Below are 44082 nucleotides of genomic sequence, written 5' to 3'. Positions count from 1 at the left end.
TCACTTCAGTAAGACTACCAGCGAATTCTGACAAGCTGATGACATGGGCAAAAGCAGGATTGCGAATACCCACTTGATTTGGTACGAATAACTTAACACGTACTCCAAATACTTCTTGGGCCAATTCAACGACACCTGGAAGAAGAGCATTTCCACCAATCAAGACAATACCTCCTGGCAAGTCTAACAGGTGACGTCTTTCCAAGTCTTGCTTAATTTGCTCAAAAATGTGCTTAAGTCTTGCTGAAATAATCTCAGCCAAGTATTCTTCAGTTACTTCAACTGGTTCAACTTCACCGATCACTTCAACTTGGAATGTTTCCTTGCTAGCTAGTGGTGGATAAGCTTCCCCATAGTTCAGTTTTAGACCTTCTGCAATTTTCTTAGAAGTCTTGAGAACTTTTGAAATGTCTTTTGTGACATAATCGCCACCTTCTTGGTTAACATTTGTATATTGAAGTTCTTGGTTGCGAATAGTGGCAACAGTCGTTTGCCCACCACCCATGTCGATAACAGTCGCACCAAACTCACGTTCACCTTCATTCAAGACAGAGTGAACCATTGCAAGAGGTGAAATAATCACGTTATCGACTTGAACGCCTACACGCTCAACAGTTTTACGAAGATTGTGGAGGATCGTACGTGGGCCAGTGTACAAGAGACCGCGCATTTCCAAACGCACACCCATCATCCCGCGAGGATCACGAATTCCTTGGAATCCATCTACGACAAATTCCTCTGGAATAAAGGTGATAACTTCACGGTCTGGAGTCATACTTTTAGTCAAGGCTGACTTGACCACATTTTCGACATCTTGATCCGTAATTTCTTTTGTATCTGATGTCACTGGAATCATGCCTTGAGTTGGCTCCACTTGTAGCAAATTAGCTGGCAAACCAACATTTACAGACTTGATTGAAATTCCTGCTTTTTCTTCTGCTTGAGAAATTGCAGACTTAATAGCAGTCGCTGCTGCTTCGATGTCAACGATAATCCCATCTTTGACACCTTTACTTTTGGCATTGCTCACGCCAATTACATTTACTTCACCATTTACAAGCTCTGCAACCAACACTTTAATAGAGCTAGTTCCGATATCTAAGCCTGTAAAAAAACCATTTCTAGTCATTACACTGTGTCCTCTCTATCTTCCCAGTTTCACACTTCTATTTTTAATAGCTACACCAAGGCATAACTACTCACAGAATATTATAACACAAAAAAAACATTCGTGCTCGAATTTTCTAACATTTAAACAAGCTTTTTCTTGAATTTTTATAATTATCCGACGATTGCATATACGAGCAAACAAAAAAAGAAAGAGAATCTCTCTTCTCTCTCTTTCTGTATACATTTTGGCCTAAAGTAAGGCTATTTTTTATGGTCCTGTTTGTAAAATTCTTTCAAGGCATCTCGCCAAGTTGGGATGACAAATCCAGTAGCTTTGGCTTTGGCAAGGCTCATCGTTGAGTTTAGTGGACGTTTAGCTTTGGCAGGAAATTGACTTGAGTCTACTGGCTTGACTTCGACATCTGTATCCTTCAAAATTTCAACTGCAAAGTCATACCAAGTTGTGTCTTCCGTCGCATCATTTGACAAATGATAATAACCAAATTCCTTGCGATTTTCAGCTAGGAAAGTCATGAACTCGGCCAAGGTACGCGTCCAGGTTAGTCGACCATATTGATCATTTACAACTGTCAATGTCTTATGAGTTTTAGCAAGATTTTGCATCGTGAAGACGAAGTTTTTACCGTAATTTCCAAAAAACCAGGCAGTACGTATAATATAGAAGTTTGAAACGTGTTTTTCTACAAGCTCCTCTCCCATACGCTTAGTACGACCATATTCTGTTTGGGGATCTGGTTTGTCATCCACTTCCCACTCTTGTCCAACTGGTTTCTTACCGTCAAATACATAATCGGTAGAGATGTAGACTAGAGTTGCACCATGCTTTTCGGATGCTTTTGCGACATTTTCTGTCCCTGTCACATTGATGGCAAAGTCCAATTCTTTCCCTTCATCCTCTGCTGCATCAACAGCGGTGTAGGCCGCACAGTGATATACTAAAGTCGGTTTCACCTCTTCAAAAACTTTCTCCACCATTGCTGCATCGGTAATGTCCATCTCAGCCACATCTAAGTTGAAAGTGGATAGTAAATCATCGGTTTATCATAAACCGGCATCAGTTGTTTTGATGCAGCTCGAGTCAACGGATATAAACGTGTCCCCGAACCACCTGCGAGAATAATACCTTTCATAATAGGGTACCTTTATTTGTTGTTTTACAATAATTAAATTGTTAAAAATGCAAGTTTCAGTAACCAAACTCATCCGTTACTACACTAAGTGCACGCTCAATGACCACATGCATATCGTAGTATTTATAGTCTGCTAGACGCCCACAGAAGATAACCTTATCATTTTTGGCTGCTTCTTCTTGATACTTGGCAAACATAGCATTATTTTTGTCGTCGTTAATCGGATAGTATGGCTCATCCCCACGTTTCCAATCTGCTGGGTATTCGCGAGTAATGACTGTCTTCGGTTGTGTACCATACTCGAAGTGCTTATGCTCAATGATACGAGTATAAGGAATCTCACGCTCTGTGTAGTTGACCACTGCATTTCCTTGATGGTTTTCCTCATCCAAGACTTCGTGTTCAAAACGAAGACTGCGATATTCTAACTCACCATGTTTGTAATCAAAGTACTGGTCAATCATTCCTGTAAAGACAACTTTTTCAGCTGATGCTTCGAGTTCTTCACGATTTGCAAAGAAGTCAATTCCTAGTTCCACTTCAACATCACTAAGCATGTTTTCAATGATGACGTTGTACCCACCGATTGGAATTCCTTGGTAACGGTCATTAAAGTAGTTATTATCAAAAGTCAAGCGAACTGGAAGGCGTTTGATGATAAATGGTGGAAGGTCTGTTGCTGAACGGCCCCATTGTTTTTCAGTGTATCCCTTGATCAACTTTTCGTAGATATCTGGACCAATCAACTTGATAGCTTGTTCTTCAAGGTTTTTAGGCTCAACATCTTTCATGTCAGCCGTTTGCTCGGCAATCTTATCCTTAACTTCTTGCGGAGTCTTGGTTCCCCACATAGCGTAGAATGTATTCATATTAAAGGGAAGATTGTATAGACTGCCCTTGTAGTTGGCTACTGGTGAGTTAATATAGTTGTTAAACTCAGCAAACTGGTTGACATAGTCCCAAACTTTTTTATTTGAAGTATGGAAAATGTGAGCACCGTACTTGTGAACGTTGATACCTTCAACATTTTCACAGTAGATATTTCCACCAATGTGATCACGCTTGTCAATCACTTTTACTTTTTTGCCACGTTTTGTGGCTTCGTGTGCAAAGATTGCCCCTGACAAACCTGCACCAACGATAAGATAATCGTACATTTTTTCTCCTTTTTATAATTTAATGATTCGATTAAGATAAGGAACTTTCATTAACATTCTAATAACAATGAAACTTACACACAATGTAAATATAGAAAATAGTAAGTATGCCCCTACAAAACTAAAACCAAATAGTTTTTCCCACATCTTCATAATATAAGTGTGTACTATGAAAACCCCCATAGTTTGATTAGAAAGAGAAACAATCCATTTACTCTTATCTCCATTCAAATCAAGTGTGAATACTGTCAAAAAGATGCCTAAAGTTACAATCTTTACGAATAGAATATCATAAAAATATTCAGCAAAAAGATTATGATAAATTGTTTTCGCTAGAAAAAACATTATTATTGGTGTAATCAATAACAAAAGTAGGCTAATTATTTTCATCCAATTCTTAAACCTTGATTTGAGACTACACACATTAAATTGCGCTACAAAACCACCTAAAATATAATAGAAAAACCAGGTCCATAATCTGAAAGTTTGTACAACATATGTTTGTATCGGCATTTGAAGTAGAATATTTGATAACTCAAAAATCACCCCAATAGCGACCAATAAAGAAATAAGGTATAAATAGTTTCTTTTTGAATTTAGAAATTTTTTCAAAATCGGCAAACATAGATAGATAAGTATTAGTGCACCGAAAAACCAAAACTGAAAGAAATAACCTTTTTGTAGCAAAGAACCTACAATTTTTTTGATTGGATTAGTTGTAAAATCTCGTTTAAAAAGCCATACGATAAGTGTCCATGATGACACTGTTATTAGAATCCATTTTACTTTCTGGAGTATGTAGGGATAAGTTATCTCTCTCTTTCCTAACAATAAATAACCATTGACCATAAAAAATAGGGGAATAGAGTAGGTACCTAAATAATATAAATATGCCAAAAAATTCCATGAGCCTGTCTCTTTAAATCCGCCCATTGTTGTATGAAGTAAAACAACTCCAACACAGGCAAGCACTTTTATTAAATCTAGATTGATATTTCTAATTTTTCTCATTCTAGTTTTTCCTAATAAGTTGTTTTAATTCTTTCACATCTAACACTTTCATAGATAGAATTGCAAAAAGATAGATGATTCCACCAAGAACTGCAAATATTATAACATTTAAGGTTGGTGAAAAATGAATAACTGTTTTTGAACCTAACAAAAGGCCATACATGATAGCCGATGCGAGTACAATTTTTGCCATTGATCCAATAATAGGAACTTCTTTTAGATATCTGCGAGTATAGTACAATTGAATTACCCAAACTAGCGCCTCTGTCAAAACAGAGACAATGGCTGCTCCTATATAACCTAACTTGGGTAGGAATAATAGATTCAATCCAACGCTAATAATGGCTGGAGCTGTTGTTGAAATCATAAATTCTTTATTTTGGTTATGGGGGATCAACATCTGAATTCCCATTATATTAGTCCAACCAATAAAGAACATCCTGAGAACCATAATCGCAATTGCATAGCGTGCATCTTGAAAATCTTGTCCTAGAAAGAACTGAACGAAATCATCATTCACAATCAGAATCCCAGCCATAATCGGAAAAATAAGTAAATTATAAATCAAAAAAGACATCTCATGCATCTTGTTTACTGCCTTACGTTCACCTGTCGCAAGCAGATGAGATACTCGTGGCAGCATAACACTTCCCAATGAAGTTACAAAGGTTAGAAGAATATTTACCAATTTTAGGGCCTGATCGTAGATGCCAACGTCTTTTGTAGAAGCAAGCGCTCCAAGCATGGTACGATCTAAGGTAACATACAAAGAAATCGCAACTTGTGGTAGGAACAATAAAATAATTGGCTTCAAATGCTGTCTGGCGTATTCTATATCAACATGAAACTTGCCGATAAAGTCTCGAGCCGGCAACCACATACTGAGTTGTCCCAAGAGTTCAAATATGGTTAACAAAAAGACATAGAGATAAAGATCGTTTGCAGATTTAACAAAGAGAAAGATAGAGATGACACCAACGAGTTTGACCGTGATATTTCGAACAGTAATCTTTCGAAAATCCTCCAACCCTTGAAAGAGCCAGGAAATATCTAGGCCTTTCGAAACCAAACTCAATCCTAAAATATAGGCGACTGGATTTTGCATAAAAGGAAGAGTTAGACAAAGAACAAGGTACAAGAACAGAGAAAGAAGCGTTGCACCCAGTTGCAATGAGTAAATCCCCCAAAAGTTTTTTTCAATCTCCTTGCGATTTCCAGAGATTACCTTAGTACCATAGTTAGCAACGCCAAGACTAGCCAGCAAAATAAAGTAAGTAACTATCGAACTAAAGTATCCGTATGTCCCTAAATCATTAGAACTAAAAACCCGTGTTACATAAGGTGTTGTAATAATAGGGAGTATAATTACCAATAATTGATATGAAAGATTGTAAGCATAGTTTTTTATTACTTTCATTTTACTTTATAACTTTCTTTTAACAAGATAGTCGAAATAACTATCTTTCACTGTTTCATCTTCTTTATAACTACTTTTGAAAAGTTGATTTTTTTTCGTTTCATTTTTCCATTCTTCTTTGTTATAACTATCTTTACTATGTATTCTCAACCAAAAGATGTCTTCTTGACTAGAATATCTAGGGATACTTTTTATTATTTCCCTTATCTCTTCAAATTCATCATATAGATAATCTAAACCAAAGTCAATTATAAAATAATCAGGTAATACTTTATTATTTTCAATTTGATCTAATAAAAAAGCTCGCATTGCTCGGGAAACAATGTTCCCTTTCTCTCCACTCAAACAAAATGAAACCCAGCGTTTATTTGTTATATTGTCATCCATTGATTGGCTGGAATTATCCCTATGATTTATCGAAGAAAATTCTCTTTCTAATATTTCAATAGGGAAATCTGGATGGACATACATCGTTGAATCTAACCAAATTCCTCCATATTGTTCCATTAGCATAAATCGGATTAAATCTGAAAAATTTGCAACACCTATACTACCCTTCTCCAACTTTGCATATACGAATTCAGGAACTACTAGATACTTATCTATATTATTTTTATCAATAACTACTGTCGTATAACCATTAGTTTCAGCAAATTTTCTAATATAATAGAGTGTACTTTGGACTAACTCAGGTGCATTCTCTTCTCCTTGCCACCACATAGTCCAGATAAATTTAGGAAATTCAGTTTTTTGTATTAAAGTATTACTATTCTCCAGAAAAACTTCTTTAATTTGGGAAAAATTCGTAGTTTTTTTAATGTGTTTCTTTATTACATAATTTCTTAATTCTCTAGATTTTGTATTTCTTAATAGTTCTACATATGCATTAACTAATTTGATAGTAAATGGTTTATCGCCACTAAGATGTTGAATCGTAAGTGATAATCGATTAATAATTTTATGTATCATATATACTCCTACAACAACTATACTTTTTTAGACTTCTTAGAGTAGCTAGACAATAAGTCAAACAAGAAGTAATTTGAATATCTTAAAACTTTAGCTTTTTTCCCTTGTTTATGATAATAGAACTCAGAATTTATTGATTTTAATTTCTGATCAAAATCAATAAGTTCCTTTTTACCTTGTTTAGTATCTTCCATTGATAGACAAACATTTGTCATAATAGTAACACATCTAGCAATTGTCTCTTTAACTAGATTTTCCAGAATACTAGACAAAGTATGTTTATTATAAAAGTCAAGCAAAGCGAATGTGACATGATTTACCATTTTTCTATTTTTTATATAGTTCTGAATACTCGTACTCTGTCCCTCGTAACCTCTACGATACTGATAAACAGAGTCAGGCGTATAAGTTATTGTTTTGATAAATGGAGTTGGAAAAACAATGTACTCCATGTCAACGTAGAACATATTCTCATCAATTTTTATGTTATTATCTCTTAAAATAGAGGTTTTTATTGTTATAGAATGCATTCTAGGTAAAATTTGAATCTGTTCTAAAAAATTCACATAATCATAATCCTGGTATGGTTTTAATGAACAATCTTTAAAATAGTTATTTTCTACCTTTGTACCATCATCTTCAAAAACATCTGTATATGGAGAAATAATTTCATCGGCATCTGTTTTATGAAGAAATTGTACAAGTTTTTCAAAATTTCCACTATCTACCCAATCATCAGCATCAACAACTTTAAAGTACTTCCCTTTAGCTTCCCTAATCCCAGCATTAATTGTAGAACCATGACCGCCATTTTCTTTATCGATTATATTAACTATGCCAGGATACTCTTTTTCAAGTTCCTGAGCAACTTGAAGCGTTTCATCTTTAGACCCATCATTTACAATTAAAACCTCAATATCATCTCCACTACTAATAGAAGCTAGAGTCGGAATAGTTTCCTTCAAAAATGAAGCTGCATTGTAGGATGGAATTACAACGCTAAGTATTTTTTGTTTTTTCAATTTAGTTCCCCTTTACTTTTCAAATTGAGACTTTTTAGGAAATTTATTATCAAATATTTTACGAACAAAGTTAACTTCATTAATAAAATTTTCGGTATGTTCATCATCGTTTATACACAGAAACTTATTCTTTTGTTTGTGAATAATAGATTCAATCTTTCCTGAATAAGCCAGAGGCACATATTCACCCACACTGAGATTCTGTGGCATAAATGAATTTGTTTCAATATTCCAATAGCTCATCAACCAATGGTTAACATCTTTAGTTGAACGAAATTTGTTTTTACAAACTTGGTCTAGAAGTTCCCCTTCCTTATTCCAAATCTCTGCAAAAGTGCTTTTCAAATGAGGCATAGCAACATGGGCATCATGATAACCAATAATCCCTGAATAAAAAATGCTAAATAGATTATACAGATTGAACTTTCCATAACCTACATTAAAAAATTTACCCTTATGTTGTGATAATGTTTTTTTATCATGAAAGTATTTATTCATTATTAATAAATGATTGAAATTGATATAATCAAATTCTTTTGTTGGAACTAATGGTCTATAGATACTCAACAATCGAGGTAAGTTATTTATAAACAAATCTTCTTCTTTTAAAAATGTGTTAATAAAAACATCATCACTAAACAGAACGAACTGCTCACTCAATTCCTTAATCCTAAAAAGATTTAGTTCAATTACATTTGAACTAAAAGTTGGTAAATATTCTTTTGGAATATAATCTTCATGTTTTACTATCTTCAATTTAGGGTGATTTATATTTAACCACTCTGGTAAATGTCCATATGTAATGAAATAAATATTATTAACCCATGGGGCATATTTTTCTACCGCTCGAAACCAATATTGAAACAAATCCATATCTCTGTATCTTGTTTCATCATTTAAAGTCGGCCTACCATCTAGAACTTCGTATTTCTTCTTTTCCTCACGCCACACTGGATCATTTCCATTAACCCATGTAACTACAAAATCAATATTATTAACCATGTTATCTTCCCTAAACTAATTCTAGTAATTGTTTTTCAAGGTTTTGAGCAGCTATCTTAATGTCGTAGCCAGATTTCTCAAAATTATCTCGTATATCTTCATAATTTAAACGAGTTGTTGTACGAATCATTTCATCAAGGAATTTTGCCCATCTTTCTTCATCGGCTTTCAATGAATAATAAAAAATATTTTCATTAATTTTTGCCTCCTGAGGCATAGCTTCTTCTGACAATAGTATAGGAAGACCGTTCGCTTGAGCCTCTAAAGGAGCTAATGGCAGGCCTTCAAATTTTGAAGGGAAAAAGAATAAGTCAAAAGCACTTAACCATTCTGATATATTCGACTGAACACCTACAAAGTACACCTTATCTTGAACAGATAGCTCCTCAGCCAATAACTTTAATTTATCCAAGTCTTCTCCTTGACCAACTAGAACTAAGCAGACATCATTTCTAAATTCCTGTAATTTAGCCAAGACTCTTATCATAAATTCTTGATTCTTCTGAAAATGCAAACGCCCTACATGACCTAGCACAAATTTATTATCTAATTTATAAGCAGTCCGAATTTTATCTCGTGCCTCAGAAGAAAAAATAGAAGCATCCATGTTAATAGCATTTGGAATAATCTTAACTTTTCCAATGGTTTCTTCGTTGTAAAACCATCTTGCAGCTTCATGCGAACAAGCCCAAAAATCGGTTGCCCACTTTTCAATTCTGTCTCTATTATGGTTATGTAATTTCTCACGAAGTTTGGTATCCATATTTTGACTATTATGGCTGTGTACAATTCGGACTGGAATACCAAAATATCTTGCAAATTTCAAATAGTCAACATTTGCCAAACTATTAATATTAACCCAAATCGCTTGATAATCCGATGCATACTTTTTAAAGAATCTATACATTTCCCAATAATAACGTATCGGATTTTTACTTCTTGCTGTTACATGAAAAACTCTTGCTCCTTTAGAAACAAGTTCACTCTCATAAGCTATTTTAGCATTTGAATTACATAAAAAATCTAAGGCTAACTTTTCGCGATTAAATTCACGAAAATAATTCATTATGAACGATTCAACACCGCCAGGGTTTTCATTCATCCCAAATACTAGAATTCTTTTCATTAACTTTTTCTTCCTTCTTTGAATTTGTTTTGCCCCACTCGAATGATGTAAACCAATGCCGCTAAATGATACAAACGTTTTTTCAAAAAAAATAGAGGTACTAGTGATAGATTTCGAACACTAGAGACAGATAAATTTTGTATAGGATCAGAAAACATGGGCCTCTTATAGAGCCTAGTCATTTCCCTAATTTTTTCTCTGAAACTCTTTACACTATCAAAATGGAAGACTTCTCTAACCATTATTAAATTAAAATGTGCCAACTTATATAGTGAAAAAGCTTCTCGAATAGAATTATCACTATCCTCTAATACTTTTGAACTCTCAGCCAACGAAACAATATAACCTTCTAATTTATCTGAAGAAAACGTCCTCATTGTTGAAGGAGAATCAATTGAGTAATGATATAAAGTTTGAGAAGATATTGTTAAACTTTGAATCCCCAAAAGAAATCTAAGATAAAAATCACTATCTTCTGAAACTCTTAAATTTGTGTTAAATTCCAACCCACTCTCGACAATTATACGTTTATTAAATGCTTTTCCCCATACTGTCATGTATTTGGTTGGTTCAGAAAGAGATTTAACTATAAATGGGTTAAGATCATCTATCAATTCTACATCTTCTGAAAATAGTTCTATTTTTTTATACCCTTTTTCATAGTTATAAACGCATAAATCTGTATTATTGGTTATTAAATTTTCAATAATAATATCTAAATCCGGCTCCAATAAATAATCATCTGCATCTAAAAAAATAAGCCACTTTCCTTTAGATTTTTCGATTCCTAAGTTTCTGGCAAAACTGGTTCCTTTATCAGATTTTAAGACTCGTATATTTGAGTTTTCGGTCGCTAATTTTTGAGAAATTTCAAATGATTGATCTGTTGAACCATTTTCAACAATAATAATTTCAATCAAATCTCGATATAATCTGCTATTTATAACACTTTTTACTGCTCTAATAATCGTATCTTCTCCATTATGTAATGGAATAATAATAGAAATCAATATTTTTTTCATAATCAATTACCATAAGTACTCAAAGATTGTGTGGTACGGTAGTGTTTCATACATATTTCTCTGCAAAACCATGAATACAAAAAAGCTAAAGTACCCCAAAATAAAAAGTGTTGTAATGATAACCTTAGATTTATAATCTCTAATAGAGGAAATCAACCTAGGAATTAGAATAACATGCACAAGTACAAACATGTAAATAGTTCTTGAAGGAGTTGGGAAAATAGGCATGAGTATTGCAACTAGCAAGAGTACAAAATTAATATTCAAGTATAATTTTAAATCATCCCACTCTTTTTTGGGAACAAAGTAGTATAATAAAAATATAAACAAACACATTACAATTGTAACCAGTTGATGTTTTTTATCATATGCTCCTGTATAAAAACGAGAACCAATATATTCTGAATAAAAATTTAAATGCAACATTATCCGAGATACAAATTCAGAGCCGGAAAAAGAAAATAATGATGCAATAATTGGTAATGAAAAGCCAACAAACTTATTAATGCTACATTTTCCTAAAACTAAAAATAGTATATAGATTGCTGCACTAGAATGAAATAAACAAGCAATCCCTAAATAAATTATATAATGTAAACTTTTTTTTTGATTAATATACTTCAGAGCATAAAAAACAATCGCTGTAGCTATTGATTGGCGTATTCCTGATAAAGAAAAAGTAAAAAAAACAGTAGTTAGAAGCAAGAACACACTCAACATTACATTAGACGACTGTTGAACAATATATTTATATAGAAACCACATCAGAATAATGTGAAATATTGTAAAAATATAGAAATAATGTTGCTGATTAGCTAAGTAATAACCTAGGTAAACTACTAATTTATCTAAAAATTCGAATTTGACTGTCTGACTACCAGCTAACACATCAGGTATCTGATACAAACTATATGTGGTATAATCTATCCCTACATAAGCTCTAAGTGCTCCTATCAAGATGAGAGGAATAAAACCCAAAAAATAAACTGCCTCTTTCCATTTTTTTGATAGTTTAAAATACTTTATAAAATTAATTATCAACATTGAGAGAAGCATCGTACCAATGTAAATCAATTAGTTCCTCCTTAAAAACTCTGTCCATACTTCTTACCAAAAAATTTAGCCATTAAAAATGATTTCCCTTTTTCTATTATGTTAACTTTTTCTAAATACATAAAAGGAGCTTCTACTGGTAAGTAAGAATTTTTCTGTAGCCATACGTTGAACAATAGTTCACTTACACGACCAAAAAGACGTGCCTCAAATGCAGTTAACTCTGAAAGATCAATCTGATCAAACATACAATCTAAAATCGGAAACAGCCATTCAAAATAATTATTTGCTAATTCCTTTTTCATTATAAACATATTGAACATATAGCCACTACGTTGTTTCATAACCTTATCAAATGAATCAAGGTATTCAGGTTGTTGCTTCTCAATGACTTTTCTAGCCAAATCTAGATGGCTGGCATCTAATGTGTGTGCATAATGAGAATATAGAGTTTCAATATAATATTTTCTTTTTTTAGGAACTATTATATCTCCTTTTCTCAAAAGCAATTCAATTTCTTCCTGATTTAAAATTACTTCATCAATTTTTAGATTTTCTTTATAAAATTGAGTTTTCTTCGTGAAATATCGGCGGTAATGAACTAATCCAAGATAATCGCAATCTAGATTTTTCCATGCCCAATATAAACCTGTTAATTCACAATAATAAGGGTTTAACTGGGAAATGTTTTCCCCAGTATTATCCCCTTGATATCCCAAATCATCTTTTCCTTCACACCCCACATGGACTGGTAGATATAATTCTTTATTTTGCGGCATCTCAAAACTCTTATGAGTTGCAACAATAATTTTAATATTTGTCATACCCCTCCTACTTCGCTCCATCTCTCATCAATACAACTTTTACAGTTTTTAGCAATATTTCAAAATCTTTCCAGATGGTCCAATCATCGATATAAGCTACATCCAGTTTCACGACTTCATCGAAGTTTGTAATTTCACTTCGACCACTAATTTGCCACAAACCTGTAATACCAGGTTTAAAACTTAGACGACGTTTTTGTTCAGGTGTGTATTTTTCGTACTCATCTACAGTTGGTGGGCGCGTACCTACTAGACTCATGTCTCCAATTAAAACATTCCAAAATTGTGGCAATTCATCTAAACTAGTTTTTCGGATAAACTGTCCAATCTTAGTCACTCGAGGATCGTTATCGATCTTAAACATACCACCTTGCATCGTATTTTGATCCATCAACTGTTCCTTGATCGCTTCAGCATCGATTCTCATCGAACGGAATTTATAAAAGGTAAAGTAACGGCCATTTTTTCCGACACGAGTTTGTGAAAAGATTGCAGGCCCACCATCTTTCCGAATCATGGGAACTAGAAATAGACTCGCAATTCCACAAAGAATCAGTCCAACAATAGCACCACAAATGTCGAGGATACGTTTGGCAATGACATGACTCTGCTTGTAAAAATTTGTAGAAAATGTTACTACATTCAAACCCGCCATCTCATGAATTTGTTTATCACGACCTAAGTTTTTATCAAAAGCATTGAGATTGACTGTTACAGCGATTCCCATCGTTTCAAACTGAGAAATAAGAGCTCCGATGTCATAGTCCTCACTTGGAAGATTGACAAAAACTTCATCCACTACTTCATGCGTCGTATAGGTGAGTAGTTGCTCTCTTGGTACAACAAGTACCTTGTCATGAGTAAATTCTGGCTTATCTAAGACACATACAGCAACTAGTTCCCCTTGAACATCGTTAGCAGTTAACAATCTATCCAATACCTTTTCAGTACGTGATGTTGCTGTGATCAACAAAATCTTGCGGCTACCCTTCAAATTGTGGCTAAAGGGTTTCCAATAACGCTTCACAAAGAAACTGAGTAGATAATTCAAAACACCATACAAGGAAAGCAGATAGAGCATTCCTCGTCTAGAAATTACAAATTTTTCTTTTAGAAAGAAACTTGAAAAACTTATCAACAAGGCATAAAAGAGGATGTATTTGACCGTTTCAACTAGTTCAATATACTGACCTCGTTTGAAAAAATCCTTACCGTAGCCACTGATATAGAAGGCTGCAAAGTGAAGGAAAAAAAGGACAAATACTGTATCTAAAACAATATCAGTTTCTGAAATTGCAATCAGTATATAAGCTAATAAACTAACAAGTATACTCTGTAAGAACGCCAGAGTTACATTGTAGAAACCCCTTCCTTCCATACTAGTCTCCCTAACTTTATTTTATTTTTTTCCATAGGAACCATAAGAACCATAAGAACCATATCTTTCACGTTGAATATCAAATTTATTCAAAACGACTCCTAAAAATGGTTTCCCTGTGTGTTCTAACTGACTTTTAGCTTTTTGCACTTCTCTTCGTTTTGCAACACCAGCTTCAGTAACTAAAATGGATGCATCACATTTTTGTACTATAATGGCTGCATCAATTACGACTCCTATCGGCGCTGTATCGACGATAATATAGTCAAAATACTTGTGCAAGGTTTCAATCATACTTCCAAACTTATCACTCTGAAGAAGAGCTGTTGGATTTGGAGAAATTGCTCCAGATTGGATCATAAACAAATTCTCAACATTTGTCTCACAAAGGCCGTTCGACAAGTCCTGAGTGCCAGCCAGATAATCTGTCAAACCAGTAATTTTTTCTCTTGACTTGAATACTCCAGACATGACTGAATTTCGGATGTCAGCGTCGATCAAAAGCGTCTTGTAGCCTGCACGCGCAAAAGCCCAAGCAACATTAGTAGCTGTTGTAGACTTTCCTTCACTGGGGTCAACCGATGTAACGGCAATAACCTTTAAGTTATTACCACTCAGTTGTATATTTGTACGTAAAGCATTGTAGTACTCTTCTGCTTTTTTTACAGAGTTCAGTTTTTGTTGTGATAATTCTAACTTTGCCATAAGTTCTCCCTTACTTTAATTTATCCATATTTGGAATGACTCCAAGGAGTGAAATTTTCATAACATCTTCGATATCTTCTGGACGTTTCACACGGTCATCTAGTAACTCAACCAATAGAACCACGACAATCACCAAGCCTGCACCAGCACCGATTCCCATTAAGGTATTGCGACGGATATTTGGTGAAGATGGTCCAGTAGCTGGACGTGCTTCTTCAAGAGTCGTTACATCCGAAACTCGAGTGACTGCGATGATTTTTTGTGCTGCAACTTCTCGCAGTGCATTTGCAATACGACTTGCTTCATCTGGTTTATGGTCGCTAACTGAAATAGATACGATACGTGTGTCTGCAGGAACTGTTACCTGAACCTTTTTCGCCAATGTTTTTGCATTGATAGTCAAGCCAAGATCAGAAACCACCTTTTCAAGAACATCTTGAGAAAGAATGATCTCACGGTAGTCCTTAACCAAGTATGTTCCTGCTTGTAGATCCTGATTTGTCAATCCTGGTTTATCACTTTGGTTTCGGTTTACCACATAGATTCGTGTTGTACTTCTATACTCAGGTTTGACTACAAAACTACTATATGCAAAGGAAACAGCTCCTGCTACGATAGCTACAAGGAGAATTAGTAGCTTCTTTGCCCATAGCGCCTTTAACAACTGAATAACGTTAATTTCAATAGTTTCTTGTTCTTTCATTTTAACTCCTATATTATTTGATCTTTAATGACTTTTTCAGGATTTTCCACAAAGAGTTCCCGAGCCTTATCTTGGCCATATCTTTTGCTCACTATCTCATAAGCCTCTCGCATATAAGGTGGACGACCCTCTAGATTATGCATATCACTAGCAACTATATGGACTAAGTCCCTCTCTAAGAAATAGCGAGCACGCTTTTTCATGAATTTATAAGTATCGCCAAACAGTTTTGGTTTGAGGATGCTCGAACTATTGACCTGTGTATAGCATCCCATGTTGATGAGGTCGTGCACCCTTTTTTCATTGTTTTCCAAAGCATCGTAACGCTCTATATGGGCAATAACAGGGGTTATTCCCAACATCAAAATATTGGTCAATGCGCTATGGATTTCACGATAAGGGGTATTCATGCTAAATTCTATCAAGGCATAGCGGGTGCCATTTAGTTGTGGAATCTGCTGATTCTCTAATTTGTTTAAAGCATCACTGCTGTAATAGATCTCTGCTCCATACAAAATGGTGAAGTCGGGAGCAATTTCTTTAGCCAATTCCTTGACAACTTTAAAATTTCTTGCAATATCTTCCTCTGGTGTTTCAAACATCCCCTTCCGACGATGGGAGGTCGAAACGATGGTACGAACTCCTTGAGCATAAGCTTCCTTCAGGAGGGCTATACTCTCTGACTTATCTCTAGGACCATCGTCTACATCAAAAACTATGTGTGAATGGATATCAATCATCTTATTTTCCTTCCATGATATCTTTGATCTCTGTTTTGAGTGCCTCTAAGCTATTTGGATCGACCTCTAGCATATAAAGGCTGCTGTCAGGCATGGCATAGGAAGGAAGATCCATACGACCAGTTCCCTTTAGATCTCGAGTGATGACAGTATATTTTCCTCCACTTGCTAGTTGAGCATTTACTAAGCTAACCATGGTTTCAGGAGGCATATTGGTTTGTACAGAATCTTGCAACCCTTGCATAATACCATCAAAATTCTTCAAGGCTTCTGCTGAAGTTAGTTTTTGAATAATGGCAGCAATGACTTTTTGTTGATTTCGTCCACGATCACCGTCTCCATTGGTTAAGGAATAACGTTCACGAACAAAGCCTAGGGCCAGTTCTGAATCCATGTGGATGTTGCCAACTTCATAGTGTTTACCGTTTGTATGCGCAGTAAATTCTTGATCATTATAAACATCGACACCACCTAAGAGATCGATTAATTTCAAGAAGGAGGTGAAGTTGAGTCGTGCATAGTAATTCAGATCAATTCCATAGAGATTTTCTAGGGTATGAATGGAAGCATCCACGCCGTAAATACCTGCATGGGTCAATTTATCATTTTGGTTGTTTCCACCGTCAGCTATGGGCACATAGGCATCACGAGGCGTTGTTGTCAGAAGAATTTTCTTGGTTTCTTGATTGACCGTCATGATGATATTGACATCCGAACGAGAAACGGAGCTAATCGGTCCGTATGTATCAATCCCACTGATGTAGATATTAAAAGCCTTGTTTTGAGAAACCTTAGGTGCCTCAACAGTCTTGGTTAGTTCTTTGGTATAAATCTTCTTGATCTTTTTGGCATGGTCTGGGTACTCTTGCTCAATCAGATTTTCAAAGACACTGTTCAAAACGATTGCCTTGGTCTCTCCAGCCAGCAAACTCTTATAAGTAGCAAGATAGGAAGCACTTTCTTCAACCGTTAAGTCTTTACTCTGACTTGTCTTAATATCATCGAGCAGTTTTTTAATATTTTCTGCATCTGTTTTGGTCGGAGCCGTCACACTAGATAATTCCGAGACATTTCCAATCTCGCTATCCGCCAAAACTGCAACACTGATAGAGTAACTAGAATAGTTAGATGTTGCATTGAGTTGATTTGCTAGGCTGATAAATTGATGAACTCCAATCAAAGAAACTGCGTTCACAATGACCAGAACCACAAGTAAAATCATGGTGAATACCTTGGCTTTTCTCTTTAAAATCAAAAACAAGGCTATTAGCGCAATCAGGATCATAGTGATCGCTATAAGGACATTGGCATAGCTAATCGCTAAAATATGATATCTGAATATTAAAAACAGCAAAAAACAAGCAAGCACTATATATACAAACAACAAAATGATATTGATGTTTTGTTGAATCTTGCTCGTTTTTCTTTCTTTTGAATGTCTACTCAACTTACACCTCTACAAAGTATTTTTTATTTTAATTATATCACAAAGTGGTACTGGATACCATCAACATACACTTGGTAATCGTTTTTATTTACCTTAAAAACAAGAATAGTAAATCCCAATGATAAAATGGCTAAAACTTTACTTAAAAGAGGTTTCTATGTTAAAAAGGCCGGGGCAAAAATCCCGACCTTTATGGCAATTGCTAATGAAGTTTTGTCGCGGCAGCTGATAATTTTTTGTTCGTCATTTAGTCTACGACACCGACATTTGCCTACAGATTTCTGCCCCGTTTCCTCTTCTTAAAATTATTTCACGTGACTTTCAAAGTCTTTTTGACTCTTTTCGACAGAATTTTTACGTTCTTGTTCCCATTTGGCTTTCGCTTCGTCAAATTGAGCAGTTGTTACTACTTCAGTTTGCAATTTCATGTACTTATAGTTACTTCCAGTACCTTTGATTCCGACAAGTGAGTAAGCTCGTGTAAATGGTATAACACGTGTCACTGAAGCCCCACCACCGTTTGAATTTACAGGGAGCAATAGCGAACTATCAATCAGCCAAGCTTGTGCATCTGCATAATTTCCATAACGTTTGGCTACGTCTGTATTTTCTGCATCTGCCGCTTTCAATTTTTGAGTATACTGGTCCAATCCAATACTTGTAATCTTATCCGTATCCTTGCTTGGATCAAGTCCTAAAATCTTGAGATAGAATCCATCCTCAGCGTTGAAAGGATTAAGATAAGTTGATGGATCTTGGTAGTCTGCAGACCAACCATCCAAGTTCAAATCATAGTCATGATCAGCTGTGGTTGGTGCTTGGAATGTCGCATTGGAATAGTCTTCTGTTGAAATTTGAACGACATCAATCACTACATTTTCTGCCCCAAGAGTTGATTCGACAGATTGTTTAAGCGAATGAATCTTTGGAAGTAAGGTTTTGTTAACTTGGTCTACAGGCAAGTCTAAATGAATCGGGAAACTCACGCCTTGAGCTTCTAATTCTTTCTTAGCCTCAGCAAATTGAGCTTGTGCTTTTTCTTTGTTGAAGTACCCATCTTGAGCATCTTCAAGATTCATATTTGACCACTGAGTACCGTAGTTTACCAACTTAGATGAAACTGTCTCACCAAAGGTCTTATCTCCAACCTGCACGAAAGTTGGTGGGACAAGCGTGTTACGAAGAGTGTTTTTAGCCGCTTCTTCTCCATTAGATTGAGCCGAGTAGGCTGTACGATCAATTGCAAAGTTGATGGCTTGACGGAAGTTTTTATTTAAAATAGCAGCTTGGGTCGCTTGTTTTTGCTCATCGCTAGTCTTAGCTGTATAATTGTATGCTTGGCGGTTAACGTTAAAATTATAGTACCAAGAAGTTGCGTCCTGCAAGCTATAGACGATGTTGTCCTTATATTTTTCCTTAGTCTTTGCAAAGTTTGAACTATTTGGATAGACTCCTGCAGATGAGTAAGCACCACTTTCAAAGTTACGAATCGTCATATCTTGGTCAGAACCATCAACATAGGCCAATTTAACTCTTTCAATCGTTACTTTTTCTTGGTCATAGTAATGAGGATTCTTCTTGTACTCGAGTGATGATTTTGATGTAAATTCTTTCAACAAATAAGGACCGCTATAAAGAATACTATCTGCTTTCAACTCTCCAAATTCTTTACCTTTAGAAGTCAAGAATTCTTCATTCACTGGGAACAAGATACTATTGGTAGTCTTAGAGTTCCAGAATGGTTCTGGTCGTGTCAAGGTATATTGGACAGTATAGTCATCCAAGGCTTTGACTCCAACATTTGAAAAGTCAGTATTTGCACCTGTCACATAATCATCTAATCCCTTGATTGAGTTTTGAATCAAATCAAGCGCTTGACTCTTGTTATCAGCTGCATACTTGATACCTGTGACGAAATCTTGTGCTTTAATGGAGGCATATTCTTCCCCATCAGCCGTGAACCATTTAGCATCCTGGCGAAGTTTGTAGGTGTAGGTCAAACCATCCTTTGAAACACTCCAGTCTTCTGCAAGAGCAGGAATGAGATTTCCATAATTGTCATTTTCAAGCAAACCATCTACCAAGTTGGTTACAACAGCAGTGTTATCTCCCGAATAGTCCAAAAGGTAGTTGAAGGTTGTTGGATCAGCACCAAATGTAGACGAGTAGGTTTTAGCATCCGATGCTGACTTCCCACACGCTGTCAACAAGACCGCAGCAGCAAGCGTCAACCCCGCTCCAATCAAACGTTTTTTAAGTTTCATGTTTCATTTCTCCTTATATGTTAGGTTTTGTAACATGGTTATATTTTAACAAATTTTGTCCAAAAAGTAAAGTTATATACTGATTTGACCTCTCATTGAAAATCAAAAAATAAAGAAATCCCGCTTCAAAACAGGATTTCTTTATTCATTACAAAAGACTATTTAACGTGATTTGCTAGTTCTTTTTGGTATTTGGCATTTGTTTCAATTTTCTCTTTTTGCCATTTCTTGAGAGCTTCTTCGTATTCTTTAGCTGTTACAATATCGTTTTGCAATTCTAAACCTTTAAATACAAATGGATCTCCCTTGATACCAACTTGAGAGTAAGCTTTTGTGAATGGCACTGTACGGCTAACTGTCGGAGAACCACCTGAAGAAGCTACAGGGATAAGAAGTGAGCTATCTGAAACCCAAGCTTGTGCTTTGGCATATTTTTCATAGCGTTTGTTAAGATCGCTTGTTTCTGATGCTGCATCATCCAAGAGTTTCTTGTACTCATCAAGTCCAACTTGAGCCATGACTTCTGGATCTTTACCTTTTGTGATACCCAAGTGTTTAAGAGCAGAACCCTTCTTAGCATCTAAGATATTAAGGTAGGTTGCTGGGTCTTGATAGTCTGGCCCCCAACCAGTTCCGTTCAAGTCATAGTCTTTTTGAGAAGGAACTTTGGCTTGAGATGTAATGCTCATTTTCTCATTGTCAGTCATTTGAAGTACATCGATAACAACATTTTCACTTCCAAGTGCTGCTTCGACAGACTGTTTGAGAGAGTTGGTTTGCTGTACAGCAATGACATCAGTCTGCTCAACTGGAATATCCAAATGGATTGGGAAGGTTACACCTTTAGCTTGCAATTCTGATTTTGCTTTTTCAAAAGCAGCTTTTGCTTTTGTCGGATTGTAAAGGGTATCTTTACCATCTGTCAAAGCTACATCCTTCCACTGGTCTCCGTATGTTACCAATTGTTCTTGAGCCAATTCACCGAAGGTCTTTTCACCAACTTGAACATAGTCATAAGGCACAAGGCTGGTACGGATAATCTTGTCTGCACCTTCTTCGCCATTCATCTGTGCAGAGTAGGCATGACGGTCTAGAGCGAAGTTGATAGCTTGACGGAAGTTTTTATTGAGAAGTGCTTCTTTTGTTGAAGTTTTTTGGGCATCATCTGTCTTAGCTGTTTTATTGTAAGACTGACGATTTACGTTGAAAGTAAAGTAATAGCTTGTCGCTTCTTGAGGACTATAAACAATCTTATCGCCGTATTCTTTCTTAGTTGAGTCAAAACTTGAACTAGTTGGGAAGAGGCGAGCTGTTGTGTAGGCTCCTGATGAGAAACTACGAATCAATGATTCTTGGTCAGAACCATCGTAGAAGGTAAGCTTGACGTGGTCAATTTTAACATTGTCTTTGTCCCAATAATTTGGGTTCTTTTCGTACTCGATCACTGATTTTGAAGTGAAGTTCTTCAAAATATATGGACCATTGTAGAGAATACCTGAAGGCGCTGCCGCACCGTAATCTTTCCCTTGAGAATTTAAGAATTCTTCATTAACAGGGAGCATAGTCGCTGTTGTCACCTTAGAATTCCAGAAGCTTTCTGGTTTGTTTAAGGTATACTCGACTGTATAATCGTCAACTGCTTTGACACCGACTGTTGAGAAGTCATTTGTTTCACCGCTAACATACTCTGCCAAACCTTTGATAGAATCTTGGATAAGAGTTAGGCCATCTGATTTGCCATCTGCAGCATGCTTCAAACCTGTCACAAAGTCTTGGGCCTTGACTTCAGCATACTCTTCTCCTTCTGAAGTATACCATTTGACACCTTTACGTAGCTTGTAGGTGTAGGTCAAACCGTCCTGTGAAACAGACCAGTCTTCAGCAAGCGATGGAATCAAGTTTCCATATTTGTCATTTTCCAAGAGTCCGTCGACCAAGTTGGCAATGACGTCTGATGTTGAACTTTTACTAGTAACGCTATAGTCCAATGTTGTTGGATCAATGGCATATACATACGAAAATGTTGTTGGAGCATCTGCTTTTTTCTCAGTCTTGCCACAAGCTGCCAAAAGAAGAGCTGCGCTCATCGTTATCCCTGCTACTACGAGCCACTTTTTCGATTTCATCGGTATTCTCCTTTAAAATACTATTTTTCACCATTATACCCTATTTTTATATAAAAGCAAGGGTTTTCAGATGATTTTTTAGAAAATTCAAACTAATATTTATTAAAGAAGTTTTTACACTTATTTTAGAAAAAAACTCAAGCATCTGAGACACTTGAGTTTCTGGTTTTAATCAGCTAATTCGACACAGAAGGCATCCCATGGAGCCAAGTTTTGTTTCTCTAAAACATCTTGTACTGAGGTATTTTCAATCAATATAGACTTAACTGACCCTTCTACTGCAAACTCTTGCTGCTGGTTGGACAAATTGGCCACAACTAGGAAACGACGGTCTCCATCTTTACGGATATAAGCAAAGACTTTTTCAGCCGTATCAAGAAGTTCAAAGTCAGCACGAACCAACCAGTTATTTTCCTTACGAAGTTTTACTAATTTTTGATAAGTATAGAAGATAGAATCTGGATTTGCTAAAGCTTCTTCTACATTTATCTTTACGTAGTTTGGATTGACTGCAAGCCAAGGTTGACCATTTGAGAAACCAGCATTTTTTGTCCCATTCCACTGCATTGGGGTACGAGCATTATCACGTCCAATCACGCGAATGCTATCCATGATTGCTTCCATTGGAACACCTTTTTCAAGAGCTTCACGCGCATAGTTGAGGGATTCAATATCATCTACTTGCTCCAAGCTTTCAAACGGGAAATTGGTCATTCCAATCTCTTCGCCTTGGTAGATATAAGGCGTCCCTCTCATGAGATGAAGCAAGATGGCATATGCTTTGGCAGATTTTTCACGGTAGTCTTGGTCATTTCCCCAGATAGAGACAATACGAGGGAGGTCATGGTTGTTCCAGAAGAGGGAATTCCAGCCATCTTCAACTCCCAACTCTGTCTGCCATTTGTTGAAAATTTCTTTTAACTTCCCAACATTTAGCTCTTTTTGGTACTGCCACTTAGGTTTCCCTTCCTGATACTGAAGACAGATATGTTCAAACTGGAAGACCATAGACAGTTCTTGTCCTTTAGGATCTGAATAGAGTTTAGCGATCTCTGGTGTTGCTCCCCAAGTTTCCCCTACTGTCAAGAGTTCTTTATCGCCAAAGGTTGCTTGATTCATTTCCTTGAGGTAGGGATGAAGCATAGGACCATTGTTGACAATCTTCTGATCAGGAATCTTCCCAATCATGTCAATGACGTCCATACGGAATCCACCAATCCCTTTATCAATCCAGAAATTCATCATCTCATAGATTTTTTGGCGAAGTTCTTCATTTTCCCAGTTGAGGTCCGGTTGCTTCTTGCTGAAAAAGTGCAGGTAGTATTGACCAGACTTTTCATCGTATTGCCAGGCAGATCCACTGAAAATTGACTCCAATTCGTTAGGTTCATCACGCCAGATATAGTAGTCTCGCTCAGGACTATCAGGATTTTCACAAGCTTCAATAAACCAAGCATGCTCATCTGATGTATGATTGACCACCAAATCCATAATGATTCGGATATCTCGTTTTTTAGCCTCAGCAATCAGCACATCCATATCTTCCATGGTTCCAAAGATAGCCGCGATGTCTTGATAATTGGCAATGTCATAACCATTGTCATCCATGGGGCTATCATAGACTGGAGAAAGCCAGATCGCTGTGATCCCTAACTTAGCTAGATAGTCTAGCTTACTGGTAATCCCAGGCAAATCACCAATCCCATCTCCATTGCTATCCTTAAAACTTTTTGGATAAACCTGATAAACAACGGCATTGTGCCACCATTTTTCTTGCATCTTTTTACCTCTATTTAAAATTGACTTTACTCCATCATAGACCTTTTATCAAAATTATGCAAGCGTTTGCTTTATCTTTTTTTCTCACTTTTGCGACTCTCTAGTTTCTAATCTTCCATTTTTTTTATATAATAGAGCTCAGAGGTAAAAAAATGAAAAAACAAGCTTTTAGTTCTGAACAATATTTGAATCTACAACGCGACCATATCTTGGAGCGCATCAACCAATTTGACGGCAAACTCTACTTGGAGTTTGGTGGCAAAATGTTAGAAGATTTCCACGCTGCTCGTGTCCTTCCTGGATATGAACCTGACAATAAAATCAAGCTCTTGCAAGAGTTGAAGGAGCAAGTTGAGGTTGTTATCGCTATTAACGCTAGCAATATCGAGCACTCAAAAGCTCGTGGAGACTTGGGCATTTCTTATGACCAAGAAGTGCTTCGTTTGATCGATAAATTCAATGAACTTGGTATCTTTGTTGGTTCAGTTGTCATTACTCAATATGCAGGCCAACCGGCAGCAGATGCTTTCCGTAATCAATTAGAGAAAAATGGAATCGACTCTTATCTTCACTACCCTATCAAGGGGTATCCGACAGATATGGATCACATCATCTCTCCTGAAGGTATGGGGAAAAACGACTATATCAAAACTAGCCGTAACTTGATTGTCGTGACTGCTCCTGGTCCTGGTTCAGGTAAGTTGGCAACTTGTATGTCTAACATGTACCACGACCAAATCAATGGTATCAAGTCTGGTTATGCCAAATTTGAAACCTTCCCAGTTTGGAATCTCCCACTTCATCATCCTGTCAACTTGGCTTATGAAGCTGCCACAGCAGACCTAGATGATGTCAACATGATTGACCCATTCCATCTCCAAACTTATGGAGAAACCACAGTCAACTACAACCGCGATATTGAAATTTTCCCTGTCCTTAAGCGTATGCTGGAACGTATTCTCGGTGAGTCTCCTTATGCGTCTCCAACTGACATGGGTGTCAATATGGTTGGTTTTGCAATCACTGATAACGACGCCGCCATTGAAGCATCTAAACAGGAAATTATCCGTCGCTATTACCAGACAGTTCTTGACTTCAAAGCTGAGAAGGTTGGAGAAACTGCTGTGAAGAAGATTGAGCTTCTCATGAATGACCTCGGTATCACACCAGCTGACCGAAAGGTTGCTGTTGCTGCTCGACAAAGAGCAGAAGAAACAGGCGGACCCGCTCTAGCACTTGAATTACCTTCTGGTGAAATCGTTACTGGTAAGAACTCAGAACTCTTTGGTCCAACAGCGGCTGCATTGATCAATGCTATCAAAATGTCCGCTAACATTGATGCTGAAACAAAATTAATTGAACCAGAAGTGGTGAAACCAATTCAAGGTTTGAAAATCAATCACTTGGGTAGCCGTAACCCTCGACTTCATTCTAACGAGATCCTCATCGCCCTTGCTATCACAGCAATGCAGAATCCTGATGCAGATCATGCCATGAAAGAACTCGGAAATCTCAAAGGAAGCGAAGCTCACTCTACGATTATCTTAACGGATGAAGACAAGAATGTTCTTCGCAAACTAGGTATCAACGTAACCTTTGATCCTTACTATCAATACGATCGTTTGTATCGCAAGTAAAATACGACACTCACTCCTCTTAGAATTGGATCCTTAGCATCCAGCTCTAAGAGTTTTTTATATCTTGCAAGTCTTTCACAAACATATCTTTTAAAAATAATTCTCATTTTAATAGAAGCTGAGATAACATTTAATTTTAGATTTATTTCTAATGAATCCTTAAAAGGAGTGAATCCATCCTCTTCAATCTTGACTTGAACTACCTTGGCTGAGGTTGACCCATTTTCTCTACAATATCAAATCGGTGTAACGAGACTGACTGCGTCACTCTTATCTAGAACCTCAAAGCGATGCTTGGAGACATCTACATAAGAGAACAAATTTGGTCATTGATTTTCATTGAATATACAAAAAAGCGAACAAGACAGCATTCTGTTTTTCAGAAAACTATCTAGTTCACTTTTGCTTATGATTTAATTTTTTGGTTTATTCTACCGTTACTGACTTAGCAAGGTTACGTGGTTTGTCCACGTCGAGTCCACGGTGTAGGGTTGCAAAGTAAGCGACCAATTGTGTTGGTACGACCATTGAGATTGGTGAGAGGTAAGGGTGTACGGTCGTAAGAACGATATCATCTGTATCTTTGGCAACATTTTCTTCTGCAATGGTGAGAACCTTAGCTCCACGTGCTGCCACTTCTTGGATATTTCCGCGAGTGTGGTTGGCAAGAACTGGGTCTGACAAGAGAGCCAAAACAGGTGTTCCTTCTTCAATCAATGCAATGGTTCCGTGCTTGAGTTCTCCAGCCGCAAAACCTTCACATTGGATGTAAGAAATCTCTTTGAGCTTGAGACTAGCTTCCATGGCTACGTAGTAGTCTTGACCACGTCCGATGTAAAAGGCGTTGCGTGTTGTTTCAAGAAGATCACGGACTTTTGCGTCGATTGTTTCTTTCTCTGAAAGAGTTGATTCGATAGATTGAGCCACGATAGACAATTCATGAACCAAGTCAAAGGCTTTGGCTTTTTCATTGCCATTTGCTTCACCAACAGCTTTTGCAAGGAAGGCAAGGGCTGCGATTTGGGCTGTATAAGCCTTAGTTGACGCTACGGCAATTTCAGGACCTGCATGAAGCAACATAGTATGGTTGGCTTCACGTGAAAGGGTTGAACCTGGCACGTTTGTCACTGTCAAGCTTGGGATTCCCATTTCATTAGCCTTTACCAAAACTTGACGGCTATCAGCTGTTTCACCAGATTGGCTGATAAAGATGAAGAGTGGTTTCTTGCTGAGAAGCGGCATACCATATCCCCACTCAGAGGAAATACCAAGTTCAACTGGCGTATCTGTCAATTCTTCCAACATCTTCTTAGAAGCAAATCCTGCGTGGTAAGATGTTCCAGCTGCGAGGATATAGATGCGGTCTGCGTCTTGAACAGCCTTGATGATAGCTGGATCTACGACAACTTGACCAGCCTCATCTGTGTAGGCTTGGATCAACTTACGCATCACCGTTGGCTGCTCATCAATTTCCTTGAGCATGTAGTAAGGATAAGTTCCCTTACCGATATCAGACAAGTCAAGTTCCGCAGTGTAGCTAGCACGCTCATGGCTGTTACCATCATAGTCTTGAACTTTAACGCTATCAGCTTTTACGATAACCAACTCTTGGTCATGGATTTCCATGTATTGATTGGTCTCACGAATCATAGCCATGGCGTCTGAACAGACCATATTGTAACCTTCACCAAGACCAATCAAGAGTGGTGATTTGTTCTTTGCCACGTAGATGACATCTGGATTTTCAGAGTCGATCAAGGCAAAGGCATATGAACCGCGGATGATGTGAAGAGCTTTTTTGAAGGCTTCAAGCACTGACAACCCGTCTTCTTCCGCAAATTTACCAATCAAGTGAACAGCGATTTCAGTATCCGTTTGTCCCTTGAAGTGGTGACCTGCAAGGTATTCTTCCTTGATTTCAAGGTAGTTTTCAATCACCCCGTTGTGCACCAAGACAAAACGTCCTGTCTCAGAGCGGTGTGGGTGAGCATTATCTTCTGTTGGTTTCCCGTGAGTGGCCCAACGAGTATGTCCGATACCAGTTGTTCCCTCAACACCAGCAGTTTTAGCAGATAATTCTGCGATACGACCAACCGCCTTCACTAAATGGCTTTCAGCACCACCTAGGACAAAAATCCCCGCAGAATCATAACCACGGTATTCGAGCTTTTCAAGCCCTTGAATCAAAATATCAGTTGCATTTGTGTTTCCAACAACACCAACAATTCCACACATAGTATATACGACACAGGCTAGCTGTGCTTTCCCCTTAAAATTGGTATAGTCTAATTCTCGCTTTGCAGAATCAGCAGAAACAGTATATACTTGTTTCTTTCACTTGTCAAGAACAAAAATTGGTATAGCCTAATTCTACTGATTCCACATGCTAAAAATCTATCATATTTCGCCTAAAGCAAGTATTTAAAAAGGGCTCTACTGCCCCTAATAACTACTATTTTGTAGCAAGCTTTTCTGCTTCTACTACTTTTTGAAATGTTTTTTGGTAATTTACTTTAATCGTCATTGTCATGTGAGAGTCCTCGTTTCTTTTTGATGAATCCAGTATAAAATCCCTTCCTAAAACATAGCTTATATTTTCCTTAGAAAAAACTAAAAGTAACTTGTGACTCAATGAAAACGAAAGAGCAAACTAGAAAGCTAGTCACAGCTTTCTCTAAGCACTGCTTTCAGCTTACCAGATAGACTAAGACCTTGTTTGAAGTGATGTTTAAGGTTATACATTCAATGAATAATTTATCAGAATCCCTTACCTGAGAATCCCCACACAAAAAGAGCGTTATCGCTCTTTTACTTAGTATTTAGGAGAAGGTGTTTGTTCCTGTTGAAACATTTTTTGGTAATTTACTTTAATTGTCATTGTCATGAGAGAGTCCTCGTTTCTTTTTGATGACTCTAGTATAGGCAATAACCCTAAAAGCAAACTTAAGATTTTCTTAGAGAAAGCTTAATCTAAATGTTCTTTCTTTTCTAGATTTAGGGCAATCATATGCCACTCTGGTTCCTCTTGCCAATTAGGAAGAGAACTGATATAGCTTGCTACCTTTCTAGCTTCCTCAAGGATTGGGAAGTCTTCGATGATATCAGCCACTTGAAACTCTGGTAGACCTGACTGTCTGGTTCCAAAAATCTCACCCGAACCACGCATTTTCAAATCTTCTTCTGCAAGGACAAATCCATTAGTCGTTTCCGTCATGATGCGCATGCGGTCTTTTCCAGAGTCAGTCTTGGGATTGGCTACAAGAACCGCGTAGGACTGCTTGTCTCCCCGACCGACACGACCTCTGAGCTGATGAAGCTGGCTGAGTCCGAAACGGTCAGCATCCATGATAATCATGACGGTCGCATTTGGCACATTGACCCCGACTTCGATAACTGTTGTTGAAACCAGAATATCTGTTTTTCTCTCTTTGAACTCCTGCATAATCTGGTCTTTTTCATCACTTTTCATCTTACCGTGTAAGAGAGCAACTTTTGCTTTTCCAGAAAAATGAGCCGTCAATTCTTCCGATAAAGCAATAGCATTTTTAAGATCTAGGGCTTCAGATTCTTCAATCAAGGGCGAAATGACATAGGCTTGAGACCCTTTTTGAATTTCTCCTTCCAACCAAGTCAGGACCTGGGGCAACTGTTCATGTTTAATCCAGCGTGTTACGATTGGCTTTCGTCCTGCTGGCATCTGGTCAATAATAGAAACATCCATATCTCCAAAGGCGGTGATGGCTAAGGTTCGTGGAATCGGTGTTGCCGTCATCATAAGGACATCTGGATTTTCTCCTTTTTCACGTAAAATACGCCTTTGTCCGACCCCAAAACGGTGTTGCTCGTCGATGATAATCAAACCAAGTCGATCGTAGTCCACCCCGTCCTGTATAAGAGCATGGGTACCGACGATCACATCAATCTCGCCCTTGGCAATGGTCTCTAAAACCGTACGTTTTTCTGCAGCTTTTAATGAACCTGTTAGGAGAGCTAGTTTCAAATCAGGAAAGAGACTTTCTAGACTTTCAAAATGCTGCTCTGCAAGAATCTCTGTTGGAACCATGAGGGCAGCCTGATAACCAGCCGTTACGGCTGCGTACATCGCTAGACCTGCCACCACTGTTTTCCCACTACCAACATCCCCTTGCAAGAGTCGATTCATGTGATGGTCCGACTTCATATCGGTCAGGATTTCTTGCAGGCTCTTTTCTTGTGCTTGGGTCAAAGCAAAAGGCAAATTTTCTTTAACCGCAGTTAGTTTTTCCTGGGACCAATTCAGAACCAATCCACTTCCATGAACCTTATTTTCAGACTTGAGGGTCTGTAATTGCATTTGGAAATAGAAAAGTTCCTCAAACTTGATTCGACGGAGAGCCTGCTTGTATTCTGCCAAATCCTTAGGAAAATGCATAGCACGAACAGCCTGACAGCGAGATATGAGTTTGTATTTATCTAGCAAGGACTGAGGGAGATTTTCCTCTATCAAGAGATCTAGCCCCTGATCAAAGGCGGTTTTAATGATCTTAACAAGACTTGCTTGACTAACTCCTTGTACGAGACGATAGACAGGTTGAAGGTCGTCCTCCACTTGAGCTAAAATCTTCATCCCTGTTAGACTAGCCTTGGCGCGATCCCACTTACCAAAAACGGCTAGAGTCGCTCCTAGCTCAATCTTGTCAGCCAGGTAGGGTTGGTTAAAGAAGTTAACTGCAAACACAACCTCTCCCTGCTTGAGGCTAAAGCGTAGGCGATTGCGCTTAAAACCATAATACTGAACACTAGCTGGTGTTACTACCTGACCAGATAGGACAGCCTTTTCACCGTCTTCTAGCTCTAGCACCTGCTTGGTCTTAAAATCTTCATAACGGAAAGGAAAGTAGAGCAAGAGATCTTGCAGGTTTTCGATTCCTAGTTTGGCATATTTTTCTGCTGACTTTGGTCCCACGCCAGGCAAGACATGCAAGGGTTGGTGTAAATTCATGCTCCTCTCCTTTCCTTTTGTTTCTTAATGATATTCTCTCGGAATTCGATCACTGAGGAGACAAACTACCTCATAATTGATGGTTCCTCGGTAAACCGCTACATCTGTTGCAGTAATTTCTTGATCACCGTCTGCACCAATCAAGGTTACCTTGGTACCTAATGGATACAGCTTAGGTAAACGAATGGTGATTTGGTCCATGGATACCCGCCCTACGATAGGGCACAATTGTCCATCCACCAAAACTGAGAAACTCTGCATATCTCGTGTCCAACCATCTGCATAACCGATCGGTACCGTTGCAATGACTTGCTCACCGTCTGCTTGATAAGTTGCTCCGTAACCCATACAAGCCCCAACCTCTACTGTTTTGATATGAACGATGGCTGTTTCCAAGGTCAAAGCAGGTTTTAGTTCATAAGGCAATTCCAAAACTTGTCCACTTGGATTGAGACCATACATAGAATCCCCCATGCGAACCGCATTGAAAATAGTTTCTGCATGCCATAGAGTCGTTGCTGAGTTACTCGCATGGACTAGTTCTGGTACTTCTTGCAAGTCAGCTAGGATTCCCTTAAAGCATTCTAACTGTTGCTTAAAGTAACTATCCGACTCTTCATCAGCAGTTGCAAAATGGGTAAAGATTCCCTCAACATTTGCTCCATGTTCCTTGAGTAAAGTTTGAGCTTGTGCTGCCTCGCTTGCACTTCTAAAACCAATTCGTCCCATACCTGAGTCAATTTTAAGATGAACAGTTAAACCTGATAAGTCTGGCTCTGTAGCTATGAGTTTCTGGGTCCATTCCAAGCCAGCCACTGTCAAAGTAATATCAAAGTCCTTGGCCAATGAAAGAGATTCAACCTCAGATACTCCCAAAATGAGAATTTTCTTAGAAATTCCTGCTTGACGGAGTTCAAGGGCTTCATCGATATTAGAAACGCAAAAACCATCGACATCATCCTGGATAGCCGTAGCAACAGCTACCGCTCCGTGTCCGTAGGCATTGGCTTTCACAACCGCCCATTTTAGGGTATCTTTGGGAATGTGCTCTCCCATTTGTTGGATATTGTAGCGGATAGCACCCAGATCGATGAGGGCCTTGGTTGGTCTATGTGGACTAGTTTTCATAATCTTCCTCCAAAATAACACTAGCTGTCACAAACTGATCTGTATGGCTGATCGATAGCCACACTTTTCCTGAAAATGGGGATTTGCTGAAGTAAGGCGCCCCTCTCTCATTGTTCAAAACTTCCAAATCCTGAAAGCCCAGCTTCCCAATTCCCGTTCCCATAGCCTTTGAGAAAGCTTCTTTAGCTGACCAACGCCCAGCCAAATACTCGATTTGTCTACGACCTTTGAGACTGGCAAAACGCTCCATTTCCTCGTCTGTCAAGACACGCCGTGCAAATCCTTCTCTTTTTTCAACTGCATTTTCTATAGAAGCTAATGCTTCGATATCAATTCCGTGTCCAACTATCATTTTCGTCAAAAGGAGTTGAGATACCCCCAACTCCATCCTTTTCACTTATTTTGTTAAGGTAGTGTAGATTTCTTCTACCAAGGCTACTGTATTTTCCCATCCTAGACATGGGTCTGTAATAGAGCAACCAAAGATTTCTGGTTGATTTTGTCGACCATCTGCTAAGTAGGATTCAATCATGAAACCTCGAACTGTTTTCTTAATCTTTTCATTCCAGTCACGATTGAGCAGAGCCTGGCGAACAATTCGAACTTGCTCCATATATTGCTTCCCTGAATTATCATGGTTGGTATCAATCATGATAAAGGGATTTTCAAGCCCCATAGACTCATAACGCCCGATAGCATTTAAGAGAGTTTCATAGTAGAAGTTTGGTTCATTTTTCCCATATTCATTCATAGCTCCACGAAGGATAACGTGAGCTAGGGGATTACCTGAAGTTTCAACTTCTTGTCCATGGTAAAGAAATGTTTGCTTGTTTTGTGCAGCATAGATGGCATTAAACATAACAGACAGATTTCCAGAGGTTGGATTTTTCATACCCACTGGTGCATCAATCCCTGAAGCTACAAAACGATGTTCCTGATCTTCTACTGAACGTGCACCTACGGCATGGTAGCTCACCAAGTCGTCAACCAAGACTAGATTGGATGGATAAAGCATTTCATCTGCTGTAGTCAATCCAGTTTCTGTAATAACACGATAATGTAGCTGACGAACAGCCTGCAAACCATTAATCAAACTTGGTGCTTTAGAAGTATCTGGCTGATGAACCAAACCCTTGTAGCCATCTCCATTGGTACGTGGCTTGGCTGTGTAAACACGCATGACCATGAAAATTTTATCCGCAACTTTTTTCTGCAAGTCAGCTAAACGACGAGCATATTCAAGCACTGCTTCTTCATTATCAGATGAACAAGGACCAATGACCAAAAGGATACGATCATCCTTACCAGATAGAATATCAGCTAGTTCTTGGTCTCGGCTTTCCTTATGTTGCAAGGCTTCTGCAGACAGCTGTGTTTCCGCCTTAATCGCTTCAATATCGATTTCTTGACCTTTTTCAATAAATGCCATACTATTCTCCTAGTCTTTGGTAGATTTCACGAACAAGAGCTTCAGTATTTTCCCATCCAAGACATGGATCAGTGATAGATTTCCCAAAGACCTCTGGTTCATTTTGACGACCGTCTTCTAGATAAGACTCAATCATGAAACCACGGACATATTTTTTAATCTTTTCATTCCAGTCGCGGTTAATCAAGGTCTGACGTACAATACGAATCTGATCCATGTACTGCTTGCCTGAGTTGTCATGGTTGGTATCAATGATGATAAATGGATTTTCAAGTCCCATCTTTTCATACTGGGCAATAGTATCCATTAAATTATCGTAGTAATAGTTCGGAATGTTTTTCCCGTATTCATTGAGGGCACCACGGAGAATAGCATGCGATAGAGGATTTCCAGTCGTTTCAACTTCTTTCCCTAGGAAAAGGAAACTTTGTTTGTTTTGAGCCGCATAAATACCGTTGAACATGACATTGAGATTTCCAGACGTTGGATTTTTAAAACCTGTCGCAAAATCTGCTCCACTAGCTACAAAACGGTGTTGTTGATCTTCAACCGAACGAGCTCCAACTGCCATGTAAGAAATCAAGTCATCTACCAAAGGAAGGTTTTCTGGGTACAACATTTCATCCGCTGTCGTCATTCCTGTTTCAGAAATAACACGGTAATGCAGGTGACGAACCGCCTTGATCCCATTGATGAGACTAGGTGCTTCTTTGGCATTTGGTTGGTGAATCAAGCCCTTATAGCCATCACCATTAGTACGTGGTTTAGCAGTGTAGACGCGCATGACCATAAAGACACGGTCTTTTACTTCTTCTTGCAGTTTTGCCAAACGCTTAGCATACTCAAGAACTGCTTCTTCATTGTCAGACGAACACGGACCAATCACTAACAAAATGCGTTGATCTTCACCACGAATAATCGCTTCAAGTTCTTGATCGCGTTGTTGTTTATTGGCAAGTGCCTGTCCTTCTAATTTAGACAAACTACGAACTTCTTCAATATTAATTTTAGGGCTTTTGGCTGTAAATACCATGATTCATCCTCCTTATAAAGCAAACGGACGCCAAGCGAAAATTCACTTTTCACTAGGCATCCGCCTGAAAATTAGTCATTCTTAATGTCGTTTACCGTGACAGTTTTTAAATTTCTTACCAGAACCACATGGGCATAAGTCGTTACGCTTAACTTGGCTAAGATCCAAATCTGCAGGAAGCTCAGTCTGTTGTGCAGCAATATTACGAGTTGCTGTCGTACTGATATGACGCTCTGCTTGTGGACGCTCTTGTTCATGAATTTGTGCTTTCATCATCAAACGAGTCACATCAAACTCAATGGAACCAATCATATCATTAAACATACGGAAACCTTCTGCTTGATACTCAACGACTGGGTTATTCTGAGCATAACCACGGAGACCAACAGCATTTCGCAACTGATCAAGAGCATCGATATGGTCTGTCCACTTGTTGTCTACAACACGTAGGATCAAGACTTTTTGGAATTCTTTAACAGCTTCCTCATCACGAAGCTTAGCAACTTGGCTATCATAGACTTTCAAGGCACGTTGATAAAGTTCATCTTTGATTGCTTGGTCTGATAAACCTTCTAGGTCTGAAAGTGAAATTGAATCTTCTGGAAGCAAGTTGTATCTTGCAAAATTCAAGATAGCTTCTAGTTTTTCATCTTGTTTAGCACGCGCATGATTATCAACAACACGATTAATAGTGCGTTTAATCATTGCATGAATCTCAGGAGCCAAATCGCGATCAGCAGTGATGACATCGTAACGTTGTGAGTAGATAATCTCACGTTGCTCACGCATGACATCATCGTATTGAAGGACTTGTTTACGTGTGTCGTAGTTGTTTCCTTCAACACGTTTTTGTGCTGCTTCAACCTGACGTGTCAACATACGAGATTTGATTGCTTCGTCTGACATATTGAGACGTTCAAAGACACCCTTCAAGCGCTCTGAACCGAAACGTTTCATCAAATCATCTTCCAGAGAAAGGTAGAATTGTGACTCCCCTGGGTCCCCTTGACGTCCTGAACGTCCACGAAGCTGGTTATCGATACGACGGCTTTCATGGCGTTCTGTACCAATGACACAAAGTCCACCAAGTTCACGAACACCTTCACCAAGCTTAATATCAGTACCACGACCGGCCATGTTGGTCGCGATTGTAACTGCACCACGTTGGCCAGCATTCATGATGATTTGAGCTTCTTTGTAGTGGTTCTTGGCATTCAATACTTCGTGAGGAACGCCTGCGGCTACCAATTTTTTAGAAATATAATCACTGGTTTCAACTGCAACTGTACCAACCAAGACAGGTTGACCTTTTTGGTAGCGAGCTTTTACATCTTCGACAACAGCCTTAAACTTAGCTTCGATACTTGCATAGAGTAGGTCTGAGTGGTCGATACGTTGAACCGGACGGTTTGTTGGGATAGGAATAACACGAATATTGTAAATTTCGCGGAATTCTTCTTCCTCAGTCTTACCAGTACCTGTCATCCCTGACAATTTCTTATACATACGGAAAAGGTTTTGGTAGGTAATAGAAGCTGAAGTCTTGGTTTCATCTTGGATTGGCACACCTTCTTTGGCTTCAATCGCTTGGTGCAAACCATCAGAATAACGACGACCTTCCATGGTACGACCTGTAAATTGGTCGACAATCAAGATTTCCTGCTCTTCGCTGACCACATAGTCAATATCAAGAATCATGATGTAGTTAGCACGAAGGGCATTGTCGATAAAGTGAGTCAAGGCTACGTTTTCGATATCATAGAGATTTTCTAGTTTGAAGTAGCTTTCAGCCTTGTCAATACCAGAATCAGATAGACCAATTGTCTTAGACTGAATATCAATGATATAGTCATCCTTATCCAAAGACTTCACAAAATGGTCCGCCATATGGTAGAGTTGGCTAGTTTCAACTGCATTGGCTCCTGAAACGATCAAAGGAGTACGAGCTTCGTCAATCAAGATAGAGTCAACCTCATCGACCAAGGCATAGTTAAGCGGACGTTGAACCATATTCTCCGCACGAACAACCATGTTATCACGAAGATAATCGAAACCAATCTCTGAGTTTGTTGAATAAGTGATATCACACTCATAAGCTTCTTTTTTCTCCATTGGAGATTTGGCTGCCAAGTTGATCCCTACTGACAAACCAAGCCATGAGTACAACTCACCCATCTCAGTCGCGTCACGTTCTGATAGATACTCATTGACCGTAACTACGTGTACACCTTTACCTGAAAGGGCGTTAAGGTATACTGGCATAGTCGCTGTCAAGGTTTTCCCCTCACCAGTACGCATCTCAGGAACGTCACCATGGTGAAGAACGATTCCCCCCATAACCTGAACCTTATACGGGAAAAGACCAAGAACACGCTTAGCTCCCTCGCGTACAACAGCAAACGCCTCATACAAAAGTTGGTCAAGAGTCTCACCATTTTGATAGCGTTGTTTGAATTCTTCTGTTTTTGCTTTCAATTGCTCGTCTGTTAACGCAGCCATTTCATCTTCATATCTTAAGACTTTGTCCGCCATCTTTTCCAAGCGACGGAGTTCGCCTTTATCATTTTCGATGATTGTTTTTAGTAAATTTGCCATTTTTTTCCTTACTTTAAATTCTGAATATTTTAGAATGTTCTTTTTATTGTAGCATATTTGCCCAATTTTTTCAAGAAATATTCCGTTTTCCCTTAGGGCAAAAAAGGGCTAATCATCGAGATTAGTTCCTCTTAAAATTCCTACTCTTAGTTTCATTTTTCCCTAATTTAAACTTCTACTTAACTCAACATTGAGAATCGAAGCATCCTTCAGTTATTAGGCACTAATTTCCTCAGTTCTCTCAAGGAAGATTAGCCTTATTCTTTTCCAACTTCAGTTTTTTCATAAACTTTAGACAAGTATAAACTATCCAGTCATTGAGTAAGGATAAAAAGACTAAAACTATCCATATCAACCACCTAGCCAAATCCTTGGGCTCTAGTAAAATAAAATTAAATAAGATTAGCGAAAAAAGAGTGAAGGTTAGACTAAACAAGGCCATGAGAGGTAAATAAATCCAGTAAAAATAGTAAAGGAATGAAAAGTGCTTACTTCCTGGTCGTACCTTCCTTTGCCAACTAAAAAAGAAAAAATAGGGCACTAAAATCAACAATTGTAGCAACTTCTCCATCTCATCACCTCCAGAACTGTTTCCTATTTTTATTATAGCAAAAAGACCTGGAAAGTAGTTTCCAGATCTTGCAATTCTTAGAAATAAACGGCCAGTCTACTGTTTTGATGTAGAAGTACTAAAGTCAACCTTCGGAGCTGTCTTGGCTTCTTCGCTTTCTTTGAAGGTTTCTGCTTCTTTAAAGTTCATCATATTAGCAAAGAGAACAGTTGGGAAGCTTCTTAATTTTTGATTGTAGTCAGTTGCTGCCTGGTTGTAATCCTTGCGGGCTACAAAAATACGATTTTCGCTTCCAGCCAACTCCGTCATGAGTTGTTCCACATTTTGATTGCTCTTAAGCTCAGGATAGTTCTCTGTCAACACAAGCAGGCGTGAAATAGCTGAACTCAACTCACCTTGAGCCTCTTGGTTTTCCTTCGAAGTAACAGAGCCATTCCCAATTTTTGCACGTGCTTCTGCAATCTGGGTGAAGACCTCTGTCTCATGGTTCATTTGTCCCTTTACAGACTCTACCAGATTTCCAATCAAGTCTGAACGACGTTGAAGAGCTGTCGCTACATTTGCTTGAGCTTGTTCTACCTTGATCTGTTCGGAGACAAGACCGTTATAAGTACCTACAACCGAGCAACCTCCCAGCAAGATAATGGCTAGTAAAATGCTCAATACATAAATGATTCCTTTATTTTTCATATCTAAACTTACTCATTTCTTTAAATTTTATACTAACATTACCAATCATCAGAGGAACCTCCACCGTCAAAGCCTCCGCCGTCCCAGCCACCAGAAGAATCTGAACCTGAGTCTGACCAAGATGAATCTGAATCGGATGAGTCACTAAACCACCAGCCACCGCTAGACGAGTCACCGTTACGAGAACTTCCACCTCCTCTGATAACGGCAATAATGACTCCAATGATATATACCACCATCATGAATCCAAAGAAATCTTTTATGGGGTCATTTTTTTGACTGTAATTTGAGGAACTGCTTCTATTGCGACTCGATTTTTTCCCACTGATGCTATCAGAATAACGTTTGATTTTAGAGGATTCATCAGATGGAAATGTTCCACTTCCTCTATAAAACTGATTGTCCAAGCCTTTGGCAATCGCTAGAATTCCTTTACCATAGTCACCAGTTTTGAAATCTGTACGGCTGGCTGCCAAGATCTGCTTGGTTTGATAGTCCGTTATTCTAATGGCGGTGTTATTACTGGTTTCAATTCTTGATTTACGGTCTTGAACGGCTACTACAATGAGACTTCCAAAATTATCTCCTGAATAGCCAACCTTCCAGGCTCTAGCAGTCTCATTAGCTACTGTTTCAATGCTTTCTCCTTCTAAACTGTCCACGATATAAACTCCCACTTGAAGCTTTTCTGCCTTTTTACTATTAGCTTCATTCAAATCACGAATTTGTGTGATAGTGTCCTCTGTCAAATAGTGATTTGGATCGTAGATACCATAGTCTGGTTTTTCAGGTGCTGTGAATGCTGATAAGAAGAGAAATACCATCAGCAATCCAAGGATACGCGCCAAGAAACTTTTCTTTAACAATCTATATTTTTTCATAATAACCTCCCTGTGCAAGGAAAATTGTTTAGAGAATTATAGCATTTTGATTTTTACAAAGAAAGTACATTTTCATTACAAATCTATGACAAGAACTAAGAAAATGATGTTTTTTTGATGACAAATCGGATTCTCTATTCTGCATTAAATGGTCTAAATTTCCACCATATTGACTGCAATCTCTAGAAGGAATAAGCAGAAGCACTCGGAACCAATCTTAGATAAATTTTGGATCTGTTGACAAGCCTTATTTCTTGGCATTATAGTTCATAAGATTTGCATTTCTTGATATCCAACAACTCATGACAAAAGAGAGGCTTTGAGAGGGTGGAATTCCTCTGTACTACACCCCCGAAAAATTTAACTTTCGGGGTCTATACATTCTTAAATCTACTAGTCTTTGTATTCTTGTGGAGAAAATTTCAGATCCATAAAAAATTTTCAGAAATTTTTATTTTACAATATGATAAAAAATATAGGCATCGATATATTTATCTACTGATCAACCATTTTTAACGTTTTTTCCGTTATTCTCAAAATTTTCAAATCACTTGATGAATTTATGATGTTTTAGCACTCTCTGTTAGGGGTGCTAATTCACTGGATAATTTATTTTCAAAATAAATATCGGCTTCATCTGTCGTAGCGTTCAAATTATCTATTCACATGCTTTTTATAGCGAAAACTTCTACATCCTACGCGATAATCTATCTCAAAATAATAATAATGATCTCTGCCATCTTTGGCATTTTCCTTATTCAAGACAAAGTAGTTCTTTTGGTTCATAGCCATGGTGCGCAGAATGTCGTCAATCAGAAAAGTCAGAGGTACATTCATGGCAGAGTATTTTTGGAAATCTTCTTCAAAGCAGATGTAATCATCTGAGAAGTAATCCATCTGCAATTTGTTTTCATATAACTCTTTTCTAGTCATCAACTTCCTCCTGACAAAGTTGGATTGAGAGAATATCATCTACCTTTAGCAATCTATAACCCTCATCCGTTTTAACAGAGATTTCTTGAAGAGACAATTCTCTTAGTTCACCCAATATCGTGCTTTTATGATTTTTCTCCTTGACCACAAAAGAGCCTTTTAGTCGTCCGACATATAGCTGGGAAAGTAACAACAACTTCTCAACTGGATTCAAATCAGTCGACAAATCGACACGATTTTTTTCTTCACTGAGCGAAGTCGTATGCTCTGATAAAAAGAAGCCCATCCACTTCTGCATGCCTGGATCTTGATAGTCCCTCGCGGATTGGAAGGGCAAATAAGAGCGATCAATCATTTTAGTCCATCTAATCCTCCAGCAGAGTGCCCTCCGATCAGCTTACTTCTGGCAATACTTCTAGACGCATCCTCTAAGGCAGTCGCCTTCAAAAGGGAAGTAAAGCCGAATTGCTCTCGAATAGAATCAATGGCCGTCTGGAGCCTTTCTTCTTTTTCTAGCTTATCAACATCATCAAAAAGGGAAATCAAACCAAAGGACTCGTCCACAAATCCTGAATAACTAACGGCAACACTTCTGACAGCCCCAGAAGTATATTTGCTATGGAATAATTTCAGTACATAACTGACCAAAAGACTGGTGCTGTTAGTCGGCTCAACCTTCATCTGGGTATGGATGGAAAGTTTTTGTTCCTGCTTAGAAAATCCAAGATGAATAGACACAACTGTCGTCTTCTTTCTGGCCCGTCGAAGCCTGATAGCCACCTGCTCAGCCATCTCTCGAAGGATAATTTCGATATCTCGCTGCTTGACATAATCTCTCGGTAAAATTTGCGAATTGCCTAAGCCGTGAGATTTGGCTTTATAGGGCTTGTGAACATTACTCTCATCAATTCCATTTGCATGAAACCACAAGCGAAGTCCAGCTTGCCCAAGTTCTTTCTTCAGGGCATCAGGATTGCTATTGGCTAATTCCTTAATCGAATAGATTTCCAAGCTATTCAAGCGCTTCTCCATCCGATGCCCAATCCCCCAAAAGTCGGTCATCTTTGGAATGGACCAGACCTTATCCTCCACATCTTTGTAAGACCAATTGGCTCGCATAGTCGGTGTGTGCTTGGCTTCATTATCCAAAGCCAACTTAGCAAGCAGAGGATTGGCATTCGACATACCGACTGTCGAGTAAATCCCGGTCTGCCGCCAGATATCTCTCTGGATACGAGCCGAAAGTATGTCCAACTTATCTTTACGAGAAATCTGCTGGTCTGGGACAAAATAATTGAGCGAACTGGTTAGATCAATAAAGCCTTCATCAATTGAATAAGGATAAATATCATCTGGACTGCCATAGTTCTGAAAGATTCCTTGGATTTCCATATTAACTGCGATATACTTATCCATCCGAGGAGGGACAATGACGGTCACCCGAGCCCAATCTTCGATAAATTTCACATAGTCTGGATCTGTCCGTAAGCCTTGTTTCTTAGCATTGTAGTAGGAAAATTTGCGCGTCTTGATATCAAAAGGCAGGTCATGAGCACGACCTACATTTGCTTTCCCAAAGACCTTTTTAAACATAGGCGAGGAGGCAAGAATAAGCCCAACAGAATTATCCGCCCGACTCATGACACAAAGGGAGGTTTTAAGAGGATGAAGCCCTCTTTCCACACACTCAACACTGGCATAAAAGGACTTCATATCGACAAAGGCAATATCACTTTTGGGCTCTCTGGAATAATCAAAGTAGCCCATAGCCTATCCCTCCATGGGTAGAAAATTACCCACAATAATGCCCACAATCCGCGGATCTTCCTCATAGGAGATAAAAATATCCTTGTATTTAGGATTGATGGAGACCAGACGTAAACCTTCTGCCTCTCGATAGACCCGTTTGATATAGGTCCGGTTATTGCAAACCACTGCATAGACAGCACCATCATAATCAAATCCTGTCTCACGAATCAAAGCTACTGAACCATTTTGATATTTGGGTTCCATAGAATCTCCAGAGACCCAGGAAGCAAAATCGTGAGCTAGTTCCTCATTAAAGTAAACCGTGTCAAAGTTTCGATCATCATAAACTGCAGCACCGATCCCAGCTGACATGCGTTCATAGACATGATACTCGAAAAGTTTTTCTGAAATAGCAGTCACCTTCTTGGCTTGTTCTTCTTGAGCCAAGTCGCGAGCATAGACTATCACCTTTTCTTTTCCTTTATTGGAAAGGCTATTATAGAGACGGACAATCTCGATTTGAGTAAAATAGCCTTTTGGTACTTTTAAAATCTCTTCTAGCTGTTTAACTTTTTCTTTAGAAGGCTCCTTGACTCCACGCTCCCAAGCCGAATAGGCCTGAAAACTAATGCCAAGCTGCTCCGCAATCTCTTTTTGTGTTAACTTTAACTCTTTTCTTCGAGCCTTGAGTTTTTCTGGTTGGTACATGGTTTACCTCCTAGTGGGATATTTCATCGTAGGTTGACTTTTTTGAAACTCAACCATTTTGGTTTATTTTTATTATATAAAAAAAGTAGACGAATGTCTACTAGAAATGTTGAGTTTTGGCAAACGACTGGTAATGATGATGCTATAGATTCCTTATCTCAAATACTGCCGTATGAATCCACTCGTTATGCATTTGAAAGTCATTCTCTATGATTCTACTAAAGGTGAAACCATTTTTTAAAAGCACTCTCTGAGAGATCAGATTGTCCGTTGCCGTCCCTGCGATAATCTTATGTAAACCATAAGTAGTAAAGGCCTTTTCTAAAACGAGTTTAACCGCTTCACTTGCATAACCTAAATTAGTAACATTTTCTCCGATCCTATATCCAAGTTCTGCTGTTTTTCGATCATCCTCTAAGACACTTAAATTGATTCTTCCGACCATAGTACCTTGTGCATCTCTAATAAGATGCATGTAGACATCATGATTCTCTTGTTCCCTTAACAATTCCCTTGTAATTTCTTTAAAACCTTCTGAATCAAAATAGGTAGCTGGTCTAGGAGGTAAATTCCGCTCAAAATACTCCCGATTTTCTTTTTCAAAAGAATAAACATCTATGCTATTTTCTTCAGACATCAGCTCTAAACTTATCACTCTAAACCATCTCCTATCATTCTCTAAATTCAAATGTACTCATGTTCACACAAAGTGACATTTACAGAATTTACAGAGCTATCTTAATTTTTTCATATCGTATCTACATTATAACACAACATACTATGAAGAAAAATAATATCCAATGTTAAAACACATTTCACCTCATAAACTGCGTCATACGGGAGCAACACTCGCTAAACAGGCTGGAACGCCTATGGAAGCTATTTTTAACCCCTACCTACTTCATCTTCATAAAATGATAATGACTTACAAATAAAGAAGAAAACCATCTCATTAATTCTGAGATGGTTGATTATTTAGTCTACTTTATAAAAAACTTGTTCTGAGCTAGTTGGAGCAGCTTGACCAGCAGTAAGCCTGTTTTTACTTAAGTCAGAATCTAACCCATCTATAATAAGTCCAGCAGGGTAAACACTCATTCCATACCCTGTAAAACCAGATCTAACACTGAATTCAATAGTTCCATGGTTACCCATGCTCACTTTCTCAATGTTTCCACTGTTTACTAGTCCATTTTTATCGAATGTAAACTCTTGTCCAAGCCCATTTCTCCATGTCCCAACTAGAGTAGAGAAATCTCCATTTAGAATAGCTTGCTCATCTATTTTTTGTGATCTAGCATTCGTTTTCTCTTCTTGTGTCGAAGGTCTTTCCTCCTCCGTAGTAGTAATACTCTCTTGAGAAGTCGTTGAACTAGTGGTTGTTGTACTTGTTGTTGTCATACTAGTAGTAGAACGCTGTTCCGTTGTAGGAGTATTCACTACTTCTGCATCTTGCTTCTTATGATTAAAAAAGAAGAAGAGAGAACTAATCAGCACTATAGCAATTAAGCAACTTAACAGAATCAAAAGCCAATTTATGCCTTTTCCTATTTTCATTTATAACTCCTTTATACTATTCTCATTTAATTATATCATACTACACTCATACAAGTAACAAAATATTGGACTTAAATATATTATTTGGGTGAATTTTGTATTTTTGAAACAAAAAGACATCCAAAAGAAAATTCTTGAACGTCTGTAAATGTTGATAGTATCGTATTGATTAACGTTTTGAGGC

At 38.1% G+C, this 44082-nt stretch carries 35 protein-coding genes and 3 pseudogenes; 2 read left to right on the top strand and 36 right to left on the bottom strand.

Features of this window, described 5'->3' with window-relative positions:
* The 21 genes and pseudogenes from ftsA to HMPREF2795_RS09905 form a co-directional block, all read right to left on the bottom strand.
* Window positions 1-1129 (bottom strand): cell division protein FtsA (ftsA, locus tag HMPREF2795_RS10005; RefSeq protein WP_075228809.1); only part of this gene is annotated, 1129 nt, incomplete at its 3' end.
* Between the two features lie 242 nt (window positions 1130-1371).
* Window positions 1372-2142 (bottom strand): annotated as a pseudogene (gene rfbD, locus HMPREF2795_RS10000) (dTDP-4-dehydrorhamnose reductase); the annotation flags it as partial.
* Window positions 2142-2261: pseudogene (locus tag HMPREF2795_RS09995) on the bottom strand (sugar phosphate nucleotidyltransferase); the annotation flags it as partial. The pseudogenes HMPREF2795_RS09995 and rfbD, both read right to left, overlap by 1 nt.
* Window positions 2262-2317: 56 nt before the next feature.
* Window positions 2318-3418 (bottom strand): UDP-galactopyranose mutase, encoded by a 1101-nt coding sequence (gene glf / locus HMPREF2795_RS09990; protein ID WP_075228808.1) that lies wholly within the window; start codon window positions 3416-3418, stop codon window positions 2318-2320.
* Between the two features lie 12 nt (window positions 3419-3430).
* Entirely contained in the window at window positions 3431-4429 is a 999-nt protein-coding gene (locus HMPREF2795_RS09985) for an acyltransferase (protein WP_075228807.1), read from the bottom strand.
* 1 nt (window position 4430) lies between these two features.
* A complete protein-coding gene (locus HMPREF2795_RS09980) occupies window positions 4431-5846 on the bottom strand; it encodes a flippase (RefSeq protein WP_075228806.1) in 1416 nt (471 codons plus the stop codon).
* A gap of 6 nt (window positions 5847-5852) precedes the next feature.
* Window positions 5853-6815: a capsular polysaccharide synthesis protein gene (locus HMPREF2795_RS09975; protein ID WP_075228805.1), complete on the bottom strand. Its 963-nt coding sequence runs from the start codon at window positions 6813-6815 to the stop codon at window positions 5853-5855.
* 17 nt (window positions 6816-6832) lie between these two features.
* Window positions 6833-7837: a glycosyltransferase family 2 protein gene (locus HMPREF2795_RS09970; RefSeq protein ID WP_075228804.1), complete on the bottom strand. Its 1005-nt coding sequence runs from the start codon at window positions 7835-7837 to the stop codon at window positions 6833-6835.
* 12 nt (window positions 7838-7849) lie between these two features.
* Window positions 7850-8839 carry a stealth family protein gene (locus HMPREF2795_RS09965; RefSeq protein ID WP_075228803.1) on the bottom strand — a complete coding sequence of 330 codons (990 nt, stop codon included), beginning with the start codon at window positions 8837-8839 and terminating at the stop codon, window positions 7850-7852.
* Between the two features lie 10 nt (window positions 8840-8849).
* Window positions 8850-9965: a glycosyltransferase family 1 protein gene (locus HMPREF2795_RS09960; RefSeq protein ID WP_075228802.1), complete on the bottom strand. Its 1116-nt coding sequence runs from the start codon at window positions 9963-9965 to the stop codon at window positions 8850-8852.
* Window positions 9965-10987, bottom strand: a complete 1023-nt coding sequence (locus HMPREF2795_RS09955) for a glycosyltransferase family 2 protein (RefSeq protein ID WP_075228801.1) — start codon at window positions 10985-10987, stop codon at window positions 9965-9967. The genes HMPREF2795_RS09960 and HMPREF2795_RS09955 overlap by 1 nt, the downstream gene beginning before the upstream one ends.
* Window positions 10988-10993: 6 nt before the next feature.
* Complete coding sequence (locus HMPREF2795_RS10475) at window positions 10994-12061, bottom strand: EpsG family protein (protein WP_148131310.1); 1068 nt, start codon at window positions 12059-12061, stop codon at window positions 10994-10996.
* 11 nt (window positions 12062-12072) lie between these two features.
* Window positions 12073-12864, bottom strand: coding sequence for a DUF4422 domain-containing protein (locus HMPREF2795_RS09945; RefSeq protein ID WP_075228800.1), 792 nt, complete (start codon window positions 12862-12864; stop codon window positions 12073-12075).
* A gap of 7 nt (window positions 12865-12871) precedes the next feature.
* Window positions 12872-14242, bottom strand: coding sequence for a sugar transferase (locus HMPREF2795_RS09940; protein WP_000399058.1), 1371 nt, complete (start codon window positions 14240-14242; stop codon window positions 12872-12874).
* Window positions 14243-14263: 21 nt separating this feature from the next.
* Complete coding sequence (locus HMPREF2795_RS09935; protein ID WP_001086091.1) at window positions 14264-14947, bottom strand: tyrosine-protein kinase; 684 nt, start codon at window positions 14945-14947, stop codon at window positions 14264-14266.
* A gap of 10 nt (window positions 14948-14957) precedes the next feature.
* Window positions 14958-15650, bottom strand: a complete 693-nt coding sequence (locus tag HMPREF2795_RS09930; protein ID WP_075228799.1) for a CspC family polysaccharide chain length determinant protein — start codon at window positions 15648-15650, stop codon at window positions 14958-14960.
* 8 nt (window positions 15651-15658) lie between these two features.
* Window positions 15659-16390, bottom strand: coding sequence for a capsular polysaccharide biosynthesis protein Cps4B (cps4B, locus tag HMPREF2795_RS09925; protein WP_075228798.1), 732 nt, complete (start codon window positions 16388-16390; stop codon window positions 15659-15661).
* A 1-nt stretch (window position 16391) separates the two neighbouring features.
* On the bottom strand, window positions 16392-17837 hold the full coding sequence (locus HMPREF2795_RS09920) for an LCP family glycopolymer transferase CpsA (RefSeq protein ID WP_075228797.1): 1446 nt from the start codon (window positions 17835-17837) through the stop codon (window positions 16392-16394).
* Window positions 17838-18142: 305 nt separating this feature from the next.
* Complete coding sequence (locus HMPREF2795_RS09915) at window positions 18143-20101, bottom strand: peptide ABC transporter substrate-binding protein (protein WP_075228796.1); 1959 nt, start codon at window positions 20099-20101, stop codon at window positions 18143-18145.
* Between the two features lie 158 nt (window positions 20102-20259).
* On the bottom strand, window positions 20260-22227 hold the full coding sequence (locus HMPREF2795_RS09910; protein ID WP_075228795.1) for a peptide ABC transporter substrate-binding protein: 1968 nt from the start codon (window positions 22225-22227) through the stop codon (window positions 20260-20262).
* A gap of 168 nt (window positions 22228-22395) precedes the next feature.
* The gene (locus HMPREF2795_RS09905; protein ID WP_001156766.1) at window positions 22396-24006 is read right to left on the bottom strand and encodes a glycoside hydrolase family 13 protein; all 1611 of its coding nucleotides are present in this window, start codon (window positions 24004-24006) and stop codon (window positions 22396-22398) included.
* A gap of 152 nt (window positions 24007-24158) precedes the next feature.
* On the opposite strand from HMPREF2795_RS09905, the gene HMPREF2795_RS09900 reads away from it, so the two are divergent.
* On the top strand, window positions 24159-25643 hold the full coding sequence (locus tag HMPREF2795_RS09900) for a DUF1846 domain-containing protein (RefSeq protein ID WP_049510348.1): 1485 nt from the start codon (window positions 24159-24161) through the stop codon (window positions 25641-25643).
* Between the two features lie 426 nt (window positions 25644-26069).
* On the opposite strand, the gene glmS is transcribed toward HMPREF2795_RS09900, so the two are convergent.
* The 14 genes from glmS to HMPREF2795_RS09825 all read right to left on the bottom strand — a co-directional run bounded on the left by glmS (window position 26070) and on the right by HMPREF2795_RS09825 (window position 42996).
* Entirely contained in the window at window positions 26070-27878 is a 1809-nt protein-coding gene (glmS, locus tag HMPREF2795_RS09895; RefSeq protein WP_000334312.1) for a glutamine--fructose-6-phosphate transaminase (isomerizing), read from the bottom strand.
* Between the two features lie 730 nt (window positions 27879-28608).
* Window positions 28609-30624: an ATP-dependent DNA helicase RecG gene (recG, locus tag HMPREF2795_RS09890; RefSeq protein WP_075228794.1), complete on the bottom strand. Its 2016-nt coding sequence runs from the start codon at window positions 30622-30624 to the stop codon at window positions 28609-28611.
* Between the two features lie 24 nt (window positions 30625-30648).
* Entirely contained in the window at window positions 30649-31752 is a 1104-nt protein-coding gene (alr, locus tag HMPREF2795_RS09885) for an alanine racemase (protein WP_075228793.1), read from the bottom strand.
* Entirely contained in the window at window positions 31742-32104 is a 363-nt protein-coding gene (acpS, locus tag HMPREF2795_RS09880) for a holo-ACP synthase (RefSeq protein ID WP_075228817.1), read from the bottom strand. The genes alr and acpS overlap by 11 nt, the downstream gene beginning before the upstream one ends.
* Before the next feature lie 45 nt (window positions 32105-32149).
* Window positions 32150-33181: a 3-deoxy-7-phosphoheptulonate synthase gene (locus tag HMPREF2795_RS09875; protein ID WP_075228792.1), complete on the bottom strand. Its 1032-nt coding sequence runs from the start codon at window positions 33179-33181 to the stop codon at window positions 32150-32152.
* 1 nt (window position 33182) lies between these two features.
* The gene (locus HMPREF2795_RS09870; protein ID WP_000232201.1) at window positions 33183-34214 is read right to left on the bottom strand and encodes a 3-deoxy-7-phosphoheptulonate synthase; all 1032 of its coding nucleotides are present in this window, start codon (window positions 34212-34214) and stop codon (window positions 33183-33185) included.
* 81 nt (window positions 34215-34295) lie between these two features.
* Window positions 34296-36809: a preprotein translocase subunit SecA gene (gene secA / locus HMPREF2795_RS09865; RefSeq protein ID WP_049503920.1), complete on the bottom strand. Its 2514-nt coding sequence runs from the start codon at window positions 36807-36809 to the stop codon at window positions 34296-34298.
* Window positions 36810-37476: 667 nt separating this feature from the next.
* Window positions 37477-38070 carry a LemA family protein gene (locus HMPREF2795_RS09855; RefSeq protein ID WP_075228791.1) on the bottom strand — a complete coding sequence of 198 codons (594 nt, stop codon included), beginning with the start codon at window positions 38068-38070 and terminating at the stop codon, window positions 37477-37479.
* A 38-nt stretch (window positions 38071-38108) separates the two neighbouring features.
* Complete coding sequence (locus HMPREF2795_RS09850) at window positions 38109-38951, bottom strand: TPM domain-containing protein (RefSeq protein ID WP_075228790.1); 843 nt, start codon at window positions 38949-38951, stop codon at window positions 38109-38111.
* A gap of 654 nt (window positions 38952-39605) precedes the next feature.
* The gene (locus HMPREF2795_RS09845) at window positions 39606-39884 is read right to left on the bottom strand and encodes a DUF5960 family protein (protein ID WP_075228789.1); all 279 of its coding nucleotides are present in this window, start codon (window positions 39882-39884) and stop codon (window positions 39606-39608) included.
* A complete protein-coding gene (locus tag HMPREF2795_RS09840) occupies window positions 39877-40239 on the bottom strand; it encodes a DUF3891 family protein (protein ID WP_075228788.1) in 363 nt (120 codons plus the stop codon). The genes HMPREF2795_RS09845 and HMPREF2795_RS09840 overlap by 8 nt, the downstream gene beginning before the upstream one ends.
* On the bottom strand, window positions 40236-41651 hold the full coding sequence (locus HMPREF2795_RS09835) for a Y-family DNA polymerase (protein ID WP_075228787.1): 1416 nt from the start codon (window positions 41649-41651) through the stop codon (window positions 40236-40238). Before HMPREF2795_RS09835 ends, HMPREF2795_RS09840 begins: the two co-directional genes overlap by 4 nt.
* Before the next feature lie 3 nt (window positions 41652-41654).
* Window positions 41655-42341, bottom strand: a complete 687-nt coding sequence (locus tag HMPREF2795_RS09830) for an XRE family transcriptional regulator (RefSeq protein WP_075228786.1) — start codon at window positions 42339-42341, stop codon at window positions 41655-41657.
* 142 nt (window positions 42342-42483) lie between these two features.
* Entirely contained in the window at window positions 42484-42996 is a 513-nt protein-coding gene (locus tag HMPREF2795_RS09825; RefSeq protein ID WP_070678984.1) for a GNAT family N-acetyltransferase, read from the bottom strand.
* A 139-nt stretch (window positions 42997-43135) separates the two neighbouring features.
* On the opposite strand from HMPREF2795_RS09825, the pseudogene HMPREF2795_RS11095 reads away from it, so the two are divergent.
* A pseudogene (locus HMPREF2795_RS11095) lies at window positions 43136-43225 on the top strand (integrase); the annotation flags it as partial.
* 91 nt (window positions 43226-43316) lie between these two features.
* Here the strand turns inward: HMPREF2795_RS11095 and HMPREF2795_RS09820 are convergent.
* Window positions 43317-43898 (bottom strand): DUF6287 domain-containing protein, encoded by a 582-nt coding sequence (locus HMPREF2795_RS09820; protein WP_075228785.1) that lies wholly within the window; start codon window positions 43896-43898, stop codon window positions 43317-43319.
* Window positions 43899-44082: the final 184 nt, after the last annotated feature.

Source organism: Streptococcus sp. HMSC056C01 (genome assembly GCF_001811305.1).
GTDB lineage: Bacteria > Bacillota > Bacilli > Lactobacillales > Streptococcaceae > Streptococcus.
Note: the sequence above shows the minus strand (reverse complement) of the source record. Positions and strands in the feature narration are given on the sequence as shown.

What these genes read in the sequence shown, in the direction of transcription:
- glf (WP_075228808.1), bottom strand. Translation starts at nt 3,418, where the DNA reads ATGTACGATTATCTTATCGTTGGTGCAGGTTTGTCAGGGGCAATCTTT.
- HMPREF2795_RS09985 (WP_075228807.1), bottom strand. Translation starts at nt 4,429, where the DNA reads ATGAGAAAAATTAGAAATATCAATCTAGATTTAATAAAAGTGCTTGCC.
- HMPREF2795_RS09980 (WP_075228806.1), bottom strand. Translation starts at nt 5,846, where the DNA reads ATGAAAGTAATAAAAAACTATGCTTACAATCTTTCATATCAATTATTG.
- HMPREF2795_RS09975 (WP_075228805.1), bottom strand. Translation starts at nt 6,815, where the DNA reads ATGATACATAAAATTATTAATCGATTATCACTTACGATTCAACATCTT.
- HMPREF2795_RS09965 (WP_075228803.1), bottom strand. Translation starts at nt 8,839, where the DNA reads ATGGTTAATAATATTGATTTTGTAGTTACATGGGTTAATGGAAATGAT.
- HMPREF2795_RS09960 (WP_075228802.1), bottom strand. Translation starts at nt 9,965, where the DNA reads ATGAAAAGAATTCTAGTATTTGGGATGAATGAAAACCCTGGCGGTGTT.
- HMPREF2795_RS09955 (WP_075228801.1), bottom strand. Translation starts at nt 10,987, where the DNA reads ATGAAAAAAATATTGATTTCTATTATTATTCCATTACATAATGGAGAA.
- HMPREF2795_RS09945 (WP_075228800.1), bottom strand. Translation starts at nt 12,864, where the DNA reads ATGACAAATATTAAAATTATTGTTGCAACTCATAAGAGTTTTGAGATG.
- HMPREF2795_RS09940 (WP_000399058.1), bottom strand. Translation starts at nt 14,242, where the DNA reads ATGGAAGGAAGGGGTTTCTACAATGTAACTCTGGCGTTCTTACAGAGT.
- HMPREF2795_RS09935 (WP_001086091.1), bottom strand. Translation starts at nt 14,947, where the DNA reads ATGGCAAAGTTAGAATTATCACAACAAAAACTGAACTCTGTAAAAAAA.
- HMPREF2795_RS09930 (WP_075228799.1), bottom strand. Translation starts at nt 15,650, where the DNA reads ATGAAAGAACAAGAAACTATTGAAATTAACGTTATTCAGTTGTTAAAG.
- cps4B (WP_075228798.1), bottom strand. Translation starts at nt 16,390, where the DNA reads ATGATTGATATCCATTCACACATAGTTTTTGATGTAGACGATGGTCCT.
- HMPREF2795_RS09915 (WP_075228796.1), bottom strand. Translation starts at nt 20,101, where the DNA reads ATGAAACTTAAAAAACGTTTGATTGGAGCGGGGTTGACGCTTGCTGCT.
- HMPREF2795_RS09910 (WP_075228795.1), bottom strand. Translation starts at nt 22,227, where the DNA reads ATGAAATCGAAAAAGTGGCTCGTAGTAGCAGGGATAACGATGAGCGCA.
- HMPREF2795_RS09905 (WP_001156766.1), bottom strand. Translation starts at nt 24,006, where the DNA reads ATGCAAGAAAAATGGTGGCACAATGCCGTTGTTTATCAGGTTTATCCA.
- HMPREF2795_RS09900 (WP_049510348.1), top strand. Translation starts at nt 24,159, where the DNA reads ATGAAAAAACAAGCTTTTAGTTCTGAACAATATTTGAATCTACAACGC.
- glmS (WP_000334312.1), bottom strand. Translation starts at nt 27,878, where the DNA reads ATGTGTGGAATTGTTGGTGTTGTTGGAAACACAAATGCAACTGATATT.
- recG (WP_075228794.1), bottom strand. Translation starts at nt 30,624, where the DNA reads ATGAATTTACACCAACCCTTGCATGTCTTGCCTGGCGTGGGACCAAAG.
- alr (WP_075228793.1), bottom strand. Translation starts at nt 31,752, where the DNA reads ATGAAAACTAGTCCACATAGACCAACCAAGGCCCTCATCGATCTGGGT.
- acpS (WP_075228817.1), bottom strand. Translation starts at nt 32,104, where the DNA reads ATGATAGTTGGACACGGAATTGATATCGAAGCATTAGCTTCTATAGAA.
- HMPREF2795_RS09875 (WP_075228792.1), bottom strand. Translation starts at nt 33,181, where the DNA reads ATGGCATTTATTGAAAAAGGTCAAGAAATCGATATTGAAGCGATTAAG.
- HMPREF2795_RS09870 (WP_000232201.1), bottom strand. Translation starts at nt 34,214, where the DNA reads ATGGTATTTACAGCCAAAAGCCCTAAAATTAATATTGAAGAAGTTCGT.
- secA (WP_049503920.1), bottom strand. Translation starts at nt 36,809, where the DNA reads ATGGCAAATTTACTAAAAACAATCATCGAAAATGATAAAGGCGAACTC.
- HMPREF2795_RS09855 (WP_075228791.1), bottom strand. Translation starts at nt 38,070, where the DNA reads ATGAAAAATAAAGGAATCATTTATGTATTGAGCATTTTACTAGCCATT.
- HMPREF2795_RS09850 (WP_075228790.1), bottom strand. Translation starts at nt 38,951, where the DNA reads ATGAAAAAATATAGATTGTTAAAGAAAAGTTTCTTGGCGCGTATCCTT.
- HMPREF2795_RS09845 (WP_075228789.1), bottom strand. Translation starts at nt 39,884, where the DNA reads ATGACTAGAAAAGAGTTATATGAAAACAAATTGCAGATGGATTACTTC.
- HMPREF2795_RS09840 (WP_075228788.1), bottom strand. Translation starts at nt 40,239, where the DNA reads ATGATTGATCGCTCTTATTTGCCCTTCCAATCCGCGAGGGACTATCAA.
- HMPREF2795_RS09835 (WP_075228787.1), bottom strand. Translation starts at nt 41,651, where the DNA reads ATGGGCTACTTTGATTATTCCAGAGAGCCCAAAAGTGATATTGCCTTT.
- HMPREF2795_RS09830 (WP_075228786.1), bottom strand. Translation starts at nt 42,341, where the DNA reads ATGTACCAACCAGAAAAACTCAAGGCTCGAAGAAAAGAGTTAAAGTTA.
- HMPREF2795_RS09820 (WP_075228785.1), bottom strand. Translation starts at nt 43,898, where the DNA reads ATGAAAATAGGAAAAGGCATAAATTGGCTTTTGATTCTGTTAAGTTGC.